Origin of the sequence: Nocardia sp. NPDC005825, from assembly GCF_040630175.1 — a bacterium.
In the GTDB taxonomy this organism is placed as follows: Bacteria; Actinomycetota; Actinomycetes; order Mycobacteriales; family Mycobacteriaceae; genus Nocardia.
In genome coordinates this window covers 173,015-229,503 of sequence record NZ_JBEXXC010000010.1, presented here as the reverse complement: position 1 = coordinate 229,503, position 56,489 = coordinate 173,015, and the positions used below count along the sequence as shown (strand labels likewise).

The 56,489-nt window shown below is 70.0% G+C and carries 56 protein-coding genes, 1 tRNA gene and 1 riboswitch (2 of these 58 running past the window's edge); of the genes, 36 read left to right on the top strand and 21 right to left on the bottom strand.

Features of this window, described 5'->3' with window-relative positions; all coding sequences use genetic code 11:
- The 4 genes from ABZ382_RS26230 to ABZ382_RS26215 all read left to right on the top strand — a co-directional run.
- A protein-coding gene (locus tag ABZ382_RS26230) for a helix-turn-helix transcriptional regulator (RefSeq protein ID WP_357093847.1) crosses the window boundary here: on the top strand, nucleotides 1-165 show its final stretch. 741 nt of this gene lie to the left of the window's left edge; 165 of the gene's 906 nt are visible here — the last part of the coding sequence; its start codon lies beyond the left edge, outside the window; its stop codon occupies nucleotides 163-165.
- The gene (locus ABZ382_RS26225) at nucleotides 162-362 is read left to right on the top strand and encodes a DUF397 domain-containing protein (protein WP_357093844.1); all 201 of its coding nucleotides are present in this window, start codon (nucleotides 162-164) and stop codon (nucleotides 360-362) included. The genes ABZ382_RS26230 and ABZ382_RS26225 overlap by 4 nt, the downstream gene beginning before the upstream one ends.
- Nucleotides 363-401: 39 nt before the next feature.
- Complete coding sequence (locus tag ABZ382_RS26220; RefSeq protein WP_357093841.1) at nucleotides 402-1,019, top strand: LysE family translocator; 618 nt, start codon at nucleotides 402-404, stop codon at nucleotides 1,017-1,019.
- 80 nt (nucleotides 1,020-1,099) lie between these two features.
- Nucleotides 1,100-1,163, top strand: a riboswitch (guanidine-III (ykkC-III) riboswitch).
- A 9-nt stretch (nucleotides 1,164-1,172) separates the two neighbouring features.
- Nucleotides 1,173-1,487, top strand: a complete 315-nt coding sequence (locus tag ABZ382_RS26215; RefSeq protein WP_357093839.1) for an SMR family transporter — start codon at nucleotides 1,173-1,175, stop codon at nucleotides 1,485-1,487.
- Nucleotides 1,488-1,491: 4 nt separating this feature from the next.
- On the opposite strand, the gene ABZ382_RS26210 is transcribed toward ABZ382_RS26215, so the two are convergent.
- A complete protein-coding gene (locus ABZ382_RS26210; RefSeq protein ID WP_357093836.1) occupies nucleotides 1,492-2,148 on the bottom strand; it encodes a hypothetical protein in 657 nt (218 codons plus the stop codon).
- A gap of 362 nt (nucleotides 2,149-2,510) precedes the next feature.
- Between ABZ382_RS26210 and ABZ382_RS26205 the strand changes: the two genes are divergently transcribed.
- The 9 genes from ABZ382_RS26205 (at nucleotide 2,511) to ABZ382_RS26165 (ending at nucleotide 11,801) form a co-directional block, all read left to right on the top strand.
- On the top strand, nucleotides 2,511-3,875 hold the full coding sequence (locus ABZ382_RS26205) for a hypothetical protein (RefSeq protein WP_357093833.1): 1,365 nt from the start codon (nucleotides 2,511-2,513) through the stop codon (nucleotides 3,873-3,875).
- Nucleotides 3,876-3,897: 22 nt separating this feature from the next.
- Complete coding sequence (locus tag ABZ382_RS26200; RefSeq protein WP_357093830.1) at nucleotides 3,898-5,055, top strand: hypothetical protein; 1,158 nt, start codon at nucleotides 3,898-3,900, stop codon at nucleotides 5,053-5,055.
- 75 nt (nucleotides 5,056-5,130) lie between these two features.
- A complete protein-coding gene (locus ABZ382_RS26195) occupies nucleotides 5,131-5,934 on the top strand; it encodes a hypothetical protein (RefSeq protein ID WP_357093827.1) in 804 nt (267 codons plus the stop codon).
- On the top strand, nucleotides 5,931-6,755 hold the full coding sequence (locus ABZ382_RS26190; RefSeq protein ID WP_357093825.1) for a hypothetical protein: 825 nt from the start codon (nucleotides 5,931-5,933) through the stop codon (nucleotides 6,753-6,755). The genes ABZ382_RS26195 and ABZ382_RS26190 overlap by 4 nt, the downstream gene beginning before the upstream one ends.
- Before the next feature lie 17 nt (nucleotides 6,756-6,772).
- Nucleotides 6,773-8,443: a cutinase family protein gene (locus ABZ382_RS26185; RefSeq protein ID WP_357093823.1), complete on the top strand. Its 1,671-nt coding sequence runs from the start codon at nucleotides 6,773-6,775 to the stop codon at nucleotides 8,441-8,443.
- Complete coding sequence (locus ABZ382_RS26180) at nucleotides 8,440-9,750, top strand: hypothetical protein (protein WP_357093820.1); 1,311 nt, start codon at nucleotides 8,440-8,442, stop codon at nucleotides 9,748-9,750. The genes ABZ382_RS26185 and ABZ382_RS26180 overlap by 4 nt, the downstream gene beginning before the upstream one ends.
- A gap of 138 nt (nucleotides 9,751-9,888) precedes the next feature.
- Nucleotides 9,889-9,961, top strand: a tRNA-Gly gene (locus ABZ382_RS26175).
- A gap of 93 nt (nucleotides 9,962-10,054) precedes the next feature.
- Nucleotides 10,055-10,360 (top strand): hypothetical protein, encoded by a 306-nt coding sequence (locus ABZ382_RS26170; protein WP_357094104.1) that lies wholly within the window; start codon nucleotides 10,055-10,057, stop codon nucleotides 10,358-10,360.
- Nucleotides 10,361-10,442: 82 nt separating this feature from the next.
- Nucleotides 10,443-11,801: a hypothetical protein gene (locus ABZ382_RS26165; RefSeq protein WP_357093818.1), complete on the top strand. Its 1,359-nt coding sequence runs from the start codon at nucleotides 10,443-10,445 to the stop codon at nucleotides 11,799-11,801.
- 193 nt (nucleotides 11,802-11,994) lie between these two features.
- Here ABZ382_RS26165 and rox read toward each other — a convergent pair whose 3' ends face one another.
- Nucleotides 11,995-13,422 (bottom strand): rifampin monooxygenase, encoded by a 1,428-nt coding sequence (rox, locus tag ABZ382_RS26160; protein ID WP_357093816.1) that lies wholly within the window; start codon nucleotides 13,420-13,422, stop codon nucleotides 11,995-11,997.
- A 127-nt stretch (nucleotides 13,423-13,549) separates the two neighbouring features.
- Nucleotides 13,550-14,515, bottom strand: coding sequence for a hypothetical protein (locus ABZ382_RS26155; RefSeq protein ID WP_357093813.1), 966 nt, complete (start codon nucleotides 14,513-14,515; stop codon nucleotides 13,550-13,552).
- 294 nt (nucleotides 14,516-14,809) lie between these two features.
- Here ABZ382_RS26155 and ABZ382_RS26150 point away from each other — a divergent pair, with 294 nt between their 5' ends.
- On the top strand, nucleotides 14,810-16,042 hold the full coding sequence (locus ABZ382_RS26150; protein WP_357093810.1) for an MFS transporter: 1,233 nt from the start codon (nucleotides 14,810-14,812) through the stop codon (nucleotides 16,040-16,042).
- An 8-nt stretch (nucleotides 16,043-16,050) separates the two neighbouring features.
- Nucleotides 16,051-16,587 (top strand): GNAT family N-acetyltransferase, encoded by a 537-nt coding sequence (locus ABZ382_RS26145; protein ID WP_357093807.1) that lies wholly within the window; start codon nucleotides 16,051-16,053, stop codon nucleotides 16,585-16,587.
- Here the strand turns inward: ABZ382_RS26145 and ABZ382_RS26140 are convergent.
- The 3 genes from ABZ382_RS26140 to zapE form a co-directional block, all read right to left on the bottom strand.
- Nucleotides 16,568-18,220, bottom strand: a complete 1,653-nt coding sequence (locus ABZ382_RS26140) for a TlrC/CarA/OleB/SrmB family ABC-F type ribosomal protection protein (RefSeq protein WP_357093804.1) — start codon at nucleotides 18,218-18,220, stop codon at nucleotides 16,568-16,570. The genes ABZ382_RS26145 and ABZ382_RS26140 overlap by 20 nt on opposite strands.
- A 308-nt stretch (nucleotides 18,221-18,528) precedes the next feature.
- Nucleotides 18,529-19,332 carry a tyrosine-protein phosphatase gene (locus ABZ382_RS26135; RefSeq protein ID WP_357093802.1) on the bottom strand — a complete coding sequence of 268 codons (804 nt, stop codon included), beginning with the start codon at nucleotides 19,330-19,332 and terminating at the stop codon, nucleotides 18,529-18,531.
- A 144-nt stretch (nucleotides 19,333-19,476) separates the two neighbouring features.
- Nucleotides 19,477-20,499, bottom strand: a complete 1,023-nt coding sequence (gene zapE, locus ABZ382_RS26130; RefSeq protein WP_357093800.1) for a cell division protein ZapE — start codon at nucleotides 20,497-20,499, stop codon at nucleotides 19,477-19,479.
- 186 nt (nucleotides 20,500-20,685) lie between these two features.
- Between zapE and ABZ382_RS26125 the strand changes: the two genes are divergently transcribed.
- The 3 genes from ABZ382_RS26125 to msrB all read left to right on the top strand — a co-directional run bounded on the left by ABZ382_RS26125 (nucleotide 20,686) and on the right by msrB (nucleotide 24,131).
- Nucleotides 20,686-22,248: an alpha/beta hydrolase gene (locus ABZ382_RS26125; RefSeq protein ID WP_357093798.1), complete on the top strand. Its 1,563-nt coding sequence runs from the start codon at nucleotides 20,686-20,688 to the stop codon at nucleotides 22,246-22,248.
- Between the two features lie 134 nt (nucleotides 22,249-22,382).
- Entirely contained in the window at nucleotides 22,383-23,669 is a 1,287-nt protein-coding gene (locus ABZ382_RS26120; RefSeq protein WP_357093795.1) for a glycosyltransferase family 87 protein, read from the top strand.
- 9 nt (nucleotides 23,670-23,678) lie between these two features.
- Nucleotides 23,679-24,131 carry a peptide-methionine (R)-S-oxide reductase MsrB gene (gene msrB / locus ABZ382_RS26115; RefSeq protein WP_357093792.1) on the top strand — a complete coding sequence of 151 codons (453 nt, stop codon included), beginning with the start codon at nucleotides 23,679-23,681 and terminating at the stop codon, nucleotides 24,129-24,131.
- Nucleotides 24,132-24,133: 2 nt separating this feature from the next.
- Here msrB and ABZ382_RS26110 read toward each other — a convergent pair whose 3' ends face one another.
- The 3 genes from ABZ382_RS26110 to ABZ382_RS26100 form a co-directional block, all read right to left on the bottom strand.
- A complete protein-coding gene (locus ABZ382_RS26110; protein ID WP_357093789.1) occupies nucleotides 24,134-25,096 on the bottom strand; it encodes an acyl-ACP desaturase in 963 nt (320 codons plus the stop codon).
- 484 nt (nucleotides 25,097-25,580) lie between these two features.
- Complete coding sequence (gene hemQ, locus ABZ382_RS26105) at nucleotides 25,581-26,276, bottom strand: hydrogen peroxide-dependent heme synthase (protein ID WP_357093786.1); 696 nt, start codon at nucleotides 26,274-26,276, stop codon at nucleotides 25,581-25,583.
- Between the two features lie 60 nt (nucleotides 26,277-26,336).
- Nucleotides 26,337-26,987 (bottom strand): TetR/AcrR family transcriptional regulator C-terminal domain-containing protein, encoded by a 651-nt coding sequence (locus ABZ382_RS26100; RefSeq protein WP_357093783.1) that lies wholly within the window; start codon nucleotides 26,985-26,987, stop codon nucleotides 26,337-26,339.
- A gap of 121 nt (nucleotides 26,988-27,108) precedes the next feature.
- Here ABZ382_RS26100 and ABZ382_RS26095 point away from each other — a divergent pair, with 121 nt between their 5' ends.
- Nucleotides 27,109-28,059 (top strand): serine/threonine dehydratase, encoded by a 951-nt coding sequence (locus ABZ382_RS26095; RefSeq protein WP_357093780.1) that lies wholly within the window; start codon nucleotides 27,109-27,111, stop codon nucleotides 28,057-28,059.
- 5 nt (nucleotides 28,060-28,064) lie between these two features.
- Here the strand turns inward: ABZ382_RS26095 and ABZ382_RS26090 are convergent, their stop codons facing one another.
- Together ABZ382_RS26090 and hemE are read right to left on the bottom strand one after the other, a co-directional pair.
- The gene (locus ABZ382_RS26090) at nucleotides 28,065-29,411 is read right to left on the bottom strand and encodes a protoporphyrinogen oxidase (RefSeq protein ID WP_357093777.1); all 1,347 of its coding nucleotides are present in this window, start codon (nucleotides 29,409-29,411) and stop codon (nucleotides 28,065-28,067) included.
- A 207-nt stretch (nucleotides 29,412-29,618) separates the two neighbouring features.
- Nucleotides 29,619-30,686: a uroporphyrinogen decarboxylase gene (gene hemE / locus ABZ382_RS26085; RefSeq protein WP_357093774.1), complete on the bottom strand. Its 1,068-nt coding sequence runs from the start codon at nucleotides 30,684-30,686 to the stop codon at nucleotides 29,619-29,621.
- A 74-nt stretch (nucleotides 30,687-30,760) separates the two neighbouring features.
- On the opposite strand from hemE, the gene ABZ382_RS26080 reads away from it, so the two are divergent.
- The 3 genes from ABZ382_RS26080 (at nucleotide 30,761) to ABZ382_RS26070 (ending at nucleotide 33,596) form a co-directional block, all read left to right on the top strand.
- On the top strand, nucleotides 30,761-31,387 hold the full coding sequence (locus ABZ382_RS26080; protein WP_357093771.1) for a DUF3000 domain-containing protein: 627 nt from the start codon (nucleotides 30,761-30,763) through the stop codon (nucleotides 31,385-31,387).
- 203 nt (nucleotides 31,388-31,590) lie between these two features.
- Nucleotides 31,591-32,835, top strand: a complete 1,245-nt coding sequence (locus ABZ382_RS26075) for a ribonuclease D (RefSeq protein WP_357093768.1) — start codon at nucleotides 31,591-31,593, stop codon at nucleotides 32,833-32,835.
- A 146-nt stretch (nucleotides 32,836-32,981) separates the two neighbouring features.
- Complete coding sequence (locus ABZ382_RS26070) at nucleotides 32,982-33,596, top strand: hypothetical protein (protein WP_357093765.1); 615 nt, start codon at nucleotides 32,982-32,984, stop codon at nucleotides 33,594-33,596.
- A gap of 46 nt (nucleotides 33,597-33,642) precedes the next feature.
- Here the strand turns inward: ABZ382_RS26070 and ABZ382_RS26065 are convergent, their stop codons facing one another.
- Nucleotides 33,643-34,446 (bottom strand): enoyl-CoA hydratase, encoded by an 804-nt coding sequence (locus tag ABZ382_RS26065; RefSeq protein ID WP_357093762.1) that lies wholly within the window; start codon nucleotides 34,444-34,446, stop codon nucleotides 33,643-33,645.
- 139 nt (nucleotides 34,447-34,585) lie between these two features.
- Nucleotides 34,586-36,544 (bottom strand): 1-deoxy-D-xylulose-5-phosphate synthase, encoded by a 1,959-nt coding sequence (dxs, locus tag ABZ382_RS26060; protein ID WP_357093759.1) that lies wholly within the window; start codon nucleotides 36,542-36,544, stop codon nucleotides 34,586-34,588.
- A 145-nt stretch (nucleotides 36,545-36,689) separates the two neighbouring features.
- Here dxs and glsA point away from each other — a divergent pair, with 145 nt between their 5' ends.
- From glsA to ABZ382_RS26015, 9 genes are all read left to right on the top strand, one after another.
- Nucleotides 36,690-38,525, top strand: coding sequence for a glutaminase A (glsA, locus tag ABZ382_RS26055; RefSeq protein ID WP_357093755.1), 1,836 nt, complete (start codon nucleotides 36,690-36,692; stop codon nucleotides 38,523-38,525).
- Nucleotides 38,526-38,708: 183 nt separating this feature from the next.
- Nucleotides 38,709-39,128 (top strand): DUF1707 domain-containing protein, encoded by a 420-nt coding sequence (locus tag ABZ382_RS26050; protein ID WP_357093752.1) that lies wholly within the window; start codon nucleotides 38,709-38,711, stop codon nucleotides 39,126-39,128.
- Between the two features lie 16 nt (nucleotides 39,129-39,144).
- Nucleotides 39,145-39,327, top strand: a complete 183-nt coding sequence (locus tag ABZ382_RS26045; protein ID WP_357093749.1) for a hypothetical protein — start codon at nucleotides 39,145-39,147, stop codon at nucleotides 39,325-39,327.
- Between the two features lie 59 nt (nucleotides 39,328-39,386).
- Complete coding sequence (locus tag ABZ382_RS26040; RefSeq protein ID WP_357093746.1) at nucleotides 39,387-40,730, top strand: hypothetical protein; 1,344 nt, start codon at nucleotides 39,387-39,389, stop codon at nucleotides 40,728-40,730.
- A 16-nt stretch (nucleotides 40,731-40,746) separates the two neighbouring features.
- The gene (locus ABZ382_RS26035) at nucleotides 40,747-41,331 is read left to right on the top strand and encodes a GrpB family protein (RefSeq protein ID WP_357093743.1); all 585 of its coding nucleotides are present in this window, start codon (nucleotides 40,747-40,749) and stop codon (nucleotides 41,329-41,331) included.
- Between the two features lie 23 nt (nucleotides 41,332-41,354).
- Nucleotides 41,355-41,702 (top strand): hypothetical protein, encoded by a 348-nt coding sequence (locus ABZ382_RS26030; RefSeq protein WP_357093740.1) that lies wholly within the window; start codon nucleotides 41,355-41,357, stop codon nucleotides 41,700-41,702.
- A gap of 76 nt (nucleotides 41,703-41,778) precedes the next feature.
- Nucleotides 41,779-42,354 (top strand): TetR/AcrR family transcriptional regulator, encoded by a 576-nt coding sequence (locus tag ABZ382_RS26025; protein ID WP_357093737.1) that lies wholly within the window; start codon nucleotides 41,779-41,781, stop codon nucleotides 42,352-42,354.
- Nucleotides 42,351-43,553: an NADH:flavin oxidoreductase gene (locus ABZ382_RS26020; RefSeq protein ID WP_357093734.1), complete on the top strand. Its 1,203-nt coding sequence runs from the start codon at nucleotides 42,351-42,353 to the stop codon at nucleotides 43,551-43,553. Before ABZ382_RS26025 ends, ABZ382_RS26020 begins: the two co-directional genes overlap by 4 nt.
- Entirely contained in the window at nucleotides 43,550-44,293 is a 744-nt protein-coding gene (locus ABZ382_RS26015) for an SDR family oxidoreductase (RefSeq protein ID WP_357093731.1), read from the top strand. Before ABZ382_RS26020 ends, ABZ382_RS26015 begins: the two co-directional genes overlap by 4 nt.
- Before the next feature lie 74 nt (nucleotides 44,294-44,367).
- Here the strand turns inward: ABZ382_RS26015 and ABZ382_RS26010 are convergent, their stop codons facing one another.
- Complete coding sequence (locus tag ABZ382_RS26010) at nucleotides 44,368-45,579, bottom strand: pyridoxal phosphate-dependent aminotransferase (protein WP_357093729.1); 1,212 nt, start codon at nucleotides 45,577-45,579, stop codon at nucleotides 44,368-44,370.
- A 93-nt stretch (nucleotides 45,580-45,672) separates the two neighbouring features.
- On the opposite strand from ABZ382_RS26010, the gene ABZ382_RS26005 reads away from it, so the two are divergent.
- Nucleotides 45,673-46,272, top strand: a complete 600-nt coding sequence (locus ABZ382_RS26005) for a helix-turn-helix domain-containing protein (protein WP_357093726.1) — start codon at nucleotides 45,673-45,675, stop codon at nucleotides 46,270-46,272.
- 88 nt (nucleotides 46,273-46,360) lie between these two features.
- The gene (locus ABZ382_RS26000; RefSeq protein ID WP_357093723.1) at nucleotides 46,361-47,044 is read left to right on the top strand and encodes an SIMPL domain-containing protein; all 684 of its coding nucleotides are present in this window, start codon (nucleotides 46,361-46,363) and stop codon (nucleotides 47,042-47,044) included.
- A gap of 10 nt (nucleotides 47,045-47,054) precedes the next feature.
- Here ABZ382_RS26000 and ABZ382_RS25995 read toward each other — a convergent pair whose 3' ends face one another.
- From ABZ382_RS25995 to ABZ382_RS25985, 3 genes are all read right to left on the bottom strand, one after another.
- A complete protein-coding gene (locus tag ABZ382_RS25995) occupies nucleotides 47,055-47,864 on the bottom strand; it encodes a hypothetical protein (RefSeq protein ID WP_357093720.1) in 810 nt (269 codons plus the stop codon).
- Nucleotides 47,865-47,965: 101 nt separating this feature from the next.
- Nucleotides 47,966-49,459 (bottom strand): TRAM domain-containing protein, encoded by a 1,494-nt coding sequence (locus tag ABZ382_RS25990; RefSeq protein ID WP_357093717.1) that lies wholly within the window; start codon nucleotides 49,457-49,459, stop codon nucleotides 47,966-47,968.
- Nucleotides 49,456-51,444, bottom strand: coding sequence for an APC family permease (locus ABZ382_RS25985; RefSeq protein WP_357093714.1), 1,989 nt, complete (start codon nucleotides 51,442-51,444; stop codon nucleotides 49,456-49,458). The genes ABZ382_RS25990 and ABZ382_RS25985 overlap by 4 nt, the downstream gene beginning before the upstream one ends.
- Before the next feature lie 232 nt (nucleotides 51,445-51,676).
- On the opposite strand from ABZ382_RS25985, the gene ABZ382_RS25980 reads away from it, so the two are divergent.
- On the top strand, nucleotides 51,677-52,342 hold the full coding sequence (locus ABZ382_RS25980) for a TrkA family potassium uptake protein (RefSeq protein ID WP_357093712.1): 666 nt from the start codon (nucleotides 51,677-51,679) through the stop codon (nucleotides 52,340-52,342).
- Between the two features lie 2 nt (nucleotides 52,343-52,344).
- Entirely contained in the window at nucleotides 52,345-53,055 is a 711-nt protein-coding gene (locus ABZ382_RS25975; protein WP_357093709.1) for a TrkA family potassium uptake protein, read from the top strand.
- An 80-nt stretch (nucleotides 53,056-53,135) separates the two neighbouring features.
- Here ABZ382_RS25975 and ABZ382_RS25970 read toward each other — a convergent pair whose 3' ends face one another.
- From ABZ382_RS25970 to ABZ382_RS25960, 3 genes are all read right to left on the bottom strand, one after another.
- Entirely contained in the window at nucleotides 53,136-53,717 is a 582-nt protein-coding gene (locus ABZ382_RS25970) for a sigma-70 family RNA polymerase sigma factor (protein ID WP_246598726.1), read from the bottom strand.
- Nucleotides 53,718-54,015: 298 nt separating this feature from the next.
- A complete protein-coding gene (locus tag ABZ382_RS25965) occupies nucleotides 54,016-54,621 on the bottom strand; it encodes a DUF3159 domain-containing protein (protein ID WP_357094102.1) in 606 nt (201 codons plus the stop codon).
- Between the two features lie 233 nt (nucleotides 54,622-54,854).
- Nucleotides 54,855-55,247 (bottom strand): OB-fold nucleic acid binding domain-containing protein, encoded by a 393-nt coding sequence (locus ABZ382_RS25960; protein ID WP_357093706.1) that lies wholly within the window; start codon nucleotides 55,245-55,247, stop codon nucleotides 54,855-54,857.
- 165 nt (nucleotides 55,248-55,412) lie between these two features.
- On the opposite strand from ABZ382_RS25960, the gene ABZ382_RS25955 reads away from it, so the two are divergent.
- Complete coding sequence (locus ABZ382_RS25955; protein ID WP_357093703.1) at nucleotides 55,413-56,129, top strand: alpha/beta hydrolase; 717 nt, start codon at nucleotides 55,413-55,415, stop codon at nucleotides 56,127-56,129.
- 212 nt (nucleotides 56,130-56,341) lie between these two features.
- Here the strand turns inward: ABZ382_RS25955 and ABZ382_RS25950 are convergent, their stop codons facing one another.
- Nucleotides 56,342-56,489, bottom strand: the final stretch of a protein-coding gene (locus ABZ382_RS25950) for a DUF3710 domain-containing protein (RefSeq protein ID WP_357094100.1). 704 nt of this gene lie beyond the right edge of the window; only the last 148 of its 852 coding nucleotides appear in the window; its start codon lies off the right edge, out of view; its stop codon occupies nucleotides 56,342-56,344.

Genomic DNA, 56,489 nt, shown 5'->3' with positions numbered 1-56,489 from the left:
CCGCCGGTGGTCTACGTCGAAGGCTCCGTCGGCGCACTCTACTTGGACCAGGAGCAGGTGATCGTCCGCTTCCAGCAAGCGATCACAGATCTCCGGCGAGTAGCGTTGAGCGAAGACGACACCAGGGAGCTGCTGTCGGCCACCGCGAAGGAGTACGCGAAGTGATCAACAATCTGCGCGACGCCGAATGGTTCAAGTCCTCCAGGTCCGCCGATGCGTCCGAGTGCGTCGAGGTCGCATTCGCCGGCAAGCACGCACACACCGTCGGGGTGCGGGATTCCAAGGATCCGGGTGGGCCGGTGCTCGTGTTCTCCGGGGAGCAGTGGGATCGGTTCCTGGGCAGTGGAGTCTGGCGGCGTTAGTCGCGGCGGTGGACTCCGCGCTCGGTTACTGTGCGGGGGATGAGCATCGAGTTTCTGTTGACGACGCTTGTCATTGTGGCGACGCCGGGTACCGGGGTGCTGTTCACGCTGGCCGCGGGGTTGGCGCGGGGGGTGCGGGCCAGTGTGGTCGCGGCGTTCGGGTGCACGCTGGGGATCGTGCCGCATATGGTGGCGGCCATCACCGGGCTGGCGGCGCTGCTCAATGCCAGTGCAGTGGCGTTTCAGACGTTGAAGTACCTGGGTGTGGCGTATCTGCTCTACATGGCGTGGAATACGCTGCGGGACAAGGAAGTTCTCGCCATCTCGGAGGAGAGTTCGGAGGCCGCGCCCACCGCCGGGCGGGTGATCGTGTCCGCCGTGCTGCTCAATGTGCTGAATCCGAAGCTGACGATCTTCTTCTTCGCGTTCCTGCCGCAGTTCGTGCCGAACGGTTCGACCGGCGCCACCGTTCGCATGCTCGAACTGAGCGGGCTGTTCATGCTCGCGACCTTCGTGGTGTTCGCCGGGTACGGCGCCTTCGCGGCGGGAGTGCGCAGCCGCGTCATTTCCCGTCCGGCGGTCATGACGTGGATGCGCCGCGTGTTCGGGGTCTCGTTCATCGCGCTCGCGGGACGGCTGGCCGTGCAGAACCAATGACGTGAGCCGCACGGCCCCGAGGTGGAGGCCGATATCACCATATGGAAATTTGCCCGGTCGCTGAGCGTTTGCCATGGTGTAGGTAGCCCCCATCAGGGGCCCGGACGAGGGAGCCGTACCCGGCGTGCGACAAGACGGCCTTCGGAGGTTGTCATGTCGTGGCTGGTGTTGCTGGTGTCCGGGGTTTTGGAAGCCGTGTGGGCTACCGCGCTCGGGAAGTCGGAGGGGTTCACCCGACTGGGCCCCAGCGCAGTGTTCGGAGTGGGGCTCGTCTTGAGCATGGCCGGGCTGGCCTATGCGATGCGCGGGCTGCCCGTGGGGACCGCTTACGCGGTATGGGTGGGGATCGGGGCCGTGCTGACGGTCGTGTATTCGATGGCCACCGGGGAGGCCGCCGTCAGTGCGGTCAAGGTGCTGCTACTCGGCGGGATCGTGGCGTGCGTGATCGGGTTGAAGTTGGTCGGATAGACGGCTATTTGGCGGGGGTCAGTTTCACCGCGTCGGCGGGGACGGCGGGGACCGATTGGACCGTCTGGGTTTTGGCGGTGGGATCGGGGAGTTGCAGTCGCCAGTCGTCGGAGACCCACACGACGGTCTGGGCGGACACGGTGATACTGGCGTCGGAGTACGTGGCGTAGACGGTGAGGTCGGCGCGGTCGGGGGTGTAAGCGGAGAGTTTGTAGGCGGCGATGTGGGGGGCCACGGTCTGATTGGCGGGGGCGGTGATCGAGATCTGCGCTCGGGCCAGAACCCAGGAATCCTTGGCGGCTCCAGGAATCAGGGAAATCGCGGCCACCTGCGGCCAGACGCCATCGGGGGCCAGGGACAGGCGAGTGCTGTGGTTGATGGCGGCCAAGGCCGCGCCCTGGGGGGTGCGGGTGTAGCCGGCGGCGGTGGTGCCGAGTTTGCTGGGGCCGTCATGACCGCCGATCGGGAGTTGGACGCCCTGGTAGTTTTCCCAGCGTACGTCGGCGGGCGGGCGAAACGGATCTGCCGCCGCGGTAGTCGATTTGGTGGCGGGTTCATCGCCTAGACCGCAGGCAGAGACGGTGAATGCGGTCGCCGCGACGAGTAGGGCCGCCACTACGGCGGTGAAAGTTTGCGCGTGGTGTGCTGAATTGGCGCGCACGATGATTCCTCCCGTAGAACCCGAGAACGGTCGAGAAGCGTTGCGGGGACGCGAGTTCGGCGGCCGCGCTGTCGGGCTCACTCTATGACGCGGGCGGGCACAGTGGCGGGTCTAGCAGTGTTGATCGGTTCGGTTTAACAATTCGTCACTCCTGTCACGGAACCGGTTGCGGGGACCCACGATCCGGGTAACATCAGGGCCGCAACATGATCATCGCAGGTGGTGGGGTTGATGTTGGAGCATCGGGACCCGGTTCCGGTGGGCCGCCTGTGTCATCTGCCAGTGGTGCGTAATGCCCTGGCGTTCGGGGGAATCGGGTCGCGAGCCCGCTGCTGTCCGTTCGGGGAAGGGGAACTGGGGAGATGAAGACCAAACGCACGACGCTCCTGTTGTCGATGCTGCCCATCGCGCTGGTCGCGGGCCAAGGGGTCGCCGTCGCGGCGCCGGGGCAACCGGGGCTCGCGGTGCCCGGAGACGGGCAGCCGGGACTGAGCACCCAGCCTCCGCCGCCCGCGGCGCCCAGCCCGGCGGATTACATCCCCGACCCGCCCATCCCGGCTCCGAACCGGCCGCGGCCCAAGCAGCAGACGACGCCGCAGCAGGACACGATCATCCAGCCAAAGGCCACGCAGCCACAGAGCACGCAGCCCGACGCGGCCCAGCCGGATCAGCCTGTGGTCGAAGCGCCCGAAGTCGTTCCCGCCGACCCGCACAAGCTGCGCGTCGGCACAGGACGAGTCGATCTGCCTGACTGGATCGACCTGAAGACCCGCGATAAGGCGCAGGCCTATCTTGATATGGCGGAATGGCAGATCGCAGCCGCCTACGACCGCATGGGTTTCTCCCGAGATGACGCCGATCGCATGGCGGCCTCGAGCTCGATGGGCGCATTGATCGGCGCGGGAACAGTCGGAATCGCCGCGCCCGCCGTGCTAGCCCCGATCGGATGTGGCGTCGGCGCAGCAGTCGGTGCCCTCGCCGGTGCCGCCATTGCAGGCATCCCGACCGCCGGAATCGGAGCGCCCGCAGGCGCAATCGTCGGTGGCATCGCCGGTTGCGTCGGCGGCGGTTCGCTCGGCGGACTCGTCAGTGTGCCGCTGGTAGTCGGGGGCGGAGCACTCGCCGCGCTCGGAGCGGGCGCGCTCAGTGGCGGAGATGCAACCCAGCCCGCGCCTCCCGCTCCCCCGGCTTTGATCGATACCGCCGCGCAGGTGCCGGGTTCCGCCCCCGCCGTGGGTTCGCCCGGGGTGCAGCCGGTTTCGGCTCTGATCGGGGTGCCCGCGCCGATCGCGCAGGTGCTCGCGCCCGCGTTGCAGCAGCTCGGGGCGGCGATCGAGCAGGTCGCGCCGATGGCGCAAGGGGCGGCTCCGGTTGTGCAGCAGGTCGCTACGGCGATCGAGCAGGTTGCGCCGGTGGCGCTGCAGGCGGTGCCCGTGGTGCAGGAGGTCGGGGCCGCGATCGAGCAGCAGGTGGTTCCGGTCGCGCAGGCGGTGGCTCCGGTGGTGGAGCAGCCGGTGGCGCAGGCCGCGCCGGTGGTGCAGCAGGTGGTCGCCGATGCGGGGCAGCAGGTTGTCGCGGCGGTGCCGCAGGCCGCGCCCGTGGTGGAGCAGGTGGTGGATGGCGTGAACGCGCAAGTCGATTCGTTCCGGGCCGCGGTGGCACAGATGCCCGCGATCACCCCGGAAGCCTTCATCGCCGCCCTGCAGCCCGCCCCGTCGGGCGCGTGACCGCAACGACACGGATGACGCCGTGACCGCAGACAACAACGCCGGCAGCGACTCCGTCCCCGGCCCACTACCCGCCCAGTCCGAACCCCGCGCCGCCGGCCCGGCCGCCGCAGCGCGCCACCACGAGCCCGGCCCGGACCGGCCGGACGGCGATTTCCTGCGACTCGAACCCAGCGCGCCCGAACCCGCAGCGGCAGCGGCCACGCAGGCGAGCAGCCACACGTCCGCGCCTACGCGGCGGGTGCCCAAGCCTGGCGCGTCACGGCATCGACGCGAAGAAGCTCCTGGCGAAGAAGCTCCTGGCGAGGAACCGGAGCCGGTGACCGAACCCGCGGTCCGTGCGGGCTCGGTGGCGGGTGACGGGGCTGGGCGGCGGCCGGTGATGCCGGAGATCGTGCCGGTCGGGGCCGTGCCGGAGGCGGCGACGCAGCCGGTGGAGGCGGCGGGGTGGGCCTCGTGGCTGACGGAAGGGGCCGCCGCGGAGCCGGTTTCGGCGGGGCGGGATTCCGGGTGGGACGACGAGTGGCGGGCCGTGGAGGATCTGCGGGCCGAGGATCCGATGGCGGCGCTGGTGGACGAGGCGCGGCGGCGGTCGGTGCAGACGCAGCGACGGTTGCGGATCCGGGCCCGCGCCCTGGCGATAGCCGGGGTTTCGCTGGCGCTGGTGGTCGTGGCGGGCGTGGCGTGGCTGGTCTCGTCGGCCGGGGATTCGAATGAGCCGCAAGCCGTTCCGGGGAACAGTGCGGGGAGCACGCCCGGGGCCACGGCGGGGACGAGCACGGCGAGCGGGAATCAGCCGGGGCTGGCCGTGTGGTGCCGGGAGACTGATACGCCGCAGCGGGTGAGCGGGGCCGGGGCCGGGAACCTGAACAGCGGGCCCGGGGTAATCATGCGGCTCGAATACGCGTGGTACGTGCTGCGGGACGCGGCCGCCGTACGGTCGGTGCTCAGCGCCGACGCCCGGGTCGCGCCGGAACAGGCCACGCGCGACGCGATCTCGGCGACACCGGCCGGGACCCAGCACTGCGTGACCATCACCGAGGCCGACGGCGAGCGGTGGAACGTCACCGTCGACGAGAAGCATCCCGACGGCACCCAGACCTCGTGGCAGCAGGTCATCACCACCGCCACCCGCGACGGGCGCACCACCATCACCTCGATCATCGCCGGAAGCCGGTGAGCCATGGTCGATATCGACGACCGGCTCCGGCCACCCGCCGGCCCGGGCGACGGGGATTCGTCCGAGAGTGACCTGATGCGCCCCGGCCCCGCCGGGTCACCCACCGACGCGGTGCCCTTGCACGGCGGGCGGGGGCGGCTCGTACGGGCCGCTGTTCCCGCGGCGCTGGTGCTGGGCGGATCCGGGGCGTCGGGCGCCAGCACCACCGCGCTCGGTTTGGCCGCCGCGGCCGCGGTGGACAGTGACGGCGACGTGTGGCCGGTCGTGGTGGACGCCACGCTCGGCGGCGGGGACGTGGCCTTGCGGGGCTGCGACACCGCCGCACCCGTCAGCTCACTCCAGAATTGGCTCGGCACCCGCGATCCCGGGACGGCCGCCAGTGTCGGGGCCTGCTCGGGGCAGACCTCCACCGGCGTGCGGGTACTGACCCGGACACCGGACCCGTTGCCGCGCAGGGAATCCCTGACCTCGGTGGCCAGACATCTCGAAAACGCCGGACTGCTGGGTGTTTTCGACGCGGGCGCGCCGGTCACCAGCCGGTTGGCCGCTCCCCTGCTGTCGGATCCCCGCGTCGGACTGGTGATCACGGTGGCCGCGCGGCCCGACGCCATCAACCGATTGCAGCCCGCACTGGCCTGGCTGGACGAGAACTTCAGCGAATTCGTCGTCGGCGACGCCGTCATCGTGCTGACCGAACAGGTGCCCGGCTCGGCCGCCACCGTCATCGACCATGTGCGCACCCACCTGGGCTCCTGGGTGCGCGCTGTCGTGCAGATCCCGTTCGACCTGCACCTCGCCACCGGCGGCCCGATCTCCTGGCACCGGCTCGCCGCCGAAACCCGCGACGCCTATCTCACTCTGCTGGGAGCGCTGCGATGACCAGCACCCAGCTCCCAGGCGCCGCGACTCCCGGACCGTCCGCCGAGTGGCAGCCACGCGGCGCGGGAGCCTGGCGCATCGGCGCGACGGCCGACCCCGGCGCAGCGCAGACACCCGACGGAACCGACCGACCCGACGTCGGCGAGCGATCACCTGGCCGGGACATGCTTTTCGAGGCGGTCGAGCAGAATCCTCCGAATCCGGATGTGCCGCCCGTGGCGATGTGGCATCGGGCCGTACCGAATCGCCCGCCGCGTCCACCCCTGCTGTGGCTGGTCGGCGTGCACGGCGGGGCGGGAGTCAGCAGTCTCGCCGCGAGTCTGCGCTGGGCCGGGGATGCCGGGCAGCGGTGGCCCGCGCGGATCGGGGCGGGCGCGGATATGGATTCGCCGCTGGTGGTGCTGGTCGGGCGGAGTCATCTGCGCGGGGTGAACGCGCTGCACCGCGCGCTGCTGGCGCATCAGGCCCGGGCGACGCCCGCCGGGAGCGCGGTCGTCGGCGTGCTGACGGTGGCGGATTCGGCTCGGCCGCTGCCGGTTCCGGTCGCGCAACGGCGCGAGGAGATGGAAGGACTGGCCATCGAGCTGGGCGCCCGCACCTGGCGACTCGGGTGGCTCGAACAATGGCGGGCGCTGGAACCCTACGAGCTGGCGGCCTGGGATCCCGCCGCCGGAGTCTCGCCGATGGAAGAAGGCGATCCCACCCGCACTCCCCCGCAACCGGTTCGGCTCCTGGCCGAGCAGATCCTCACCGCGGCACGCATAGCCGGGACCCGGATCACCGAACGCGCGCAACACGGCGCGGACCCAGTCGGCCCATAACCTGAACGAGGTGCGTCGTGCATCGAAAACTGCTGTCCACCCGATGGTTCCGAAGCGCGGCGCTGCTCACCGCCGCCGTCTGCGTGGTGGGGACCGCGGCCGCCGGGCCCGGCGTGTTCGACCTCGCCGTGGCCCACGGCGGCCCGCCCGATACCACGGTGCCCATCGACAAATGCCCGGCCCTCTACGCGCTCGGCATCCAGGGCACCGGCGAATCCTCCCCCGACGCCGCCGTCACCACCGACACCGGGATGCTGTCGGAAGTGTTCCGGCCCATGATGGCCGACGCCGGAGACGGGCTCGTCGACCGCGCCTACGTGCCCTACGAGGCGTCCTTCGGCGGCGTGGTCGCCGTCTCCAAGACCACCTACAGCCAGTCGGTGACCGGCGGGCTGGAACGCCTGCGGTCCATGGCGAAACAGATCACCGACCGGTGCCCGAACACGCGGCTGGCCATCGCCGGATACTCGCAGGGCGCGCACGTGGCGTCGGTGTTCGCGCAGGAAGTCGGGGCGGGCAAGGGAACCGTGCCCGCCGAGAAGGTCGCGGCCGTCGCCCTGTTCGGCGACCCGAACCGCAATGCCAACGCACCGCTGTTCCCCGGCAAACCGGACCAGAAGCTGCCCACCGCCGCACCCGGGACCGATGGGAAAACGGTTGCCGGGCTGGGTGATCCGCCCGCCACCAAGACCGCCTCCGGCGCGGGCATCGCACCCGACAGCGGCACCCTGGAGAACTTCGGGTCGCTGGTCGGGCGGGTCGCCGAATTCTGCACCGAAGGCGACCTGGCCTGCGACACCCCCGTCGGCGCGCCGCTGGTGCGGACCGTCGCCAATATCGCCGGGCAGGTGGAGCTTTCGGCCGGGGACCCGATCGGATCGCTGAAGTCGATCGCGGAGGCGCTGGCGTTCACCTCCATCAAGACCGCCACCTCCGTGGTGAACAAGGACGTGTCGGGGACCTCGCTCACCGACATGTCGTATCAGCCGCAGAAATCCATCTCGCAGCGCATCGCCGACGCCTCCAACCCCAATACCCAGGTCGACATCCCCGGCGCGTTCCAGGCGCTGCTCAAGGTCGGCACCATCGCCATCAACTCCATCGTGGCCGTGGTGAAAGACATTCTCACACCGGGCAATATCGCCGAGATCGCCACCGCCGGGCTCGCCAACCCGATCGCCGGACTGGCCGTGTTCGGGGCCAAACTGGTCGGGGCCGCGGCCAACCTGGTGCCGCCCACCACCATCAGCAGGCTCACCACGCAGGCGTTCTCCGCCGTCACCCAGAACGTCACCGACAACAAGGATCTGCTCGACATCACCACGTGGGTGCGGTACTGGGACACCGCACAGAAGCACGACTACACCCACGCCCAGGGCGCGGGATTCGGGGCCAGCCCCACCGACTGGGTCGGACGGTGGTTCGCGGCGGTCGCGCATGATCTGTCGGGGGCCGCGACACCCGGGGCCACACCGCGCGGCGGTAGCGACAAGCCCAGCGTGGGAATGGATTTCGCGGGCACCACCACCGCGACCACCACGGTCGTGCCGGGCGGGCAGTTCCCGCTCGGCGGGGCCACGACCACACCATCGAGCGGTGCGGCCACCTTGCCGAGCGGCGTGCTCACCACGACGCCGAGCAGCGGGGCTCCGCTGATCCCCAACCTCATCCCGCAGGCGACGCCATGAGCACCACCGAATCAGGGTCGCGGACAACGGGTCCGGGCGCGGAACCGCCCACCCCCGCGACCGAGGGCGCGTACACCGGCAGCTGGGCGGACTGGATCACCGGCGCGAGCGGGCCGCCGCCGCGCGACGAGTATGCGGGGTCGACGCGCGGCCACGACGTCTACAACGCCTACGATGACCCCGACGACGGATACGACGAGTTCTACGACGACGAGACCGGGGACTACGAAGCCGCGGAGTACGAGGCGCGGCACCGGGCCGAACACAGCACGACCGACAACCGATCGGCCCACGGACGCCCCGATGCCTGGACAGCGGACGACGCCTCCCCTGCCGGGACAGGCGATGGGCCATCGCATGCGAGGGCCTCGGAGCCACAGACCTGGGAGAACGACCCTGCCTCGCGGCATCGGGCGGCGCACCCGGCCACATCGGCACATCAGCCGACCCCGCACCCGGCGTCATCTGCACACCAGCCAACCTCACACCTCACACCGTCGTCGCGCGAGGCCGCCGCGCACCGCACCCGGACCGCGCACGATTCCCCCCGCGCCCAGGCGGTGTACGACTCCTTGCAGGATCGGGCGTCCAGCGACTTCACCCCGCCCAGCCAGCGCGGATCCTCGGAATGGGGGTTCCCTGACGAACGCCGGCCGCTGAAGCGAGCGCCCCACCCGACCCGATCGGGGCCGCGATTCCGGTTCCCCGCCACCGGCGAACGCGGGTGGGCGGTCCCGGTGCTGGGCGCACTCGCCGCGATCGTGGTGACGGCGGCGATCGTCGTGCAGATCGCGAAGGTCGGCCAAGGCGACGACCAGCGCGCGCAGGCCGCGCCCACCACGCCCGCGGCGGCCCCGGTCGCCAGCGCTCCCGCCACGACCCCAGCCCTCGATCAACCCGCGTCCGGGCTGCCCGCCAACCTGTGCCCCAACGAGGCCAAGGGCGGCACCGTCCGCGGCAACGGTCCGGGCAGTACGCGGTCCGGGCCGGACGCGATCCTCGCACTACAGAACCGGTATTACGTCGACCGATCCGGCAAGGCCGTGCGCGAGATGTACGCCCCCGACGCGCCCGCGCCGTCCATCGAACAGATCCAGGCGGGCATCGACTCCATACCGGTCGGCACCACCTACTGCGTGCAGATCATGCCCGGGCCGTTCGACGGACAGCACATCATGGTCGTCACCGAGCAGCATCCCGACGCCACCAAACGCACCTGGGCCCCGCAGCTGGTCATGACCACACAGTTCGGCGGGGCGACCCTCATCTCGGCACTGGTCCCGATGAACGAGGACACCCCGAAATAGCCGGTACGGCCCGGCACGGAAGGCGAGGTGGCACGCAGGGGTACCCAGGGTTTGCCAGGGCGTTTTGGAATTGGCGCGCGGGTGGGCTAATGTTCTCTCTCGCAGCCGGACGGGCGGAGACGCCGGAACGGAAGCGATGCGGATGTAGCGCAGCTGGTAGCGCATCACCTTGCCAAGGTGAGGGTCGCGAGTTCGAATCTCGTCATCCGCTCAACACGACAACGAAAGTTGTTCTTGCGCACTAGATCTGGCGCACATTCCCGGGCATGTCGGCGCGAATTCGCGGTACCTTTGCAGGGTGACCATGTTGCTCAGCGCCTTCCACGACACTGTGCTCTCCCAGTATGACCTCGTGTCTGCCCCACTCGCCCAGCTCGGAAACCCGACCCCGGAGACTCCCCCGGTCGCGGACAAACTCATGAAGCTGGTTCGCTACTTCACCTGGTTCGTGCTGCTGTCGGGCGTCATGGCCATCACCTACGCCGGCGGCCGGTTCGCCTGGGAGAAATGGTCCGGCAGCGGGCTCGCCTCGCCGAAGATGGTGGCCGGCGCGATGATCGGCGGCATCGTCGCCACCAGCGCGGGCACCATCATGAACGCCGTCCTCTGACCCTCCCGCGCGTACAGCGCCGACTGTCGGTGGCCCCGGCTACGCTCGTCGAACAGACTGGCGAACACGGGTAGGGGCCGCCTTGACGACGAGCGACACACGCACCGCGCGCACCGTACCGCGCGACGACCCGGCAGACGGGGTCGACTTCGGGCTCGAGCACGTCCACGAAGTCCTGGCGGGCCTCGCCGCCGAGGTGGCGGCCGACCGGCCCCGCGATGCCGAACTGATCACCTGCCGACTCGGACTCGACGGCGAGAACCCCGAAACGCTGACACTGCTCGGTGCGCGGTTCGGGGTCTCCCGGGACCGGGCCCGCCAGCTCTACACCCGCGCGGTCGGCGCCATGCTGCGCCAGACCCTCGCCACCGGCCGGCCCGACCTGTCGGTATTCGCCCAGCGGTACCCCGTCGGCCAAGGCGACGAGCGCCTGGTGCGCGCTCTGCTCGCCGAAACCTATGCCACCGACGGCGATATCGCCGCCCAGGACTGGGCGTACCTGAAACTCCGCCTCGCGGGACACGACCTCCAGGACGCGAAACGCTTGGCGGGCTTCGTCTTCCAGCGCATCGCGGGCTGGCAGCAGAAGGGGCGCTGGCATCTGCTGCCCGTGCCGGGGCAGGACGTGACCGGCGGAGCGCGGCGGGTGCCGGGCACCGCGGGCTCCGCCGCCGACCACGCGGCCAGCGCCGGGGGTGATACGGCGAACACGGGTCGCGCGAGCGATGCCGCACGCGATTCAGCACCGACGGGACGAGCAACTCTCGCTGACCGGGCCGCCAAGGATGCGACAGCCGATGCGGGAGACGATGTTTGGGCTCCGTGGCTGCGCCGCGTCGAATGGCCCGGCGGCGGGAGCCCGGAGCCGCTGCCCAGCCTCCCGGCGGGCCGCCTCGACTACGACGACGACAGTCGCGGCCACATGTTCTCCGAAAAGCTCGGCCGCGAAGTGACTTTCGACACCGCGTTGCAGGCCCGCCTGCTCCGGCTGCTCGATACCAGCCCGCGGATCGAGACCTTCCGTGAGCTCCCCGTCGCCGTCACCTACGACCTCGACGGCAGCGAGCGCGTCCACTACCCCACGGCCGCAGCCACCTTCACCGACGGCCGCACCGTCCTCATCGACGTCTCCCCCCTCGCCCACACGGCCCTGCACCCCCAGCGCACCCGCGCCGCCGCCTCCCGCGCGGCCGCCTTCACCCGCGGCTGGGGCTGGCTCACCTGGACCGGCAGCCGCCACGGCCTCCCAGAACTACTGTCCCGCAAGGTGGACACCCACCACGAGTCCACCCTGATGAGCCGCCTCTCCCAAGGCCCCCTCACCTGGCCCGCCCTCGACACCTTCCGCACCGAGAGCGGGCTCACCCTCCTGGACCTCGCGTCCCTGGTCCACCGCCACGACTGGCAATGGCACCGAGGCCCCTTCCGCCTGACCCGCTGACCAACCGAGATCAGGGAGCTGCCTCCTAGGGCGTTCGGCCGACGGCTCCCCCCGGAGCGGGCCGCGACCGGCCGTGGTCACCCATGACGGCCCGACCACGGCCGGTGCGGAAACACGGAGTGGCGCACCGGGATCGGACGGATTCAGTCTGCGGTGCCGCCCAGGGCTGCGCGAGGTCGGCGGCAGAGGCGGATCAGGGAGTGGGGGCGCCGAACCAGCGGGGCAGGACTGTGTCCAGTTCCTGTTGGGTCGATCCCGCCCAGGCGATGTGGCCGTCGGGGCGCAGGAGGATGGCGGGGGCCGGGAGTTGATCGCTGATGTCGACCACGTGGTCGACCCGGTCGGACCAGCCGGCGATGGAGAGGGTGCCGGTCTGGTCGAGGAGGAGGCCTCGGGCCCGGTGCAGGTGTTCGTAGAGGCGGCTGTTCTTCAAGGGCACGTCGCGTTGGCGGCGGCCGATGAGGTCGTCGTCGGAGCCGAGGTCGTAGCGGATATCGAGGGCGGTGACCTTTTCGATGAGGTAGCGGTGGACGTCCTCGAACTCCATGAGTTCGGTGAGGATGCGGCGGATGGCTTGCTGGCCGGGGTCGAGGGAGGTCAGCTCGCTGGAGGCGCGGGCGGTGGTGAGGACGTCGGCGGCCACGGGGCGGCGTTCGGATTCGTAGGTGTCGAGCAGATCGGCTGGGGCCCAGCCGGTTACGGCGGCGGCCAGCTTCCAGCCGAGGTTCACCGCGTCCTGGACGCCCAGGTTCAAGCCCTGGCCGCCGTTCGGGGGATGGATGTGGGCGGCGTCGCCCGCGAGGAAGACGCGGTCCACCCGGTAGCGGTCGGCGAGGCGGGTGGCATCGCCGAAACGGGACAGCCAGCGCGGGGAGTGCGCGCCGAAGTCGGTGCCCGCCAAGGCGCGAACCCGGCGGGTGAGGTCGTCGAGGGTGGGCGGGGTGTCACCGTCTTCGGCGAGGCCGTCGGCGGGAGCGCCGAGACGGTAGACGCCGTTGCCGAGCGGGACCGCGCCGAAGCGCCGGTGGGTCTTGTGGACCTCCATGACCGTCGCCATCACCTCGTCCTGCGGGGCGGTCAGTTCGACCTCGCCCAGCAGGGTTTCGAACCGAGCCGGTTCACCCGGGAAATCGACGCCGACCAGTTTGCGGATGGTGGAGCGGCCGCCGTCGGTGCCGACCAGGTAGCGCGAACGGAGGGTGGAACCGTCGCCCAGTTCGGCCGTCACGCCCGTCGCGTCCTGGGTCAGCCCGGTCACCAGCGCGCCGTAGCGGATCTCCGCGCCGAGCTCGACCGCCCACTCGGCCAGCAGGCGATCGGTGATCGGCTGCGGCAAGCCGAGGACGAACGGGAACGAGCTGTCCAATGTCAACGGCTTCGACGGCACGATCCCGGCGAAGAAGGCGCTCGGGTCGTGCTGCTTGCCCAGCGCCACGAACCGATCCGCGACCCCGCGCTGATCGAGCACCTCCAGACTGCGCGCGTGCATCCCCATCGCCCGCACCACCTTGGTCGGCTCCGGATCGCGCTCCAGCACCACCACCCCGACCCCGTGCAACCGCAGCTCCGCGGCCAGCATCAACCCCGTCGGCCCGGCCCCGACAATGATCACATCGACCATGAACGCCCTCCTGATTTCCGCAGGTCATCGCCTTACGGTCGACGATTCTGCGGCATACCCGGGGCCTTGCCGCAAGCCCCCCACTGCGATATATGTTGAAGGGGGAGGGAAATTCGAACGCGATCGTCTACTTCAGGACGAGTCCCGCCGCGATGAACGTCACGATCACCATGACCGCGAACCAGGTGATCAGCTGCCAATGCATGATCGCCGACTTCTGGGCCGCGACCGTCAGGCGCAAGGTGGCGTCCACGCGATTGTGGTCGGCGATGCGGCGACGGGTCTGGGCCAGGTCGTCGGCCTGCTGCTGAGCCGCGATCTCGGCACGCTCCAGGCGGTGGGTCAGGCGCAGCAGCTGTTTGGACTTGTCGCGGGTGGCCTTGCGGGCCAGCGCCAGCGCGGTGCGCTGATTCGTGATTTCCTGACGCTGGCGTGCGATGACCGCGGCCTGCGTGCGGGTGTGGCGCTCCCAGTCGGTCACTGTCGCCCATCCTCCCGTGTGTTCGTCGCGGCAGCCGAACGCTATCTCGGCGGCCACCCAGCCCGTCACGAATTCGTCCAGTTCGCACGAGGTTTGGCGCGCCGACACTACACCGCCCGGACCAGCGGTCAGCAACCCGCTGGTCACCCGGTACTCGCGGCCCGCGGCGGCGAAATCGTCGAGCCCCAGCGCGGGCAGCTGCGCGGTCCAGAACCCCGGCGGGCAGATCCAGAGGACTTCACCGCACCCGCCGGTCCGCAGCTCGGCCGTGATCAACCGGGCGCGCGTCAATTCCGGTGGCGCACTGGACACCTCGATGGCGCAGGTGCGATCACCCTTGCGCCACAACACATCCACGGTGTGCGCTCCGATCACCGCACCCAGGCGCACGTCCTCGGCTCCGGCCGCGAGCAGCTGCCCGCGCAACCAGAACTCCAGCCGGCGCACATCCCGGCGGCAGTCCGCGCAGTCGGTTTCCCGGCAGCGCTCCCCCGCCGCATGGCCTTTGCCCGCCGTGGCCGGTGAATCCGTCACCGCCGCCGCGGGATTCGCGCGCTCAACCGGGTCGGCGAGAGCCACCGACCGGTCGCGCGGACCATCCACTCGCCTCATGCTCACAAGATCACCCCAGCCACCACACTCACCGCAGGGGCCGCTTCCGCCTCATCGGAAACCACCAGCCCTAGCCGTCACTTCCAGAGTGCCGCAGCGCAGGCACCCACCGGCAGGAAAGCGACCAGATTCGTTATCCAACCGGGAGCCGCGTGTGATCAAGCGCGGCGCGGTTCGTAATCGTCGTCCACGATGCCGAGACCGATCTCGACAGCACCCGCCGACCGGTCTGTCCGCGACGCCCCCGGTGATGTCCGGGATGCCCGCTCGCGCCCCCGCCGCTACTCTTTCGAAATGCTCCCGCCGCAGTCCCCGAACCCCCAGCTCAGCGCGCTACACCCGACCCTGAGGGCGGCGCGCGCCGCCAACTCGGTGGCGTTCGCGCTGCAGGGGTTCTTCCTGGCCGTCATCCTCACCGAACTTCCGCAGCAGAAGGACAAATTCGGGCTCACCGACGGCCTGATCGTGGCGTCGGTCGCGATGATCTCGCTGCTGGCCGGCGCGGGCAGCATCACCGCCGAGCGGATCGCGCTGCGCTGGTCGAGCCGGACCGCGCTGCGGATCGGGCTGGCCCTGATCGCGGTGTCGGGTGTGGCCATCGCGGCCTCGCCCAACAAGATCGCGCTCTTCGTGGCGCTGGCGGTCTACGGCATCGCGCTGGGCATCGTCGACGCCGGAACGAACATGCAGGCGGTCTTCATCCAGCACGGCTACGGCCGATTCGTCCTGGTGTCGTTCTACGCGGCCTGGAGTGCGGGATCGATCGCGGGCGCGCTGCTGGTGTCGGGGTTCGAGAGGCTACACGTGCCACTGTGGGCCTCGATCCTGACCGCCGCGGCCGTGGTGGCGGCCGGGTGCGTCGCGGCGGGCCCGCGACTGCTGGGCACCGACGAGGCCGAAGCCGGTCCGGCCGAACACGTCCCGACCAGTTCGGTGCCGGTCCGCGTCTTCTGGATCTTCGGCGCGGTGCTCGCGCTCGCCTTCGCCATCGACCTGGCGGTCGGCAACTGGTCCGCGCTGTACCTGAAGGACGAACTGCTGTCCTCCTCCGCGACCGCCGCGCTCGCGCTGGCCGCCTACCAGGGCGCCTCGATGATCGGACGCCTCACCGGCGACCTGTGGGTGCGCCGCTTCGGCCCGCGCACGGTGGTGCGGGTAGCTGCCGCCGTCGGCTCGGTGGGCCTGGTGATCGTGGTCGCCGCGCCGGGACCGGCCGTGGCCATCCTCGGATTCCTGGTCGCCGGAATCGGATTGCCGGTGATCGCGCCGCTGTGCTTCAGCGAGGCCGGGCAACTCACCAGCGGGCGGGACCTGGACGCGCTCATCGCACGACTCAACCTGTTCAACTACGCGGGCACACTGGTCGGCGGCGCGGTGGTGGGCGTGGTCGCCGACGCCGCGAACATGCGGACCGGATTCACGATTCCGCTCGCCTTCGCGATCCTGCTGATCGGGTTCGCGCGGGTCTTCCACCCGCGCGCCACCACGGCGCCCTCGACCACCGAACCCGCGGCCGAGCCTGCTTGACTGGAACCATGAGCGACGCCGTAGCAATCCGACCGGCGGTCGCGGACGATGCCGATGAGCTCGCCGCCGTGGCCGCCGCGACCTTCCCCCTGGCCTGCCCGCCCGGATCCACGCCGGAGGACATGGCGGCGTTCATCGCGCAGGTGCTGTCGGCGGACCGGTTCCGCGAATACCTCGGCGACGACGAGCGGGCGGTCCTCAAGGCGGTCCTGCACGGGAAGATCGTCGGCTACGCGCTGCTCAACACGATGCCGCCCGCGGACCCGCACGTCGCCGCCGTCGTCACGCAGCGGCCGGTGACCGAGCTCAGCAAGATGTACGTGCTGCCGGGCCAGCACGGCAACGGAGTGTCCGCGGCCCTGATGCGCGCCGCCCTGGAGGCGGCGCGAACCGGCGGCGATATCGCGGTGTGGCTGGGCGTGAACCAGGAGAACGTGCGCGCCCAGCGCTTCTACACCAAACACGGCTTCACCGTGGCGGGCACCAAGACCTTCACCGTCGGCAGCCAGCTGCACCACGACTACGTCATGCTGCATCGGTTCTGACACCCGAGCCCAGCTCGAGGCGACGGCCCCGGAACCGCTGCCGCATGCGGCGATCGTGGGTCACCAGGACCACCGCGCCCGTGTAGCCGTCCAGAGCCTGCTCCAGATCCTCGACCAGGCTCGGGGACAGGTGGTTGGTCGGCTCGTCGAGCAGCAGCAGGTCCACCGGATCGGTGACCAGACGGGCCAATTCGACGCGGCGACGCTGACCGTAGGACAGCTCACCCAGCCGCAGGCCCAGGTCGGCCGGACGGAACAGGCCCAGCGCCAGCAGCGCGTCGGCATGCTCGTCCGGATAACCAGGGCGGCCGGATGCGAACGCCTCCAGCACCGTTCGATCCGCCGGACCCGCCGTGTCCTCCTGCCGCAGATGCCCGACCCGGCCGCGGACCGTGACCACGCCCGAGTCGGCGGCCAGCTCACCGGCCAGCAGCCGCAGCAGCGTGGTCTTGCCCGCACCGTTGGGCCCGGTCACCAGCAGCCGATCGGCCGCACCGATCCCCAGCCCGTCCAGACGCAGACGGCCTTGCACCACAAGCGAACTCATTTCGGCGACGGGCGGCAGCGGCGCGGCGGGCGCACCCGGGTGGCGGAGGTCGGCGGTGAAGCGGAGCGGATCCGGGGGTGGGGCAATGGGATTCGTGGTCAGGCGGGACACCCTTTCCTTGGCGTTGCGGATGCGGGATTGCGCGCCGTGGCCGCGGCTGCGGGTCCGGAAGGGGCCCGCGGCGAAGACGGCCAGGGGGAGCTTGCGCGGGATCGCGTCCAGGCGTGCGACATTCGAATCCGCGAGGCGGCGGTTGCGGGACAGTTCGGCCCGCCAGCGGTCGTGCTCCTGTTGCCGCCGGTGGCGTTCGGCGGCCTTGGCGGTGAGGTAGCCGGTGTAGCCGTTGCCGTGGCGGGTGACCGCTCCCGCATCCACCTCGAGCACGATCCTGGTGATCCGCTCGAGGAAGACACGGTCGTGGGTCACCGCGACCACCGTGCCGGAATGTTCCCGCAGGTGACGTTCCAGCCATTCGACCGCGCTGTCGTCGAGATCGTTGGCGGGCTCGTCGAGCAGCAGCAGTTCCGGTGAGGAGGCCAGGGTGGCCGCCAGCGCCAGACGACGCCGCTGACCGCCGGACAGCGTGCCCAGCAGGCGGTTTCGATCGAGGTCCGGCAGGCCGAGGCCGTGCAGGGCCGCGTCCACCCGGGCGTCGACGGTGTAGCCGCCGCGCGCCTCGAAGCGGGCCACCACGTCGGTGTACGCGTCGAGCCGCTTGCCGAGCGGGCCCGGGGCGACGAGAGCGGCTTCGGCCGTGCGCATCCGGGACTCCAGGTCCCGGAAATCGCTGAGCGCCAGGTCGATCGCGTCGGCGACGGCGGCGGTGGGCGGCAGCTCCAGGGTTTGCGCCAGGTAGCCGATACCGCCCGCCGCTTGTACGACGACGTCGCCGTTGTCGGGCAGATCTCGACCGGCGATGAGCCGCAACAGAGTCGACTTCCCGGCGCCGTTGTCGCCGACGATGCCGACCTTCTCCCCGGGCTTGATGGACAGGCTCACCTCGTCGAGCACCACGCGATCGGCGTAGCGCTTGGTGACGCCGGACAGGGTCAGCTGGGATACCGCGGAGGGTTGGAGGGTAAGCACAGGGGTCTCCTGTTCTGGCTCTAACATGAGCCGGATCGTGGGGGAACCCACGCGAAAATCGGTCGCCGACAGGCGAATACGAGCCGCTGACCAGCGGATGCGCGTGGGGAGGGAGTCGCGGCGGAGCAGCTGCTCAACGCGGCGACGCGATCACAAGAAAAGGAAACCGAAACCCATGAGGACTCGAACGGTAGCGGGGACGCGGCGGGGTCGTCAACCACTTTGATGTGGATCACAGACGGCGAGCGCCGGGCGGGATCACCCGCCCGGCGCTCGACCGTGCTGCTCCGGTGTTGTGAAACGCCTTGTCAGGCCAGCAGTTTCGCCTTCAGCGCGGCGATGTCCGCGTCAGTCAGCTGCAGCCCGTCACGCACGTAGCCGTCGAAGCTGCCGTAGCTCTTGGTCGCCTGGTCGAAGGCCGAGTCCAGCGCCGAGGCGGCCACGCCGTTGAGCATGTCGCCGTCCTTGGCGCCGCGGTAGTAGTTCGACAGCAGGTAGTCGTAGTAGACGGTGTCCTTGTCGACGCCCAGGAGGGTGAGCAGCACGGCCGAGGTCCAGCCGGTGCGGTCCTTGCCCGCGGTGCAGTGGAACAGCACGCCGCCCGGGTTGTAGGCGATGTCGCGCAGCACGTTCGCGAAACCCTCGTTCGCGCCGGGCGCGGTGATGAAGGCGCGGTACAGGTCGGTGCCCGCGGACAGGGTCGAGGCCATCACCTGCGGCGGGGCCTGGCCGATGACGTCGTCGTGGTGCTCGGTGGCGCCGGCGGGCACCTTGTCCTGACCCATCAACTGCTCGTAGCCGGTGCGCAGGTCGTGGATGGAGACCACATTGTCGGCGGTGAGCTTCGCCAGATCGGCGTCGGTGGCCTTGCTCAGCTCGCCGGTGCGGAAGACCAGGCCGGTGCGCACGCTGTGGCCGTCGGCGGTGCGGTAGCCGCCCGCGTCGCGGGCATTGAGCACGCCGGTCAGGCCGAGGGCCCGAGTGTCGGTGTTGACCAGCACGCTGCTGGTGGCGGCCGGCGGGTCGGCCGCGAAGGCGGGCGCCACCGAACCGAGGCTCGCGGACAGGGCGATGGTGACCGCCGCGGCGGCTTGAACAGCACGTTTACGCAAGGTGGTACTCCCTTCCGGGGCCGAAAACCGTCTTCGACCCGGTTTTGGCTGACCACCGAAATTTATTACCCGTGCAAACTATGAAAGCCACCGGGGTGGAAAAACGCCCGGGATCTCCGCTGGAAACCCCGGGCGGGAATCGGATCAGACGTGCGCCGGAGCCTCGAAACGCGACAACGCCAGCAGACGCGAGATCGCGCGCAGGTACTTCTTGCGGTAGCCGCCGTCGAGCATCTCCTGGGTGAAGATCTCGTCCAGCTTCGCGCCCGACACCGTCACCGGGGTACCGGCGTCGTAGAGCCGGTCGGCCAGCACCACGATGCGCAGCGCCACGGCCTGATCGGTGACCGGGTGCACGCCCGAGATGTACACCGCCGACACGCCGTCGATCAGCGCGCCGTAGCGCGACGGGTGCAGGGTGCTCAGGTGCTTCAGCAGCTCGTCGTAGTCGTCGAGCGTGGAATCCGGTGTGGCCGCGGCCCGTTCGACCAGCAGCTCCTGCGAGGTCGGCTCCGGGGCGGGCGGCAGATCGCGGTGCCGGTAGTCGGGGCCGTCCACGCGGATCGGCTCGAACAGCGAACCCAGCTTCTTGATCTCGCGCAGGAAGTCCTGTGCGGCGAAACGCCCCTCGCCCAGCTGACCCGGCAGCGTGTTGGAGGTCGCCACCACCGAGACCCCGCGCGCGGTCAGCTCGGTCAGCAGCCGCGAGACCAGCATGGTGTCGCCCGGATCGTCGAGCTCGAACTCGTCGATGCACAGCACGCTGTTGGCCGACAGGCGCTCCACCGCGTTGTTGAAGCCCAGCGCGCCAACCAGATTGGTGAGCTCACCGAAGGTGCCGAACGACTTCGGGTTCGGCACGCTGTGGAAGATCGAGGCCAGCAGGTGGGTCTTGCCGACACCGAAGCCGCCGTCCAGATACAGGCCGATGCCCTGCACCGGCTTCTTCTTGCCGAACAGGCTCTTCTTGTCCGCGGCCTTGCGCAACTTGGTGACCTGATCGGCGAACAGTTCGGCCTTCAGCACCGCCGCGGCCTGCGACGGTTCCTTCGGATCCGGGATGTAGGAACCGAAGCTCACATCGTCGAAGGTGGGCGGCGGAACCATCTGGGCCACGAGCTGGTCGGCCGGAACCTCCGGGTGGCTGTCGACGAGGCGTTTCTGCACTGCGTCAGCGTAGATCCGGCCCCGCGTGGGGCTTTACGCAGCATGTGCCGAATGCGATTCAGCTCACAGAACCCATCCGCGGCCGAACCCGGATCGCATGCCGTGCCCGACCCGGATCACATCCGATGGCCAACGCGCCCACACCCGAGGCTGAAACCGCGTGCCCGACCTGGCAGGCTGTAGCGCATGCGCTGGACTCGGGCCGCTCTGCTGGCGTCGACACTGACGGTATTGGTGACCACCGCCTGCGGGGCCGGGCCGTCCGACCGGCCCGCCGTCGCCGTGGAACACCCGCACCAGGCCGGAACCGCTCCCACCACCGCGCCCGCCGACACCGCCCCGCCCGCACCCGAGGTGCCCAAGGCGGAATTGCAGTGGAAGGACTGCACCGCACCGACGTTCAACCTGCTCTCGCTCGGCGCGCCGCCGCAAGGGCTGGTGCTCGAATGCGCCGAGTACACCGCGCAGATCGACATCGCGGGCAATGTGTCGGGCATCTTCAAGAACGCGGTGATGCGCGCCCGCTACGACCGGACGCCCAAGGACGTGGCGCCGCTGGTGCTGACCTCCGGCTCCGACCGGTCCTCCACCTCGACGCTGGCCGGACTCGCGGCCGGATCCGCCAGCGCGCTGCTGGCCGCGCGGCCCATCATCGCGGTGGACCGGCGCGGCATCGGCAGCTCGGTGCCGGTCAGCTGCATGACCGACCCGCAGCGCCGGGTGCTGGCCGACCAGGCCCAATTCACGCGCGGCACAACCGATCCCGTGGACGCCATGGCCACCGCCGGCCGCGAGGCCACCGTGGCCTGCCTGGACTTCCTGGCCCCCGGCCAGGGCCTCTACGACGCGCCGCACGCCGCCGACGACATCGAACAGCTGCGCAAGCAGTTGCAGGTGGACCACATCGCGCTGATGGGCACGGGCACCGGCGCGAACGTGGCGCTGAACTACGCGCGGAAGTACGGATCGCATCTGGGACGCCTGATCCTCGACTCGCCCCAGGCCGTCGGACTCGACGCCAACGGGCGCGCGGAGCAGAAGGTGAAGGGCCAGGAGGCGGCGCTCACCGCCTACGCGCAGCGTTGCGCGTCCCTGAACTGCTCGCTCGGCGCCGATCCGCGCGCGACGGTCGTCGACCTCGCCACCCGGGCCGCCGCCGGGCAGCTGCCCGATCTGTCCGCCTCCGCATTCGTGACCACGCTGAGCGGATTCCTCGGCGACTCCCGCGCCCAGGGCAATCAGCAGATCACCGAATTCGCCGACGCCCTCACCGCCCTCGGCAAGGGCGACCGCGGCCCGATCACCCCGTTCGTGCTGCGCGCCACCGCCGCGATCGCCACCGACGGCCAATTCGTCAACCGCTGCACCGACAATCACGAGCCCTCCACCCCCGGCAAGGCCAAGGAACTCGAAACCGCCTGGGCCACCCACTATCCGGTGTTCGGCAAGGTCGCGGCCATCGACCTGATGGCCTGCTCGGCCTGGCCCGCCGCCACCCCGATGGCGCTGCCCGACAAGCTCACGCTCCCGGTTCTGGTCCTCGGCGGCAGCGCCGACCCGGTCACCGGCCAGGACGGACGACCCACCGTCACCGGCGCCCTCGGCACCGCCGGGGCCCGCACCGCGACCGTGGTCTGGCAGGGCTGGGGCCACCCGACCTTCGCCCACTCCGGCTGCGCCCAGCAGTCCCTGGCCGACTACCTGAAGGAGGGCAAGCTCCCCGCCGACGGCACCGCCTGCCCCGCCTAGCGCGCGCGACGGCGGTTCGTATGCCAATGTGACTGGTGATTTCACTGCGACCCGGGTGGCTTCCGGGGCGGGTGGTGGCCGAACCAGGCGGGTCGGCGCATGTGTGACTGGGCGATTCGGTGTACCGTGCCCGAGTGTTCCTTCGCCAGCTCGAGCCCCGCACCGCTCGCACCACATCCGAAGTACTGAACTTCGCCCTGTGGCCGTTCGCGATACTCACGGTGCTGAACCGGGTGTTCATCAAGGCTGTCAACGGGTTCATCACCGACGACTTCCGTCCGGTGTACAACGCCTCGCTGGCGTTCCTCAACCATCACGCCATCTACGGCGAGAACTACGACACCACCGACCCCCACTACCTGTACCCGCCGAGCGGGACGCTGCTGATCTCGCCGCTGGCCATCCTGGACCCGGAGAAGTCGCGGTGGGGGTTCATCCTGGTCAACGCGATCGCCATCCTGCTGGCCTGGTACCTGCTGCTCAAGCTGTTCGACTACTCGCTCAGGTCGGTGGCCGCGCCCGCGCTGCTGCTGGGCATGTTCGCCTCCGAGACGGTCACGAACACGCTGGTGTTCACCAACATCAACGGCTGCCTGTTCCTGTCGATGATGGTGTTCATCCACCTGATCCTGAGGCGCAAGGACCTGTGGGCAGGCGTGGCGCTCGGGCTGGCGATCGCGGTCAAGGGGCCATTGCTGGCGCCGCTGCTGCTGATCCCGCTGGCCCGCGGGCAGTGGAAGGTGTTCATCACCGCGCTCGGAATCCCGGTGGCGCTCAACCTGATCGCCTGGCCGCTGATCGTGGACTTCGACCAGTTCTGGTCGCACACGCTGCCCTACCTGACCGAGTCGCGCGACTACTTCAACAGCGCGATCGTCGGCAACGGCGCCTACTACGGCGTCGCCGACTGGCTCGTCTGGGTCATCCGGATCGCCATGGGCGCCATCGTGGCGCTCACCCTGTGGCTGCTGTACCGCTACTACCGCGAGGACGAGGTGTTCTTCGTGTGCACCTCGGCGGGCATCATGATCACCGCGACGCTGCTGCTCGGCTCGCTGGGCCAGATGTACTACTCGATGTACCTGTTCCCGCTGCTGATGACCGTGGTGCTTCCCAACTCGGTGATGCGCAACTGGCCCGCGTGGGTCGCGGTGTTCGGGTTCATGTCCTACGACAAGTGGCTCTCCGACCGCTGGCAGCACCCCGGCCGCGTGGTCGAGTACCTGCGCACCACCTTCGGCTGGGGCCTGCTGCTCATCGTCGCGTTCTGTGTCCTCGGCGACCGGTACCTGGCCGCCAAGCGTGAGGGCCGGCTGCGGGTCGGCAAGTCCCTGGACCCGGCCTGGATGCATCCCGAGTGGGCCGCCACCGAACCGGAACCGGTCATCGCGCCCCGGACCAAGGCGGGCGCGGCGTACTAGCGTGGAGCCATGAGTTCCGACGCCGAACCCACCCCGACCGCCCTGCCGGTCCCGCGCATCCAGCTCACCCCGCAGGAATGGCGCACCAAACTGACCCCCGACGAATACCGCGTCCTGCGCGAAGCGGGCACCGAGCGGGCGTTCACGGGCGAATACACCGACACCGAGACCGAGGGCGTCTACTCCTGCCGGGCCTGCGGCGCCGAATTGTTCCGCAGCGCCGAGAAATTCCATTCGCACTGCGGCTGGCCGTCGTTCTTCGACCCGGCCGAGTCGGACGCGGTGGTGCTGGTGGAGGACAACTCCCTGGGCATGCGACGCGTCGAGGTGCTGTGCGCCAATTGCCACAGTCACCTGGGGCATGTGTTCGAGGGCGAGGGTTACCCCACGCCCACGGACAAGCGCTACTGCATCAATTCCCTCTCACTGCGACTGCAGCCCACGGAGCACTCCACCAGCTGAGCTCACCGACTGGCGGCGAGACCGCGCTCGGCCTTGGCCGCCTCACGCGCCAGGATGCGGGCTCGCTGCTCCTCGAATCGGATGACGTCCTTCTCGAGGTTCTCCATGTACAGGCCCAGTTCCTCGCGGGCCTTCTCGCCGCGCGCGGTGAAGTCGTCGCGCTCGAAGATCTTCCAGATCTTCAGCACCGGCCACAGGACCTCGTCGAGGTGCTGCCGCAAATCGTAGATGCCGTGCTTGACCATGAGTACGCCGTTACGACGCCAGTTCGGCATCCCGTGCCCCGGCATCGCGAAGTTCATCACCACCGAATTGATGCACTCGATGGCCTGATCCGGGGCGAGGTCGATCGCGGCGCCCGCGACATTGCGGTAGAAGATCATGTGCAGGTTCTCGTCCGCGGCGATGCGGGCGAGCAGGCGGTCGCACACCGGGTCCTCGCACACGCGGCCGGTGCTGCGGTGGCTGACGCGGGTGGCGAGCTCCTGGAAGGTGACATAGGCGACCTGGTCCATCACCCCGCCGAAGCCCTCGGGCGCGTTCACGCCGCGGGTCATGTGCACCATCCGGTCGTGCTCGAGCGCCACCGGATCGACCGCGCGGGTGACGACCAGGTAGTCGCGCATGGCGATGCCGTGGCGATTCTCCTCGGCCGTCCAGCGGCCCACCCAGGTGCCCCACGCGCCGTCCATCGAGAAATTCTCGGCGATGGTGCGGTGGTAGGACGGCAGATTGTCCTCGGTGAGCAGATTGGTGATCATCGCGACCTTGGCGACCTCCGAGAGCCTGGATTGCCCGGGCTCCCAATCGGTTCCGCCCATCGCGGCGAAGTTGTAGCCCTCATCCCACGGAATGTAATCGTGCGGATTCCACTCCTTGGCGATGGCGAGGTGCCGATCGATATTCTGGCCGACGACCGGTTCCAATTCGGTCAGCAGCTCGAGTTGCGTCAATTCTTTCGCCATGCAAAGCCCTCCGATGTCGGTAGAGACAAACTTGCAGACCAATCGATCGCGCTCACAGTAGTCTGTCGGGCTCCGAGGCCGATCGTGGTATCGGCGAGTCCGGTCGCCATTCGTTTCCGGACGAGTCCGCTATATCCGAGTTGTGCAGGTATATCGGCTCTTTCCTGGCCCAGCGCTGCCGCGAATGAGTCCACCCATACAGGCTAACGACCAGCAACTGACAGGTGTGGCTTCTCGAACCCGGCCAGTCGCGGGGAGATTGGGATACGGGGAGCACATGTTCGGGGGCGAAGGACAACCCGCGCCCGCAAACAAGCGCTACCGCGTCGACTCGACACGCTCGGGCCACACCCCTCGGGCGGCGCAGGCGGATCGGGTCGCACAAACGCTATGGGGTGGAGCGATGTCGCGCATGCCCCGAATTCTGCGGGCAGGCAGCGGGTTACCGGACGGCAGAGACCGCCGCAGCAACCCGCCGAACACGTCAGGGCAGCGCGTTGATCAGCTGCTCGAGCTCCACGCGCGGACCGGTGAAGAACGGAATCTCCTCGCGCACATGCCGGCGCGCCTCGGTGGCGCGCAGATCGCGCATCAGGTCCACGATGCGGTGCAGCTCCGGGGCCTCGAAGGCGAGAATCCACTCGTAGTCGCCCAGCGCGAAGGACGCGACCGTGTTGGCGCGCACGTCCGGGTAGTCGCGGGCGGCCTTGCCGTGGTCGGCGAGCATCTTGCGACGCTCCTCGTCGGGCAGCAGGTACCAGTCGTAGGAGCGCACGAACGGGTACACGCAGATGTAGTTGCCCGCCTCCTCACCCGCCAGGAACGCGGGGATGTGGGACTTGTTGAACTCGGCCGGACGGTGCAGCGCGGCCTGGCTCCACACCGGGTTCGAGATCTGGCCCAGCTCGGTGACGCGGCGGAAATCGGCGTACGCGGCCTGCAGATCCTCGATCTTCTCCGCGTGCCACCAGATCATGAAGTCGGCGTCGGCGCGCAGACCCGCGACGTCGTAGATGCCGCGCACCACGACACCGCGCTCCTCGAGCGACTCGAAGAAGGCCTTCGCCTCCTTGATCGCCGCCGCCCGGTTCTCACCGAGCTCGCCGGGCTCCACCTGGAACACCGAGAACATGAGGTAGCGGATGGTGTCGTTGAGGGCCTTGAAGTCGAGTCGCGCCATGGCCCCCATCGTGCCACTGCGCCCCCGACCGCCCGGAATCGGGCAGCACGGACAGCGGATTCAGCGGGCGGTGGCCGCCCAGGAGGCGATGATGCGGCGCAGGCCGTCATGGAAGACGGCGTCGCTGGTGAGCAATTCGGTGACGGTGTCCAGATGGGTTGCCATGATCGGGAATTCATCGGGATCCAGGGCGGCCAGGCGGCCCCGGGTGGCGAGCTGGGTGGGTTTGCGGTCGCGGAACTCGACCAGGCTCGCGCAGCCCAGCGTGTACAGGTAGCACTCGCGGTAGGCGAAGAACGACTGCTCCGGGGTCAGGCCGAGCGAGATGTTGTCGGCCAGTTGCGGTTCGGTGAGCCGGGCCAGGACGCGGCGGCCCACCCACGGGCGCGGGCCGCGCAGCATGACCAGGCCCGGGTAGGCGGTCAGCAGGTCGTACCAGGCCGTGAAACGGCGCTCGGTGGACGCTGACCAGTCGCCGGAGCCGGGCGGGACCTCGGGTAGCTCGAGGGCCAGGACGTCCGCCACGAGTTCGACCAGGCCGTTGAAATCGCCGCCGCCGCGGCGCACCACGGTGGTGTGCGAGACCCGCAGATGCGCGGCGACGGTGCGGAAACTCAGCTCGCTCGCGCCGCGGGATTCGATGATCTCCAACCCCGCGCGGGCGATCGCCTCGGGAGTCGCCTCGGCGAGCGACTGGGAGTTCCTGGGCATGTATCCATCGTAAGTTACAGTGTAACCAGGGGGTCGATCGGCCCGGGGTTTCCCGCAGGCCGTGCGCGCGGAACGACGCGCCCGACCGGAAATCTGACCAGATCGAGCGAAAAGAGCGCAGGTGCAGTTGACCCATGCCGACGTGACAGCCGCGGCCGAACGGATCGCCGGACGCACCCGGCCCGTCGTCCTCGCCCGGGCGGACGCCGAGACGGCGCCGGTGGCCGGGGACGTGTGGCTGGCGCTCGAGCACACGCAGTACACCGGCAGTTTCAAGGCGCGCGGGGCCGCGAATTTCGTGCTGGCGCACCAGGAACAGGGGCGGCTGCCGAAGGTCGGCATCACGCTGGCCTCCGGCGGGAACGCGGGCGTGGCGGGGGCGTGGGCGGCACGACTGGCGGACTCCACCGCCACGGTCTTCCTGCCCGATGCCACCCCGGCCGTCAAACTGACCCGACTCCAGCAGCTCGGCGCGCAGGTGCTGTGCGGCAACGGCGGATACGCCGAGGCGGCCGCCGAATGCGAGCGCTTCGCCGCCGTCAGCGGGGCACTGCGCTCCCACGCCTATGACGATCCGTACATCGCGGCGGGCGCGGGGACCCTCCTGGAGGAGATCGTCGCCCAGCTCCCGGACCTCGACACCGTCCTGGTCGCGGTCGGCGGCGGCGGGCTGCTGACGGGAATCACGGTGTCCGCCAACCACCACGGCGTGCGGGTGGTCGCCGTCGAACCCGAGCACTGCCGGGCCTTCCACGCCGCCCTCGCCGCGGGTGAACCCGTCGACGTGGACATCGACTCCATCGCCGCCGACTCCCTGGGCGCCCGTCGCGTCACCCCCATGGCCCTCACGGCCGCCGCCGCGGGCGACGTCCGGTCGGTCCTGGTCAGCGACAAGCAGATCGAATCCGCCCGCCAAACCCTGTGGGACACGCGGCGACTCGCCGTCGAACACGGCGCGGCGACCGCCCTCGCGGCCCTCCTCTCGGGCGCCTACGTCCCCTCCCCCGACGAGCAGGTGGCAGTCATCGTGTGCGGCGCGAACACCGACCCGTCGGACCTCGTCGCGCGGTAGTCGCGTCAGGTCAGGTGGGCGGCGATGCGGGCGGCGGCCTTGCTGCCGCTGGCGGCGCAGGCCGGAACGCCGACACCGTCGAGATAGGCGCCGGCCAGGGCCAGGCCGGGGAGATCTGTTGTGGTGGAACGCAGGTCGAGGATGCGAGTGACGTGGCCGGGGGCGTACTGCGGCAGGCCGCCGGGCCAGCGTTGGACGACCGCGTGCAGCGGACGGATATCGACGCCGGTGACGGTGGTCAGGTCCTCGACGGCGGCGGTGGTCAGGGCGGCGTCGGACCAGGACTGGGTGGAGTCGTCGCCGAAGCGGCCGAAGGAGGCGCGGACCAGGGCCACGTCGCGGGTGGCGAGGTGCGGCCATTTACGGCTGGAGAGGGTGAAGGCCTTGGCGCGCAAGGGCTCACCGGTGGCGACGAGGATGCCGGAGTTATCGGGCAGGGCGGTGTCGGCGGGAAGGGTCAGGGCGACCACGGCCGAGGACGCGAGTTCGATACCGGCGGCCAGGTCGGCGGCGTCGGGGGCCACCTCGCGCAGCAGGCGCGCGGTGACGGGGGCGGGGGTCGCGAGCACGACCGCGTCCACCGCGCCGATCGGGTCCAGCTGCCAGCCGGTCGCGGTACGGGTGAGACGGGTTGCGGCGGTGCCGATTTCGGACTTCACCTCGGCGGCGGCGCGCAGGGCCTCGAGCAGGACCCGATAGCCGTCGCGGATGCCGCCGAACACCGGCGCCGTACTCGGGGGCGGGAGCGCCTCGGAGACGGCCCGGGTCAGGCTGCTCGCGCCCCGATCCAGGGCCGCGGCCAGGGTCGGCAGCGCGGCGCGCACGCCGATCGAATTCGCCAGGCCCGCATAGACTCCGCCGAGCAGCGGGTCGACGCTGCGGCGCACCACCTGCTCACCGAAACGGTCACCGACCAGGTCACCCACCGAGACATCCGCGCCCGGCTTCCAGCGCAGGGGCCGCGAGGGCTCCGCCTCGACCTGGGCCAACGTGTCCGCGTCCACCAGTCCCGCAACCGATTCCGGTCCGGCGGGAATGCCCATCAGTGTGCGTTCGGGCAGGCGATGCCCGCGCCCCTCCGACCACACCAGGGGCCGCTTCCCCGCCGGGAACACGAGCTGATCCTCGATCCCCAACTCCCGCATCAATTCCGGGATCTCGGGCCGCCGCCCCACGAACGCCTCGGCCCCCAGATCCACCGGATCACCGTCGATGTCGACGGTCCGCAGAATCCCCCCGACGCGGTCGCGCTCCTCGACGAGCACCAGCTCCGCCGACTCCCCCAGGGCCTGCCGCAGCCGGTACGCGGCCACCAGTCCGCTGATCCCGCCACCGACCACCGCGACCCGCATCGACCACTCCTCGTCCGCTCGTCACCGCCGCGAACGCACGACCCGCGGCGCGCGACCCGCACCTCGACGTCGAGCCGCTCCGCAGCTCAACCTACTCCCGGCGTTCGGACGCGCCGGTGGCCGGTGTCTCGCCGACAGCGGCCGTTCGCACGGGATCAGGACACGGGAGGCACCGGGAGGCGCCTCCCGTCACCTGGGGTTTACTCGTCAGAGCGGGGTGGGGAGGCTGTGGATCAGAGCGACGGTGTCGGTGATGACCGACGGGTCGGTGTTGGGGAGGACGCCGTGGCCGAGGTTGAAGATATGACCCTTCGCACCGAGGGTGATCGCCTCGTCGGCCTCGCGGGCGATGCGGCGGACCTCGGCGTCGATGGCGGCCGGACCGGAGAACAGGACGGCGGGATCCAGGTTGCCCTGCAACGCTTTTCCGGGGCCGACGCGGCGGGCGGCCTCGTTCAGCGGGATCCGCCAGTCGACGCCGACGACATCCGCGCCCGCTTCGCCCATGGCGCCCAGCAGTTCTCCGGTGCCGACACCGAAGTGGATGCGCGGCACGCCGGCGTCCGCGATCTCGGTGAAGACCCGTTCCGAGTGCGGCATAACGTATTCGCGGTACTGGGCCAGCGACAGCGCGCCCGCCCACGAGTCGAACAGCTGCACCGCGTCCACGCCCGCGGCGAGCTGCGCGCGCAGGAACTCGATGGTGATATCGGTGAGCACGCCCAGCAGCTGGTGCCAGGTCTCGGGGTCGGCGAGCATCATCGCCTTGGTGCGCTCGTGGTTCTTGCTGGGACCGCCCTCGACCAGGTACGACGCCAAAGTGAACGGGGCACCAGCGAATCCGATGAGCGGGGTCTCGCCCAGGGCATCGAGCAGCAGCTTCACGCCCGAGGTGACCGCGCCCACATCCTCGGGGCGCAGCCGCGGCAGGGCGCGCACGTCGGCGACGGTGCGCACCGGGCTGGCCACGACCGGGCCGACACCGGCCACGATGTCGAGGTCGATACCCGCGGCCTTGAGCGGAACCACGATGTCGGAGAACAGGATTGCCGCGTCGACCTGATGGCGGCGGACCGGCTGCATGGTGATCTCACACACCAGTTCCGGGTCGAAACACGATTCCAGCATGCCGATTCCGGCGCGCACCTCCCGGTACTCGGGAAGGGACCGACCGGCCTGTCGCATGAACCACACCGGACGCCGATGCGGCACGCCACCGGTGGCGGCGGCGAGGAACGGGGCATCGGTCAGCTGGCGGCGGGCGTGAGTAGTCATCGCCGCCCATCGTAAAGGGGCGCGGCGGCGCGCCTCGCACTGCTGGGTACCCGAGAGGTCTACGGTTGCGTCTCGTGACACCGCTCGACTTCCGCGACGGCGCTGCCCCGACCCCGGAGCCCGAAGAACCAGCCCGGTTCCGCGCCGCGGTCGAGGCCATGGGAACCGCGTCAGTGCATCCCCGCATCGAACTCGCACCGATCCGCCCGCCCCAGCGCCTGGCCCCGTACTCCTACGCCCTCGGGGCGGAAGTCACGCGACCCGACAGCAATGTGGTGCCTGTCGACTCCGACGGGGACGCGTTCGGCCGCCTGATCCTGCTGCACGACCCGGCCGGGCAGGACGCCTGGCACGGCGTGTTCCGCTTGGTCGCGTACTGCCAGGCCGATATCGACTCCGCGCTCGCCGCGGACCCGCTGCTGCCCGAGGTGGCGTGGAGCTGGCTGGTCGACGCGCTCGACTCGCGCACCCCGTTCACCGCCCTGGGCGGCACGGTGACCGCCACCAGCTCGGTCCGCTACGGCGACATCGCCGGGCCGCCGCGCGCCCACCAGCTCGAGGTACGGGCCTCCTGGACCGTCACCGACACCAACCTGCGCCCCCACGTGGAGGCGTTCTGCGAGGTGCTGGCGTACGCGGCCGGGCTGCCGCCCGCCGGGGTCACCCGGCTGGACGTGCGCCGGGGCGAGGGCACCGAGTAGATTGCGGCCCCGGTCGCGCCCACGGATCGCCGAATTCCCGCCCGTCCGGGCGGGAAACCCCCTCCCGCCTGCGAGAACATCTGTACTGCAACGAAATCGACAGCCGGTGAGTACGATTCCCCATGGCCCGACGCAGTGTCACGGCCGGTCGTTTCACCGACGTGACGCGGCTCGCGCTTGCCCAACCCGTAGAGTTCAAGACCATGTCCGTACCAGATGAACCCGAAGCCACTGCCGCGGTACCGTTGCTCGCGCCAGTGGACGGTGTACCGCCGGTACTGGACTCTGCCACCGAAGTGGCCGCGGCCGCCCGCCGCCTCGCCGCCGGCACCGGCCCGCTCGCGGTCGACGCCGAGCGCGCCTCCGGCTTCCGCTACTCCAATCGCGCCTACCTGATCCAGCTGCGCCGCGAAGGCGCCGGCAGCTTCCTCATCGACCCCATCCCGGTCGACGGCGACCTGGCCCCGCTCGCGGACGCCATCAACGGCCTGGAATGGGTGCTGCACTCCGCCGACCAGGACCTGCCCGGGCTCGCCGAACTCGGGCTGTACCCGGCCGAACTGTTCGACACCGAGCTGGGCGGAAGGCTGGCCGGATACGAGCGGGTCGGGCTCGCCGCCATGGTCGAGAAGCTGCTGGGCCGCGAACTGAGGAAGGGCCACGGCGCGGCCGACTGGTCCACCCGCCCGCTGCCCGACGACTGGCTGAACTACGCCGCCCTCGACGTCGAGCTACTCCTCGAACTGCGCGCCGCCGTCGCCGCCGACCTGTCCGACCAGGGCAAATCCGAGTGGGCCGCACAGGAATTCGAGCACGTCCGCACCGCCGAACCCTCCGGCCCCAAGGCCGACCGCTGGCGGCGCACCTCCGGCATCCACACCCTGCGCCGCACCCGCCAGCTCGCCATCGTCCGCGAACTATGGACGACCCGCGACCGCCTGGCCCGCCTGCGCGACGTGGCGCCGGCCCGCATCCTCCCCGACTCGGCCATCGTCTCCGCCGCCACCAGCGAGCCCAAGACCATCGCCGCCCTGCGCGCCCTGCCGATCTTCGGCGGCCCCCGCCAGCGCCGCTACTCCCGCGAATGGCTCGGCGCCGTCGAACGCGCCCGCGCCCTCCCCGACACCGAGCTCCCCCCGCTCACCCAGCCCTTCGACGGCCCGCCCCCGGTCAACCGCTGGGAACGCCGCGACCCGGCCGCCGCCGCCCGCCTGCAACGCGCCCGCGCCGCCATGACCGAACTCTCCACCGAGGTCGCCGTCCCCGTCGAGAACCTCCTCACCCCCGACCTGCTCCGCCGCATGTGCTGGGACGGCCTCCCCAAGTCCGTCACCAACGGCGGGGCGCCCACCCTCATCGAGGACTTCCTCTCCGCCGGCGGCGCCCGCCCCTGGCAGCGCGCCCTCACCGTGCCGCGCCTCAGCGAAGCCCTCTACCCGAAGGCGTAGCGGCAGCCTCGCCGAGCCGACCGCCCCCGGCTCTGTGGCCCAAAGAAGTTGGGGCACACCGATTTTGCGGAACAAGGGCAACTCACATTTGGCGGACGTTAGATTCTGTCGACCCCGAACCCAGGGGATGGACAAGGAGCTCACGAATGCCGAACACGAATCGGACCCTTCGACATATCGGTTGGGGCGCAACGACTTTGGCCGTTGGTGCGGCGGTCATCGCGGCGACCGCACCGACAGCCCTCGCCGAGGTGGGGCCGGTCACGGTCGTGGCGTGCCCGGCGAACCCCTCGTCGACAACACCGTGCGTGACACCGACTTCGTATTTCGTGGGCCAGGCCTACACGATCAGCGCCACGTACCAGCCGAACCTCGGCGGGCAGAGCAGCAGCGATCCGACGGCCTTCGCCTATGTGGACGCCTTCGACAATGGCGCCTGCGTCGCGGGCATCATGGCGGTGAGCGACAACGACTACCACAACTACACGGCCATCACCTGGGTTCCGAAGACCCCCGGAAAGCACACAATCAGAGTGATGCAGTACGGCAACTTCGCCGACGCCACGATCACGGTGCTCGACGCGCCGCCGGGGTCGGTCACCGTGACGCCGCCGGCACAGAACGCCTGCCACGGGGACGGCACGATCTCCGGCAGCGCCGCGCTCCCCAAGATCGTTCTCCCCAGTGCGGGCAGCTCGAAGCTGTTCCCGACCGGTAGCTTCGACCAGCTCTTCCCGACCGGCAGCGCCACCCGCCAGTGATCCTGTCCCTCGGCTCGGCAGGGAGCCGAGGGGCCCGGGCCGCCGGTCAGTCCAGGAAGTTGGGTGGGCGGCGGTCGCGGCGGGCACGGACGGCCTCGTCGAAGTTCTCGGTGGTGAGGCGGACGTAGAGCTGGGCCATGCCCTCGGTCTGCATGTGGGATTCGAAGCTGCCGGCTTCCAGGCCGCTCCACAGCAGGCGCTTGGTGAGTTCGCCGCCGCTGCGGCTCCAGCGCAGGATCTGGTCGGCGGTGTCGTAGGCGGCCTCGAGGAGTTTGTCGCCGGGGACCACGCGGGAGACGATGCCGATGCGCTCGGCCTCGGCGGCATCGACGTCGCGACCGGTCAGCATGATCTCGAAGGCGCGGGTCGAGCCGATGGCGCGCGGGAGCGTGTAGCTGATGCCGAGTTCGGCGGCGGTGAGGCCGTTGTTGATGCCCGCGGCGCGGAAGTACGCGTCCTCCGAGGCGATCCGGATGTCGGTGCCCATGGCCAGACAGAAGCCGCCACCGATGGCCGCGCCGTTGATGGCGCTGATCACCGGCTGGTGCATGCGCTTGATCGTGAGCATCACATTGTCGAGCAGTTCCATCGAGCGACGGCCGATCGTGGTGCGCGTCAAGCCCTCTACACCCGGCACCTTGCCCGCGTGCTGCAGATCCGCGCCCGAACAGAAGCCGTGCCCGGCGCCGGTGAGGACGACCACGCGCACCTCGTTGTCGGCGGAGACCTCCTCGAGCGCCTCGCGCAGCGGCACCATGACATCGAACGCCATGGCGTTCATCCGCTCCGGCCGATTCAACGTGACCAGCGCGATCTGGGGACGCGGCTTCTCGACCAGCACAAACGACATCCGAACTCCTGACCAGGAAACTGTAACCTGTTACAGAATCTACGCGAGAAGTCCAGCTCCGCCTAGAAAAACGGACCCGCGATCCGAGGATCGCGGGTCCGTGAGCTGCGAGCCGGTCACCCGGCCGCGGTCCGCCTCGTCATTCGGCGGCGGGCAGCAGCGCCTCGGCGAGATCATCACCGGAGGTCGCGAGGTCGCCGGTCGCGACCGCACCGAGCCAGCCGTGCACGCGCTGCGCCACCTCACCGGGCACCAGGCCCAGATCCTGGTGGATCTTGCCGCGCGCGGAGTGGTCCAGGAAGTGCTGCGGCACACCGAGATCGCGGGCGGGCACATCGACACCCGCGCTGCGCAGCCGCGCGGACACCGTCGAACCGATACCGCCGTGCAGACCCGAATCCTCCAGGGTGACCACGAGCCGGTGGTTGCCGGCCAGCTTCACCAGCGTGTCCGAGACCGGCAGCACCCAGCGCGGGTCGACCACGGTCACCGAAACACCCTCGGCCGCCAGCAGATCCGCGACTTCGAGGGCGAGCCCGGCGAACGCGCCGACCGCCACCAGCAGCACATCCGCGTGCACCGAGTACGCGACATCACCCGTCTCGGGCAGCCGCAGCACGTCGACACCCTCGATACGTTCGACCGCCTCGATCTCCTCGACGGCGACGCCCTTCGGGAAACGAATCGCGGTGGGACCGTCGCTGACGTGCAGGGCCTCCCCCAGCTCCTCGCGCAGGCGCACCGCGTCACGCGGCGCCGCGACCCGGATGCCGGGCACGATGCCGAGCACCGACAGATCCCACATGCCGTTGTGCGAGGCGCCGTCGTCACCGGTGATCCCGGCGCGGTCGAGCACCAGCGTCACCGGGAGCTTGAGCAGCGCCACATCCATGAGCAGCTGGTCGAAGGCGCGGTTGAGGAAGGTGGAGTAGATGGCCACCACCGGGTGCAGACCACCCAGGGCCATGCCGGCCGCGGAGGTCATGGCGTGCTGTTCGGCGATGCCGACATCGAACATGCGGTCCGGGAAGCGGTTTCCGAACGGGGTCAAACCGGTCGGTCCGGGCATGGCGGCGGTGATCGCCACGATGTCGTCCCGCTGCTCGGCCTGCGCGATCAGCTCCGCGGAGAACACCGAGGTCCAGCTCGGCGCGGACGGGCCGCCCACCGGCACACCGGTCTCCGGATCGATCCGGTTGATGGCGTGCATCTGATCGGCCTCGTGATCCTCGGCCGGTTTGTACCCGCGACCCTTCTGCGTCACCGCGTGCACGATGACCGGACCACCGAAGTCCTTGGCGCGACGCAGCGCCGCCTCCAACTGGACCTGATCGTGCCCGTCGACCGGGCCCACGTACTTCACGCCGAGATCGCTGAACAGCTCCTGCGGCGCGACCGCGTCCTTGATGCCGGTCTTGATGGCGTGCAGCATCGAGTACGCCGAATCCCCCACGCGCGGAATGCTCTGCACGATCCGCTTGGTGGCGTCGAGCGCGTGCTCGTAGGCGGGCTGGGTGCGCAGGCCCGCGAGCCGCTCGGCCAGACCGCCGATGGTCGGCGCGTAGGAACGGCCATTGTCGTTGACCACCACGATCACCGAGCGGTCCTGCCCGGCGGCGATATTGTTCAACGCCTCCCAGCACATGCCGCCGGTGAGCGCGCCGTCACCGACCACCGCGACCACATGCCGCTTCTGCCGGGTCAGCGCGAACGCCTTGGCCAGCCCGTCCGCGTAGGACAGTGAGGCCGACGCGTGCGAGGACTCCACCCAGTCATGGGCGCTCTCGGCGCGGCACGGATAACCCGACAGCCCGCCTTCCTTGCGCAGCGTGTCGAACCCGTCCTTGCGACCGGTGAGGATCTTGTGCACGTAGGCCTGATGCCCGGTGTCGAAGATGATCGGGTCGGCAGGCGAGTCGAAGACCCGGTGCAACGCGATGGTCAGCTCCACGACGCCGAGGTTCGGCCCGAGGTGCCCGCCGGTGACGGCGACCTTGCGCACCAGGAACTCGCGAATCTCCTCGGCCAGCTCCTGCAACTCCGGTACCGACAGCCGGCGCAGATCCTCGGGCATGTCGACCCGGGAAAGCACTCCCACGGCTATTGCTCCCTCCGGATGTCTCCTGTGTTTGCAACAGTCTACGGAGCCCTTTCCGGCCCCCGATGCCAGGAACGAAACACCACCTGCGACATCCGTAACAGATGTGAGGCTCAACACAGATTACGCCCGTTACGCTGGGCCTGTGGTCCCCTCCGGCGGCGTCGTGGCCCGCATCATCGAGGAAGTGTACGAGCTCTGTCGCGCCGACACGTCGGGAACGCTCGCCGACTACATTCCCGAACTCGCCGCCGTGCAACCCGATTCGTTCGGCATCTGCCTGGCAACCGCGGACGGGCGCGTCTACGGCAGCGGAGATCTGGACGCCGCCTTCACGATTCAATCGATCTCCAAGCCCTTCACCTACGCGCTCGCGCTCGCCGACCAGGGGTTGGCCGAGGTGGCGCGGCGCATCGACGTGGAGCCGACCGGCGAGCCGTTCAACGAGATCAGCCTCGACCCGCAGACCCAGCGGCCGCGCAATCCGATGATCAACGCCGGGGCCATCGCGGCGGCCGGACTCGTCAAGGGGACCGACGCCGCTGACCGATTCGCCCGAATCCGGCGCAGTTACAGCCGATTCGCCGGGCGCGGACTCACCATGAACGAGGACGTGTACGCCTCCGAGGCGCGCACCGGATACCGCAATCGCGCCATCGGGTATCTGCTGCGCGGGGCCGACATCATCGACGTCGACCCGGACGAAGCGGTCGACCGCTACTTCCGGCAGTGCTCGATCGACGTCACCTGCCGCGATCTGGCCGTCATGGCCGCCACCCTCGCCAACAACGGCGTCAATCCGCTCACCCGGGAACGCGCCCTGACCGGACCGCTCGTCCAGCAGGTGCTCTCGGTCATGACCACCTGCGGCATGTACGACGCGGCCGGGGACTGGGTGACCACCGTCGGACTGCCCGCCAAAAGCGGTGTGGGCGGCGGCATCCTGGCGGTGCTGCCCGGACAGATCGGAATCGCGGTGTACTCACCACGATTGGACGCGCACGGCAGCAGCGTGCGCGGCGTCAAGGCGTGCCGGGAACTGTCGACCCGGCTGGGCCTGCACTTCCTGCACGTGACCCGGGCGGCGCACACCGCCATCCGGACCGCCTACACCGTCGCCGACGCGCCCTCCCGGCTGCGCCGCGACCCCGACGAACTCGCGGTGCTGCACGAATTCGGCGACCACGCGCGCATCTTCGAACTGAACGGCGACCTACTGTTCGCCGGAGCCGAATCCGCGGTGCGCGCCGTCGAGGACACCCCCGGCGAACTCGACGCCCTGGTGCTGGATCTGAAGGAGGTCGGGGACGTCAGCCCGATCGCGGTCCGCATGATCGAGGACCTGCGCGCCGAGCTGGCCGCCGCCGGTTGCCCTGTCGGGCTGGTCGATCCGGACGCCAAACTCGGACGGCTCGCCTCCAGCCTGAACCCCGCCGACGTGAACGGGCGGGTGTTCATCGACCGTGACGCCGCCACCGAATGGTGCGAACAACTCGTCCTCGACAAGCACCGGCCCGTCGGGCAGCAATGCCCCGCCGCCCTCACCGTCGACGAGCATCCCGCGCTCGCCGACATGCCCGCCGACGACCGGGAGCGGCTGGCGAAGGAATTCGAGACTCGCACCGTCGCCCGCGGCGAACTCATCGTGCCGCGCGACAGCCCGCGCTGCGGACTGTTCCTGATCCTCGACGGACGGGTCCGGTTCACCTTCACCGACCGCGACGACCGGCGGCACCGGCTGATCACCCTCACCCCGGGCATGTCGTTCGGGGAGACCTCCATGCTGGCGGACATGCGCTACGCCAACGACGTGTACGCCGAGACCACCGTCCGCCTGGCCGTGCTGCCGCCCGCGCGCTTCGATGAGCTGACCAGCCAGGCCCCGCAGATCAAACTCGCGCTCCTGGAACGACTGGCGGTCGCCGCGTACGCCCAGGCCGACGCCGCGGTGCGGGCCGTCTCGGCGCACGGCGGGGTCTGACCTCCGCCACGCCCGGGCCCCCTTCGGGATGGCGATCCCGCTCGGCCACACCGCCGCCGATATCGCGGCACGCGTACGTCGGCGGGCGTACGCGGGATTACGCCAACGCGTGCAGGCGCGCCGCCGGGAACGCGCCTACGCTGGCGGACAACGAAATTCCTTCCCTCCGATGAGGCGGATGTCATGACCGATTTCGATCCCGCGGTCTACGGACCGCCCACCGTGCGTGTCGGCACCGCGGAACGCGAGCAGGCCGCCGCGGCGCTGGGTGAGCATTTCGCGGCCGGCCGCCTCGACCTCGCCGAATACGACGACCGGGTGGGACGCGCCTACGCCGCCAAGACCGCGGGCGAGCTGGCCGCGCTGTTCGGCGACCTACCCCGGCCGCAGCCCCCGGCACCGCAGGTCCAGGCCGCGCCACCCGCTCCGCGCCGCGCGCTGCCGCTGGTAACGGTCGGGGCAGGGGCGCTGGTGGTGCTCGCGTTCGTGTTCGCGATCGTCACCCATATCTTCCCGTTCTTCCTGTTCCCGGTGCTGTTCTTCGTGTTCGCGCGGGGCCGGCGCGGCTACGGCTATCACGGTCCGCGCTACCACCGCGGCTGACGGCTATGGTGGATCCGTGGGTGTATTCGGTGAACTGTTCCCCGGCAAGAAGCTCGAAGACGACGGCAGCGAGGACGGCGGCGGCCAGCTGCACCAGCCGCGCGTGAGTCTCGACCTGGACGCGGGAGTCATCCGCGTGTCCCCCGCGACCCCGCCCGCGCCGCCCGCCGACCCGGAAGCGCCCGCCGAGCACGCCTGATACCCAGCCGCTAGGGTGGGCCCCGATAGGCGACGAGCCGGGACGAGGGGCGAAACACCGTGACGGACAACCATGATCAGTGGCGCAACCCCGACAGCCCGGCGACACCCGCGCACGCCCCGCAGGACCCGAACCGCGCCTGGGGCGAGCAGCCGACCACGAATTACCCTGGGCACCAGCCGATAACGCCGGACCCGACCATGGTCCACCCGGGCTACGACCCGACGGCCGTGCACCCCGGACAAGCGCCCGTCCCGAATCACCCTGGCTACGAACCGACCGCCGTGTACCCCGGCCAGAACCCGGTGCCCAACCAGCCCGGCTACGAGCCCACGGCAGTGCACCCCGGCCAGACACCGGTTCCGAATCATCCTGGCTACGAACCGACTGCGGTCTACCCGGGGCAAGCGCCGATCCCGAACCACCCCGGTTATGAACCGACCGCGGTCTACCCCGGGCAGGCACCGGTCCCGAACCAGTCCGGATACGAGCCGACGGCGGTATACACCGGGCAGCAGCCGATTCCGGGATACCCGGGGCAGGATCCGACGGCGATCTACCCCGGTCAGTCTGTTCCCGGTTACCCGTCCGGCGCGTACACGGGTCAGGAGTCGGTGCCGAATTACTTTGGCCAGCAGCCTGTTCCGGGGTACGGCCAGCCGCAGCCCACGCCGGGCGGCGGCGGCAATCGGACCTGGATCGTGTTGGCCGCCGTCCTGGCCGTGATCGTGGTGGTCGGCGGCGGGATCGCGGCGTACGCGCTGACCCGGGACTCGTCGAGTTCCACCACCGCCGCGACCAGCACTACCCCGGGCCCGGCTCCCACCAGCCGATCCGGAGGTCCGTCGACCGGGCCGTCAAAGTCCGGTGCGCCCAAGCCGGGCGCGGGGACGGTGGTCGTGCCGGCCTACGGCGTCAGCTACGACGTGCCGAACGGCTGGACCGTGGGCGACCCGTCCGCCACCGTGCCGCAGACCGGGATCGACGGCACCTTCACCGGCCACGGCAAGGCCACCGAGGGCGGCGGCTACTGCCCCGGCTCGGCGTACCGCTCGCTCGCCTACGTCACCCGCGCCGACGGCAGCGATCCCGCCGCGGCCGCGCTGAAGGTCGCGAAGATCTCCGCCCAGGGCGGCTACATGGACAAGTCCGGCGGCGCCGCGAGCGCGCCCACCGCGGTGACCACCAAGAGCGGCATCGCCGGCCAGCAGGTGGAGACCTCCGGCAGCTGGAAGCCCGACCCGGCCGGCTGCACCACGACCACCTACTCGATCTACACCTTCGCCTTCACCGGCCCCAAGAACGCCCTGCTGGTGCTGGCCATCCTCGCCGACCGCGGCACCACCGGCGAACTCGCCGCCGACCAGGCCAAGCAGATCATCGCCAGCGTCCGCACCTCCTGACCCCTACGCTGACCCCATGGCCACCATGGACGACGACGCCATCGCCGACGCCTTCCTCGTCGAAGTGCAGCCCTACTCGGTGCCGGTGATCCTCGAGGAATACGACCCGGAATGGCCCGCCCGGTACGAGGCCGAGGCCGAGGCGATCCGCGAAGCGCTGGGCGCGAAGGTCTTATGTCTCGAGCACACCGGTTCCACCTCCGTCCCGGGTCTGGCCGCCAAGCCAATCATCGACATGCTGCTGCTGGTCGCCGACACCGCCGACGAAACCGCCTACGTCCCGGCCCTCGAAGCGCTCGGCTTCACCCTGCGCGTGCGCGAACCGGACTGGTTCGAGCACCGCTGCCTGGTCCGCCGGGTCGAGGACGGCGCACCCCACAGCGTCAACCTGCACGTTTTCTCCCCGGACCGCGCCGCCTCCGAAATCGAGCGCATCCTCGCCTTCCGCGACCGCCTGCGCACCCACGACGACGAGCGCGCCCGGTACGAGCGCGCCAAACGCGAACTCGCGCAACGCCGGTGGAAGTACGTGCAGCACTACGCCAATGCCAAGAGCGACGTTATCGAGGAGATCGTCGCGCGCGCCCTCGACGCCCGCTGAATCGCGATCCATAGACTGGGGCGATGCCGCTCGTCGAGGTGACCCACAAGGCCGAACTGCCCGAGACGGTGCTGCGGGAGCTGGGTAAATGGTTGCCGCATCTGGTGTCGCTGGCGGTCGAATGCCCCGAGGAGCCTTATGACGAGGACCTGCAGCCCGGGGATGTGGAGATCCGTTTCCGGCCCTTGGGCAAGTTCGACCGGTCGGGGCTGGACGTGGTCATCGAGGTTCGGTCGAAGTTCTTCGAGAGCCGGGCCACGAACCGGCAGGAGCGTTGTGACCGGCTGCTGGCCGATATCGAGAAGTTCGTCGACGCCACGATCGGCGTGTATCTGACGCTGCCCGTGGCCGCGTGGGCGCAGACCGAGTAGCCGTTCACCGGGATCTTTCCATCAGTATTTCAATCACTGATTGAATTGCTGTTTGAATCGTGTTTCACTGCTTGGCATGGTCGAGAAGGTGTCCGCGGGTACGCGGGAACGGCTGATCGGCGCGGCGGAGCAACTGCTGCTGACCGAGCCGTACGACGAGGTGTCCGTGCGGGCGGTGTGCGCGGCGGCCGGGGCCAATCCGGCGGCCGTGCACTACCACTTCGGGTCCAAGGAGGCGCTGGTCGGCGCGCTCATCGAGGATCGACTCGGGCCGCTGTGGGCCGAGGGACTGGCCGAGGCGCGGGGCGGACGTGATTCGGTGCCCGCGGTGGTGGACGCCATCCTCGCGCCGTTCGTCACGCTGGCCGAGGATCCGCTGGGGCGCTTGCACTTACGGCTGCTGGCCCGCTTCGTCCTGGGACGGCATCTGACCACCTGGCGTGGGCCGTGGTTCCAGATGGATGCCTGGGCGCCGCTACTGCCGGAACTGTCCCGGGGCCAGGCCGCGCAGCGCTGGATGCTGGCCTTCGACTTGATCATCATGCGATTCGGCGCACCCGAGATCGAGGATCACGGCATGCCGGAATCGGCGCTCACGGCCCTGCGCACCTTCGTGGTGGCCGGACTCACCGCATCGGGAGAACAACCATGAACGACATCTTCGCACCGGCGACACTCGGCCCGATCACCTTGCGCAACAGGGTGATCAAGGCCGCCACCTTCGAGGGCCGCACCCCCGAGGCGCTGGTCACCCCCGAGCTCATCGACTTCCATCGCGAGGTCGCCGCGGGCGGGGTCGGCATGACCACGGTCGCCTACTGCGCGGTCGCGCCGGGCGGGCGCACCGACCGGCACCAGATCTGGATGCGGCCCGAAGCCGTCGCCGGACTGCGGGAACTCACCGACGCCGTGCACGCCGAGGGCGCGGCCGCCAGCGCCCAGATCGGGCACGCCGGACCGGTCGCCAACGCGGCCTCCAACCGGGTTCCCGCGCTGTCGCCGAGCCCGATGTTCAGCCCGCTGAGCATGAAGACCATGAAGGTGCCCGGCGACGCCGAGATCCGCGAATTGATCAAGGCCCACGCGCAGGCCGCGCTGCTGGCCGAGCAGGCCGGGTTCGACGCCGTCGAGATCCACTTCGGCCACAACTATCTGGTCAGCTCGTTCCTGAGCCCGCTGCTCAACCGTCGCCGCGATCAGTGGGGCGGCAGCCTGGTCAACCGAGCCCGGCTCGCCCGCGAAATCGCCCGCGCCGTACGGGAAGCCGTCGGTGGCCGGCTCGCGGTGACCGCCAAGCTGAACATGGAGGACGGCCGCCGCGGCGGACTCACCATCCCCGAGAGCCTGCAGGTCGCGGCCTGGCTGGAGGCCGACGGCACCCTCGACGCCCTCGAATTGACCGCGGGCAGTTCGCTGCTCAATCCGATGCTGCTGTTCCACGGCGACGCGCCGCGCAAGGAGTTCGCCGAGGTCCTGCCCGGCCCGGCCCGGCTGGGATTCAAGGTGGTCGGGCGGGCCTTCCTCAAGGAGTACCCGTACCAGGAGGCCTACCTGCTCGAGCGGGCCCGTCAGTTCCGCCGCGAACTGTCCATGCCGCTGATCCTGTTGGGCGGCATCACCAATCTCGACACCATGAACCTGGCCCGGACCGAGGGCTTCGAATTCGTCGCCATGGGGCGCGCACTGCTGCGCGAACCGAACCTGTTGCGGCGCATCGAATCCGAGGCGTCCACCCAGTCCGCGTGCGTGCACTGCAACAAGTGCATGCCGACCATCTACACCGGCACCCGGTGCGTGTTCCGGCCGGAGCACACCCTGATCGATCTCGACGGAAAGCGACAGCAGGCATGAGTGGACGGCTCGACGGGCGCGTAGCCCTGATCAGTGGCGGCGCATCGGGAATGGGCGCGTCGCACGCGCGCGCGTTCGTCGCCGAGGGCGCCTCGGTGCTCATCGGCGACATCTCCGACGAGGCCGGAGCGAAGCTGGCCGCCGAACTCGGTGACGCGGCGGCGTTCATCCACCTCGACGTGACCAGCGCCGCGGACTGGCGGGTCGCCGTGGACACGGCCGTCGAACGGTTCGGGAAGCTGAACGTGCTGGTCAACAATGCCGGCATCCTCGACTTCGGGCCGATCGGCGAATACACCGAAGAACAGTGGCAGCGCGCGCTTTCCATCAATCTGACGGGACCGTTCCTGGGCCTGACCGCCGCCCGTGACGCCCTGGTGGCGGCGCGGCCGGCCTCGGTGGTGAACATCTCCTCGGCCGCCGGGATCCAGGGAGTGCCGGGCGCGCACGCCTACACCGCCTCGAAATTCGGGGTGCGCGGGCTGACCAAGTCCGCCGCGATCGAGCTCGCCCCGCACGGGGTTCGGGTGAATTCCGTGCACCCGGGCGGGATCCTGACCCCGATGATCGGCGTGCCCGAGGGCACCACCGCCGATCGCGCGGCCAATCCCCTGGCCCGCCTCGGCACGCCCCAGGAAGTCACCGACGTGGTCGTCTTCCTGGCCAGCCAGGAATCGAGCTACTGCAACGCCGCCGAATTCGTCGTCGACGGCGGCATGACGGCCGGTCGGCCCGTCTAACCTTCCGTTCGAGTGGCGCACCGCGGAGGGATTCACCCGAATCCTCCTCCGCGGTGCGCCATTCGGCGTTGTGCCTACTGCTCGTAGGTCGCCAGGAAGCGGCCGATGCGCTCGATGATCGCTTCGAGCTCATCGGCGTGCGGCAGCGTCACGATCCGGAAGTGGTCGGGGCGCGGCCAATTGAAGCCGGTGCCCTGCACGATGTGGATCTTCTCGCGCAGCAGCAGATCCAGGACGAACTGCTCGTCGTCGTGGATCTTGTACATGTTCAGGTCGATGCGCGGGAAGGCGTACAGCGCGCCCTTGGGCTTCACGCACGAGATGCCCGGGATCGCGTTGAGCGCCTCCCACGCCCGGTCGCGCTGCTCGCGCAGGCGGCCGCCGGGCAGGGTCAGGTCGTAGATGCTCTGGTGTCCGCCGAGGGCGGCCTGGATCGCCTGCTGCGCGGGCACATTCGCGCACAGGCGCAGACCGGCCAGCATGGTCAGGCCCTCGAGGTAGTTCTCGGCGTGCTCGACCGGGCCGGAGACGACCAGCCAGCCGCCGCGGAAACCGGCGGCGCGGTAGGACTTCGAGAGTCCGGAGAAAGTCAGGCACAGCACGTCCGGGGCCAGGGCGGCCGTGGCGGTGTGCTCGAGGTCGTCGTAGAGGATCTTGTCGTAGATCTCGTCGGAAAACACGACCAGGTTGTGGCGGCGCGCCAGCTCCAGCATCTGGCGCACCACCTCGGGCGAGTACACGGCGCCGGTGGGGTTGTTCGGGTTGATGATGACCAGGGCGCGGGTGCGGTCGGTGATCTTGGACTCGATATCGGCCAGATCCGGCATCCAGTCGGCCTGCTCGTCACAGATGTAGTGCACGGGGCGGCCGCCGTTGAGCGCGGTGGCGGCGGTCCAGAGCGGGAAATCCGGTGCCGGAACCAGGACTTCGTCGCCGTTCTCCAGCAGCGCGGTCATGGCCATCATGATCAATTCGGAGACGCCGTTGCCGAGGAAGACCTGCTCGACGTCGATCTCGCTCAGACCCAGGGTCTGGTAGTACTGCACCACCGCGCGGCGCGCAGAGAGCAGGCCCTTGGACGAGGAGTAGCCGCTGGACTGGGGCAGGTTGCGGACCATGTCCTGGAGGAGTTCGGCGGGTGCTTCGAAGCCGAAGGGCAGTGGGTTACCGGTATTGAGCTTCACGACGTGATGCCCCTCGGCTTCCAGCCGTGCGGCATGCTCGGCGACCGGTCCACGGATCTCGTAGGACACGCCCGACAGCTTGCTCGACTGCTTCACCTGCATGAACGACCTCTTCTCGGTGTGGTTGCCGCACACTCTACTTGGAATTTCCAAGTTTGCACTTGGTATTTCCAAGTTGTTGGTTACAGTGGGATCGTGCCACGCCGAAGCTATGACCACTACTGCACCGTGAGCCGCGCCCTCGACATCGTCGGCGACCGGTGGAATCTGCTGGTGGTCCGCGAACTCTGTTCGGGCCCGCGCCGCTACAGCGACCTGTTCGCCGACCTGCCCGGCATCAGCACCGACGTGCTGGCCGCCCGGCTCAAGGACCTCGAGCGTGACGGGATTCTCACCAAACGCCGCATCGGGCCGCGGGCGGGCACCGCGCTCTACGAACTCACCGACTCCGGCGCGGCGCTGCGACCGGTCCTCGACACCCTCTCGGCCTGGGGTACCGCCCAGCTCGGGGAGCAGCGCGCCACCGACGCCGTCCGCGCCCACTGGTTCGCGCTCCCCCTCGGGCGGGCCGTCGCCGAACTCGTCCCCACCGGCACGGTCACGGTGCGCATCGGCGACACCGCCTTCCACTACGTGATCACCGAGACCGGCCTCACCCACCACGACGGACCGGCCGACGCGCCCGACCTGGACCTGCGGCTCGATCTGGCCGCGGCGAGCGAGATCGCCACGGGCGCACGCTCACTCGCCGACACCCTCGCCGAGGCCACGGGCAGCGGACATCCGGCAGCCTGACGCGGGCCGTCCGCGCGGCACGGGCGAGCGGTCACCCGGCGTCGGTAGCATCGGCTGGGTTGCGCCCGCATCGACCGAGGAGGACCGCGTGACCAGCGACAACGTCGGCACCATCACGATGATCGGATCCGGGAGCGCCAGTGCGACACCGGACATCATGCGGGTCGCCATCTCCGTGGACACCCGCGCCGACACCGTGGCCGCGGCCTACGCCCGCGCCGGGGAACGGGCCGACGCGGTGATCCAGTCGCTGCGCGGGGACGGGGTGCACGGGCGCGACATCTCCACCAGCGGGCTGACCGTGCGGGCGGACACCGTGTGGACCGACGGCAATCGGGAAAAACTGGTCGGGTACTCGGCGGGGACGTCGCTGACCGTGACACTGCGCGATATCGCCGGGCCCGACGGGGAAGCCGAGTCAGGCAAGGACGGCGGGCCCGCCGCGATCATCGCCCACGCCGTCGCCGCCGGAGGTGACGATGTGCGCCTCGGCGGACTGACGCTGACCGTGGCCGATGAGGAATCGCTGATGGTCCGCGCCCGCGACGAGGCCTGGGACCACGCGGTCAGCAAGGCCGAACAGTACGTGTCGCGGGCGGGCCGCAAGCTCGGTCCCGTCGTCGAGATCACCGAGAACATCTCGGGCCCGACCCCGGCCCCGCGCGTCGCCTTCGCGGCCGCCGCGAAAGCCGGAGGGGCCCCGGCCATGCCGGTGGAGCTCGGCGAGAGCGAGATGTCCACCAGCATCCGCGTCACCTGGCAGCTCGCCTAGCCACGCCCGGTCAGTGCTGGACCTGGGCCAGCAGTGCGGTGGCGTGGACGAGGGTCAGCTGGACGCGGAATCTGGTGGCATCGGCCCTGGTTCGGTGCGGGAACGGGTCCTCACCGGTCAGGCCGCGCAGATCGTGCAGCAGGCGGGTGCCCTCGGCGATGGTGAGCCGGCCGGTGTCGACGAGATGGCGGACATTGCGGGTGCCGTCGAGGTCGCCGGTGCCCGTGGCGTAGGCGGTCACCTGGAGCAGGGCCGAACGCAGGCGCTTCTCACAGGCCGGAAAACGGCCGCGCCCATAATGTTTGACGGCGGCGCGCAGGTGATCGAGGGCGGTCTGCTGGCCGCGCACCTCCAGCTCGGTTTCCAGCAGGGCGACCCGATCGGCGAGGCGCACCGGCAGATCGCCGGTGGGTTTGAGGCGACAGCGCACCGTCTTGTCGGGGCCCTCCCCCGTCACCCGGTCGATCTTCATGCGATACCCGTCGGCCAGCAGCGCCCGGCGCAGCTCCGGCATCCACGCCGGAAGACTCTTGCGCTGCAACGACTCCCCCTGCAGGAAGCGCGACACCGTCACCTCGACCAGATCCAGCAGCGCCCGATCCGCCTCCGCGTTCCCGCCCTGCGCCGCGACTCGCGCCCCGTACACCGGACTCACCAGCCGCCCCCAGTAGCTGTCGGCGTTCACCCACATCGGGACCCCGTACTCCGGCCGCTTGAGATCCACCCCCAGCAGCAGCGCCTCGAGCGAGTGGAACCTCGACTGATCCCCGTAGATCAGCTCCAGGACCGACGCCACCGTCGGGTCCGACAACGTACTCATGGGCAACATCTTGGCGCAGCCCCCGAATCCGCCGCCCGCCAACCCACCTGCGCCACAACAAGATCAGGGAGCGGTCGGTGACAGCTCCCTGATCCCGCGGGTCAGCGTTCGAAGGCGGCGATGCATTCGACGTGATGGGTGCCGGGGAAGGCGTCGAAGACGCGCAGGGCCACGGGGTGGTACCCGGCGGAGCGGTAGAGACCCACGTCGCGGGCGAAAGAGGCCGGGTCGCAGCCGATATGGACGATCCGACGCGGGGAATGCTCGCTCAGGGCGTTGATCACGTCCTTGCCCGCGCCCGCGCGCGGCGGATCCAGAACCACGACATCCGGTGCGGCGCCGGACTGTTCGTGAATCCAGCGCTCGACCCGCTCGGCGGTCAGGTCCACGCAGGACAGGTCCCGCAGCGCGGCCCGACCTTCGGTGACCGCGGTGCGCGCGAACTCCACGCCGTGCACGAAACCGGTGTCGCCGACCTGCCCGGCCAGTCGCGCCGCGAACACGCCGACACCGCAGTACAGGTCCCACACCAGCGCGCCCGGCGCGGCATCGGCCCACTCGGCCACCACATCCGAATAGCATTGCGCCGCACCGTAATGCGGCTGCCAGAACCCGGTCGCCGACAGCTCCCACCGGCGCTCGGCGACATACTGCACCGCCCGCCCGGTGCCATCCACGACGCGCTCGGTCCGGGCGCTGTGCGCCGCCGCCCGCCGCGCGGCGGTACTGCGCCGATCCCCGCCGCGACCGCCCCGGTCACGTCGCTCGCGCTGCCCGCCGCGTTCGTCCCCGGCGGGCACGAGCTCCACCAGATGCCGCATCCCGTCCCCGTCCACGGCGACCACGAGATCGGCCCCGGGCGTCCAGTTCCGTTCGGCGATGCCGTCCATGGCTCCCGCCATCGGCTGCGGGCATCGCAGATCCGCGATCACCTCGGTGCTTCGATACCCGTGCACCCCGGCGCGGCCGTCGGCGTCCACGACCAGCCGCACCCGGCTGCGCCAGCCACCGGCATATGCGTCCGCCGACGGCGGCCCGACCCGCCGTACGCCGCGTCCGGACTCGGCGGCCGGGCTGCCGATGAGGGCACTCGCCACCCGCGTGGCCACTCCCCCGATCCGGCCCGGCGCGACACCGGTGGACGTGTCCGGGCGTCCCGCAGCGGGTGACTCGGATCCCGGTCCGTGCGCCACCGCACCGGACGGAAGCCCGACGGGCACCGGGATCGGTTCGACGACGAAGTCGGGCTCCCAGTCGGCGAGGCGACGCAGCTGGTCGGCGACGACCTGATGCTTGAGGGCGCGCTGGGCCTCGGGGGTGGCGAAGGTGAAGTCGCAGCAGCCCGCGCCGCCGGGGCCCGAGACCGGGCAGGTGGCGGGGACGCGGTCGGGCGACGGGTCGAGGATGTCGATGGCGTCGGCACGGCAGAACGAGCCGCCGCGATCCTCGGTGATCCGGGCCCGGACCAGTTCACCCGGCAGGCCGTGGCGGACGAACAGCACGCGGCCCTCGTGGCGGGCCACGCAGAATCCGCCGTGGCCGGGCGGGCCGAGACGAACCTCGAAGACCTCGCCGTACCAGTCGGGTCCGCTCACGACTCGTCCCCGAAACCGCGACGCACCGAACCGGGCGCGTTGACCACGCGGCTGGGATGGGCCCGGCCCGCCGAGGAGGACAGCTGCCAGGGGACGCTGGTCACCATGACGCCGGGCTCGAACAGCAGACGCCCCTTCAGGCGCAGCGCGCTCTGGTTGTGCAGCAGCTGCTCCCACCAGTGGCCGACCACGTATTCGGGGATGAACACGGTGACCACGTCGCGCGGCGAGGTCTTGCGCACCCGCTTCACGTAATCCACCACGGGCTTGGTGATCTCACGGTACGGCGATTCGATCACCTTGAGCGGCACCGCGATATCGCTGGACTCCCACGCGCGCACCAGCGCCCGGGTGTCGGGTTCGTCGACGTTCACCGTGATGGCCTCGATGGTGTCGGGCCGGGTGGCGCGGGCGTAGGCCAGGGCGCGCCGGGTCGGCATGTGCAACTTGGACACCAGCACGATGGAGTGGGTGCGGCTGGGCAGCACCCCGTCCCAGTCGGCCTCGTCCAGCTCCCGCGACACGGAGTCGTAGTGGCGGCGAATGAGTTTCATCAGGCCGAAGATCGCCGCCATGGTGATGATGGCGATCCACGCGCCCGCGAGGAACTTGGTGACCAGCACGATGATCAGCACGGTCGCGGTCATGGTCAGGCCGATGGCGTTGATCACGCGCGACCGCTTCATCCGCATCCGCTGAGCGGGATCGGTCTCGGTGCGCAGCAGCCGGGTCCAGTGCCGCAGCATGCCGGTCTGACTCAGCACGAACGACACGAACACGCCGACGATGTAGAGCTGGATCAGGCGCGTCACCTCCGCGCCGAACAGCACCACGAACGCGATCGCCGCGCCCGCCAGGAACAGGATGCCGTTACTGAACGCCAGCCGGTCACCACGGGTGTGCAGCTGACGCGGCAGGAAACGGTCCTGCGCCAGAATCGAACCCAGCACCGGGAAGCCGTTGAAGGCGGTGTTGGCCGCCAGCACCAGGATCAGCGCGGTGACGATGGTGATGAAGTAGAACCCGGCCGGGAAGCCCGAGAACACCGCCCCCGCCAGCTGCGCCACCAGGGTCTTCTGCTCGTAGCCCGCGGGCGCGCCGATCAGGTCCGAGGTGTTGTGGGCGTAGACGATGCCGACCTTCTGGGTGAGCACGATCATGCCCATGAACAGCGTGACCGCGATGCAGCCCAGCAGCAGCAGGGTGGTCGCGGCATTGCGCGACTTGGGTTTGCGGAAGGCGGGCACACCGTTGGAGATGGCCTCGACACCGGTCAGCGCCGCACAGCCGGAGGAGAAGGCGCGGGCGATGAGGAAGACGAACGCCAGGCCGAACAGATGCTCGTCCTCGGCCTTGAGTCCGAACCCGTACGACTCGGCGTGCACGGTCTGGCCCAGGAAGATCCGGACGAAACCCCAGATCAGCATGACGAACATGCCGATCATGAAGGCATAGGTGGGAATCGCGAACGCCGTGCCGGATTCGCGCACACCGCGCAGATTGATCGCGGTGAGGATCACAATCGCGGACACTGCGAACAGCACCTTGTGCGTCGAGACGAACGGCACCGCCGACCCGATATTGGACGCCGCCGAGGAGATCGACACCGCCACCGTGAGCACGTAGTCGACCAGCAGCGCGCTGCCGACCGTCAACCCCGCGGTGGGTCCCAGGTTCTTGGTGGCGACCTCGTAGTCGCCGCCGCCGGAGGGATAGGCGTGCACGTTCTGCCGGTAGCTGGCCACCACGACCGCCATCACCAGCGCGACCGCCAGACCGATCCAGGGTGCGTAGACGTAGGCGGACAGACCGGCCACCGACAGCACCAGGAAGATCTCCTCGGGCGCGTATGCCACCGAAGACAGCGCGTCCGAGGCGAAGACCGGGAGCGCGATCCGCTTGGGCAGCAGCGTATGACCGAGAGAATCGCTGCGGAATGGGCGGCCCACCAGCATGCGCTTGGCGGCCGTCGTCAACTTCGACACTCCTGGCAGCATAGGTCAGTCCGCGGGGGACCGTGTTCGCGGCGCGACGCGGGCCGCCCGCGGCCGTAGGGTGACCTCGGGCGCTGTGAGGTTTTTCCGGTTCCGGTTTGAACAGGTTCCGGAGGGGGAAAGTGCCCGCAGTGAAACTCGAGCGGTACGGTTGCCACCCGGCCGATATTTCGATCAAGCAACCAGACCGCACACCACGGTTTTCGGGAATGGGGTTCGTACGGTGTACGTCGTGATCATGGGATGTGGGCGGGTCGGATCCTCGCTCGCCCGCGCCCTCGTCCGCATCGGCCACGAGGTCGCGGTGATCGATCAGAACTCGAGCGCCTTCCTGCGCCTGGGCCGCGACTTCCCGGGTCTGTGCATCACCGGCGTCGGCTTCGATCGAGATGTGCTGACCCGGGCCGGAATCGAACGCGCCGGCGCCTTCGCCGCCGTCTCCTCCGGCGACAACTCCAACATCATCTCCGCGCGCGTCGCCCGCGAGACCTTCGGCGTGGAGCGCGTGGTCGCCCGCATCTACGACGCCAAACGCGCCGCCGTCTACGAGCGCCTCGGCATCCCCACCATCGCCACCGTGCCCTGGACCACCGATCGGTTCCTGCGCAATCTGGTCGCCGACCAGTCCACCACCACCTGGCGCGACCCCACCGGCACCGTCGCCGTCACCGAACTCGACCTGCACGAGAACTGGTTCGGGCGTTCGGTGAACGCGCTGGAGGAGGCCATCGGGGCCCGGGTCGCCTTCGTCATCCGCTTCGGTCAGGGCGTGCTGCCCACCGGCAAATCCATGCTGCAGGCCGACGACCTGGTCTACATCGCCGCCACCTCCGGCACCGTGGGCGAGGCCGTCGCCCTGGCCGCCAACCCGCCTGCGAGCGAGGACTGATCATGAAGGTTGCCATCGCCGGGGCCGGCGCCGTCGGCCGCTCCATCGCCCAGGAACTCCTACGCGGCGGCCACCAGGTCATGCTGCTGGAACGCCGCCTCGACCACATCGACCCCACCAGCGCGCCCACCGCCGTCTGGACCCACGCCGACGCCTGCGAGCTGGAGACGCTCGAGGAAGCCGGACTCGAGACCTACGACGTGGTCATCGCCGCCACCGGCGACGACAAGGTGAACCTGGTGTTCAGCCTGCTCGCCAAGACCGAATTCGGGGTGCAGCGGGTGGTGGCCCGCGTCAACGACCCGCGCAACGAGTGGCTGTTCGACTCCTCCTGGGGCGTCGACGTCGCGGTGTCCACGCCGCGTCTGCTGGCCTCGCTCGTCGAGGAGGCCGTCTCGGTCGGCGACCTGGTGCGCCTGATGACGCTGCGCCAGGGTCAGGCCAACCTGGTCGAGATCACCCTGCCCACCGATACCCCCTTGGCGGGCAAGGCCGTTCGCACCCTCACCCTGCCCCGCGACGCCGCCCTGGTCACCATCCTGCGCGGCGGGCGCGTCATCGTCCCGCAGGCCGACGATCCGCTGGAAGGCGAGGACGAACTGCTGTTCGTCACCTCGGTCGAGGCCGAGGACGAACTGCGCAAGACGCTCGGCGTCAACGGAGTCAACGGACTCGGCGCCAATGGCCTCGGCTCGGCCGAAGCCACCGCCTGACCCGCGAACCCCCACAAACGGCGATGGGCCGGGCGCACCCCCTGCGCCCGGCCCATTCGCCGTCTTCGACCCCCGAACCCTCAGGACGCCTCCCGCAGTTCGGCGCGCAGCCGGTTCAGCGCGCGGTGCTGCATGACCCGCACCACGCCCGGGCTGGTGCCGATGGCCTCGGCGGTCTCGGCCGCGGTCCAGCCCAGCACGATCCGCATGACCAGCACCTCACGGTGGGTCGAGGACAGCACCTGCATGAGGTCGCGGGTGGCGCGACGGGTCTCCATCGCCAGCGCCCGCTCCTCCGGACCCGCCTCGGTGTTCGGCGCGTCGGGGAACTCCGCGACCGGATAGGCCGGGTGCAGCTGCGCCCGCCGGAACGCGTCGGCCACCTTGTTCGCCGAAATGCCGTAGACGAAGGCCAGGAAGGACTTGCCCTGGTCGCGGTAGCGCGGGATGGCCTGCACCGTCGCCAGGCAGATCTCCTGCGCCACATCGTCCGCGGTCACGTGCAGGTGGCCCGCGCCGCCCAGGCGGGCCGCGCAGTAGCGGCGCACCAGCGGGTAGACGATCTTGAGGATCTCGGAGACGGCGGCGCGGTCACCGGCGGCGGCCGGGCCGATCAGCTTCTCCAATTCCGCTGCGGCGCGCCGGGACTCCGACGTCGCCACACTGCCGGTCTTGCTGCCTCCCCGCCCCGCCGGGTGCCGGCGCGAGGCTGCAATCTGCACCGCGGTCCCGAGCCCCTCGCCCCGTTCCTGCGCTGCCACTGCCTTGCCGTCGGTACTCAACTCCGCGTTCCTTTCTCCGTAGCCTGTGAGAGCTTCTGAGAAAGATCGTGCTCGCCGGGGGGCCGCCGAAATAGGTACCCCAGGGGTGGGTTGGTCACCCCCTTCCGTCCCCCGAGGGCCCCGAAGGTGTTGCGCGACGCGGATTTAGCGCGATAAGTGCCCGAATTGGACGATTGAGCTAGACGGCGGAGTCCGAGGTCCCGGCCGTTTTCGCCGTGGCAGAGGGCAGATGTCCGGCCTTGCGGACCGCCCAGAAGGTCACCAGCGCCGCCACCGCGGTCAACGGCCACCCCATACCGATACGCGCCACCGCCAGCAGACCCGTGCTGTTGGCCGCGTACAGGTGGTTCTGCACCAGGTACCGGGCCACGAACACCAGCGCCCACACCGCGGTCGCGATGTCGTAGAGCCGCATGGCGCGCTTGTCCGACCGCCACCCGGTGCCGTGCCCGTTCAGGGCGCCCCAGATCACACCGGCCAGCGGCCAGCGCACCACCAGCGACAGCAGGAACGCCCCGCCGTACACCAGGCTCGCGTAGATGCCGAACAGGAAGAAGCCCTTCGCCTCACCCATCCGGTAGGCGATGAACGCGCACACGCCCACCCCCAGGAAACCGGAGATGGCGGGCTGGATCGGACCGCGACGCACCAAGCGCCACACCAGGATCGCCGCGGCCACGGCCAGCGACGCCCAGATCGCGGCGGTCAGGCCGCGCAGCGAATTCACCGGCACGAACACCAGCACCGGCAGCGAGGAGTAGATCAGGCCCGACAGGCCGCCCATCTGCTCGAGCAGAGTGGGCTCGGGGCCGTCCTCGGCGCCCTCGTGGTCCTGGTCGGCCGCGCGTTCGGCGTCGACGATCGCCTGCATGTCGTCGTCCAGCAGGGCCTTGTCCAGCCGCCACGGGATCTCACCGGCTTCCGGTACCGCGTTGAGCTGGACCGTGGGCGGATCGAAGGCGGGCTCGGCGGGGCCGCGGCCCTCGTCGCCGCTGCTGGTGGGGTTCGGCATGAGTGTCAGGAATTCCCGCGCAGTTCGTAGTAGGGGTTGTAGATGACCTTGCCGCCATCGCGTTCACCGACGCGGCCGCGGACCAGAATACGACGGCCCGGTTCGATTCCGGGGATACGACGCCTGCCGATGAACACCAGCGCCACACTGTCGGTGCCGTCGAAGAATTCGGCGGCCACTTCCGCCCCGCCGGCCTTGGGACAGGCCTCCACACTGCGGAGCCGGCCAACCATGGTGACTTCCTCACCACGCCGGCATTCCGATGCCCGGGACGCGCCCGACGCCTCCGACGTCTCGGCGAGCTCCTCGGCATCCAAACGATCCAGGTCCTCCGTCAGTCTGCGGCCGAGCCGCCGGAAATAGCCTGACGGGGTGTCCTTCCCACCCGCGGATGGCATCTCGCACGCTCTCCTGTAGAGCTCGGACGGCGTGGGTCTCACGTCGTTCGTTCCTTCCACGTCGGCCGGCGGTTTGCCACCCGGCCGCTCGTGGCCGTACCTCCGCCACTGTAGATGGGACGGGCTGCACCCGCCACGCGCGCCCGTCCCCGCTACAGTCGGCCGGTGCCCGATCTTCCCCGTCCGGCGGTCGCCGTCGCCCTCCCCGGAACCGGCTCCGACGCCCACTTCGCCCGCCGCGCCTTCGGATCCGCCTGCGCCGCATTGGATCTGCCGTTCCTGGCGGTCGACCCGGACCCGCGTGCCGTGATCGAGAGCTACCGGGCCGCACTCGATGCCGCCGCCCGCTCCGGACCCGTCCTGGTCACCGGGATCTCACTGGGCGCGGCCGTCGCCGTGGACTGGGCCGCCGAGCACCCCGACTCGGTCTTCGGAGTGGTCGCCGCGCTGCCCGCCTGGACCGGCGCCGACACCACCGGCTGCCCCGCGGCCCTGTCCGCCGCCGCCACCGCCGCCCAGCTGCGCGCCGACGGCCTCGACGCCGTCATCGACCGGATGCGTGCCTCCAGCCCCGCCTGGCTGGCCGACGCCCTGACCCGCTCCTGGACCTCCCAGTGGCCGGAACTGCCGTCCGCGCTGGAGGAGGCCGCCGCCTACGCCTGGCCCGAACCCGGGCTGCTCAGCCGGGTCGGCGCACCCGTCGAGATCATCGCCGCGGTCGACGATCCGGTGCACCCGCTGGCCGTGGCCGAGCAGTGGGCCGTGCACCTCCCCCATGCCACGCTGCACAGGATCACCCTCGACGAGTTGGGTTCGGACCCCTCGATTCTGGGTACCCGTGGCATCAATGCCCTCTTCCCTCGCCGCGTCACCACCCCCTGATCGAATTCCGGCCCACCGCAGCACAACTCCGGCCCACCCGACCACGATCGTCGGATCCGAGGCCCGGCTGTCCGCTGAGCGGACACCGATTCAGCCGATAGCGAAACGGGGCACCGCCGGTGTGGCGGTGCCCCGTTTCCTCGTGTGTCAGAGCCGAATCCGGGTCGGTGATCGCGACCCGGACAGCCCGGTGAACGGTCTCTACAGCGCGGTCAGTTCAGGCCCAGCTGCTGCATGGCCGAGCCCTCCGCGCCGCGCCGCGGCTCGGTCGGAGCCTGCTCGGGCTGGAAGGCGGGGCCGCCCTGCATGGCGTCCATCTGGGCCTGCATGGCCTGCTGCTGGGCCGCCAGCTGCTGCTGG

Bases quoted from the DNA above. Each gene is read 5' to 3' on its own strand.
- ABZ382_RS26220 (WP_357093841.1), top strand. From the start codon at position 402: ATGAGCATCGAGTTTCTGTTGACGACGCTTGTCATTGTGGCGACGCCG.
- ABZ382_RS26215 (WP_357093839.1), top strand. From the start codon at position 1,173: ATGTCGTGGCTGGTGTTGCTGGTGTCCGGGGTTTTGGAAGCCGTGTGG.
- ABZ382_RS26205 (WP_357093833.1), top strand. From the start codon at position 2,511: ATGAAGACCAAACGCACGACGCTCCTGTTGTCGATGCTGCCCATCGCG.
- ABZ382_RS26195 (WP_357093827.1), top strand. From the start codon at position 5,131: ATGCGCCCCGGCCCCGCCGGGTCACCCACCGACGCGGTGCCCTTGCAC.
- ABZ382_RS26190 (WP_357093825.1), top strand. From the start codon at position 5,931: ATGACCAGCACCCAGCTCCCAGGCGCCGCGACTCCCGGACCGTCCGCC.
- ABZ382_RS26180 (WP_357093820.1), top strand. From the start codon at position 8,440: ATGAGCACCACCGAATCAGGGTCGCGGACAACGGGTCCGGGCGCGGAA.
- ABZ382_RS26170 (WP_357094104.1), top strand. From the start codon at position 10,055: ATGTTGCTCAGCGCCTTCCACGACACTGTGCTCTCCCAGTATGACCTC.
- rox (WP_357093816.1), bottom strand. From the start codon at position 13,422: ATGGTCGATGTGATCATTGTCGGGGCCGGGCCGACGGGGTTGATGCTG.
- ABZ382_RS26155 (WP_357093813.1), bottom strand. From the start codon at position 14,515: ATGAGGCGAGTGGATGGTCCGCGCGACCGGTCGGTGGCTCTCGCCGAC.
- ABZ382_RS26150 (WP_357093810.1), top strand. From the start codon at position 14,810: ATGCTCCCGCCGCAGTCCCCGAACCCCCAGCTCAGCGCGCTACACCCG.
- ABZ382_RS26145 (WP_357093807.1), top strand. From the start codon at position 16,051: ATGAGCGACGCCGTAGCAATCCGACCGGCGGTCGCGGACGATGCCGAT.
- ABZ382_RS26125 (WP_357093798.1), top strand. From the start codon at position 20,686: ATGCGCTGGACTCGGGCCGCTCTGCTGGCGTCGACACTGACGGTATTG.
- msrB (WP_357093792.1), top strand. From the start codon at position 23,679: ATGAGTTCCGACGCCGAACCCACCCCGACCGCCCTGCCGGTCCCGCGC.
- ABZ382_RS26110 (WP_357093789.1), bottom strand. From the start codon at position 25,096: ATGGCGAAAGAATTGACGCAACTCGAGCTGCTGACCGAATTGGAACCG.
- hemQ (WP_357093786.1), bottom strand. From the start codon at position 26,276: ATGGCGCGACTCGACTTCAAGGCCCTCAACGACACCATCCGCTACCTC.
- ABZ382_RS26100 (WP_357093783.1), bottom strand. From the start codon at position 26,987: ATGCCCAGGAACTCCCAGTCGCTCGCCGAGGCGACTCCCGAGGCGATC.
- ABZ382_RS26090 (WP_357093777.1), bottom strand. From the start codon at position 29,411: ATGCGGGTCGCGGTGGTCGGTGGCGGGATCAGCGGACTGGTGGCCGCG.
- hemE (WP_357093774.1), bottom strand. From the start codon at position 30,686: ATGACTACTCACGCCCGCCGCCAGCTGACCGATGCCCCGTTCCTCGCC.
- ABZ382_RS26075 (WP_357093768.1), top strand. From the start codon at position 31,591: ATGTCCGTACCAGATGAACCCGAAGCCACTGCCGCGGTACCGTTGCTC.
- ABZ382_RS26070 (WP_357093765.1), top strand. From the start codon at position 32,982: ATGCCGAACACGAATCGGACCCTTCGACATATCGGTTGGGGCGCAACG.
- ABZ382_RS26065 (WP_357093762.1), bottom strand. From the start codon at position 34,446: ATGTCGTTTGTGCTGGTCGAGAAGCCGCGTCCCCAGATCGCGCTGGTC.
- ABZ382_RS26050 (WP_357093752.1), top strand. From the start codon at position 38,709: ATGACCGATTTCGATCCCGCGGTCTACGGACCGCCCACCGTGCGTGTC.
- ABZ382_RS26035 (WP_357093743.1), top strand. From the start codon at position 40,747: ATGGCCACCATGGACGACGACGCCATCGCCGACGCCTTCCTCGTCGAA.
- ABZ382_RS26030 (WP_357093740.1), top strand. From the start codon at position 41,355: ATGCCGCTCGTCGAGGTGACCCACAAGGCCGAACTGCCCGAGACGGTG.
- ABZ382_RS26025 (WP_357093737.1), top strand. From the start codon at position 41,779: ATGGTCGAGAAGGTGTCCGCGGGTACGCGGGAACGGCTGATCGGCGCG.
- ABZ382_RS26020 (WP_357093734.1), top strand. From the start codon at position 42,351: ATGAACGACATCTTCGCACCGGCGACACTCGGCCCGATCACCTTGCGC.
- ABZ382_RS26015 (WP_357093731.1), top strand. From the start codon at position 43,550: ATGAGTGGACGGCTCGACGGGCGCGTAGCCCTGATCAGTGGCGGCGCA.
- ABZ382_RS26010 (WP_357093729.1), bottom strand. From the start codon at position 45,579: ATGCAGGTGAAGCAGTCGAGCAAGCTGTCGGGCGTGTCCTACGAGATC.
- ABZ382_RS25995 (WP_357093720.1), bottom strand. From the start codon at position 47,864: ATGAGTACGTTGTCGGACCCGACGGTGGCGTCGGTCCTGGAGCTGATC.
- ABZ382_RS25975 (WP_357093709.1), top strand. From the start codon at position 52,345: ATGAAGGTTGCCATCGCCGGGGCCGGCGCCGTCGGCCGCTCCATCGCC.
- ABZ382_RS25965 (WP_357094102.1), bottom strand. From the start codon at position 54,621: ATGGGCGGCCTGTCGGGCCTGATCTACTCCTCGCTGCCGGTGCTGGTG.
- ABZ382_RS25960 (WP_357093706.1), bottom strand. From the start codon at position 55,247: ATGCCATCCGCGGGTGGGAAGGACACCCCGTCAGGCTATTTCCGGCGG.